Source organism: Enterovibrio norvegicus FF-33 (genome assembly GCF_000286835.2).
GTDB classification, from domain to species: Bacteria; Pseudomonadota; Gammaproteobacteria; order Enterobacterales; family Vibrionaceae; genus Enterovibrio; species Enterovibrio norvegicus_A.
Map to the genome: position 1 here is coordinate 666,727 of NZ_AJYD02000038.1, position 57,671 is coordinate 724,397.

General features: G+C 47.0%; 46 protein-coding genes (2 of these 46 only partly in view). 29 read left to right on the plus strand and 17 right to left on the minus strand.

Translation table 11 applies throughout. The features are described from left to right. A protein-coding gene (locus A1OO_RS11175; protein ID WP_016959910.1) for a helix-turn-helix transcriptional regulator crosses the window boundary here: on the plus strand, positions 1–204 show its 3' end. It extends 504 nt beyond the left edge of the window; the window shows 204 of its 708 coding nt (coding positions 505–708); its start codon lies off the left edge, out of view; the stop codon is at positions 202–204. A gap of 102 nt (positions 205–306) precedes the next feature. Here the strand turns inward: A1OO_RS11175 and pdxH are convergent, their stop codons facing one another. Beyond that, the gene (gene pdxH, locus A1OO_RS11180) at positions 307–945 is read right to left on the minus strand and encodes a pyridoxamine 5'-phosphate oxidase (protein ID WP_016959911.1); all 639 of its coding nucleotides are present in this window, start codon (positions 943–945) and stop codon (positions 307–309) included. A gap of 155 nt (positions 946–1,100) precedes the next feature. Between pdxH and A1OO_RS11185 the strand changes: the two genes are divergently transcribed. From A1OO_RS11185 to A1OO_RS11220, 8 genes are all read left to right on the plus strand, one after another. Next, positions 1,101–2,909: a sensor histidine kinase gene (locus A1OO_RS11185; RefSeq protein WP_017003066.1), complete on the plus strand. Its 1,809-nt coding sequence runs from the start codon at positions 1,101–1,103 to the stop codon at positions 2,907–2,909. Continuing rightward, positions 2,906–4,213, plus strand: coding sequence for a sigma-54-dependent transcriptional regulator (locus A1OO_RS11190; protein WP_017003067.1), 1,308 nt, complete (start codon positions 2,906–2,908; stop codon positions 4,211–4,213). The genes A1OO_RS11185 and A1OO_RS11190 overlap by 4 nt, the downstream gene beginning before the upstream one ends. A gap of 182 nt (positions 4,214–4,395) precedes the next feature. Beyond that, positions 4,396–5,796: an HlyD family type I secretion periplasmic adaptor subunit gene (locus A1OO_RS11195; RefSeq protein WP_017003068.1), complete on the plus strand. Its 1,401-nt coding sequence runs from the start codon at positions 4,396–4,398 to the stop codon at positions 5,794–5,796. Between the two features lie 54 nt (positions 5,797–5,850). Beyond that, positions 5,851–7,170 (plus strand): TolC family outer membrane protein, encoded by a 1,320-nt coding sequence (locus A1OO_RS11200; protein ID WP_017003069.1) that lies wholly within the window; start codon positions 5,851–5,853, stop codon positions 7,168–7,170. Between the two features lie 3 nt (positions 7,171–7,173). Beyond that, positions 7,174–7,767: an OmpA family protein gene (locus tag A1OO_RS11205; protein WP_017003070.1), complete on the plus strand. Its 594-nt coding sequence runs from the start codon at positions 7,174–7,176 to the stop codon at positions 7,765–7,767. Between the two features lie 16 nt (positions 7,768–7,783). After that, positions 7,784–8,452 carry a transglutaminase-like cysteine peptidase gene (locus A1OO_RS11210; RefSeq protein WP_017003071.1) on the plus strand — a complete coding sequence of 223 codons (669 nt, stop codon included), beginning with the start codon at positions 7,784–7,786 and terminating at the stop codon, positions 8,450–8,452. 6 nt (positions 8,453–8,458) lie between these two features. Continuing rightward, a complete protein-coding gene (locus tag A1OO_RS11215; protein ID WP_016959918.1) occupies positions 8,459–10,390 on the plus strand; it encodes a bifunctional diguanylate cyclase/phosphodiesterase in 1,932 nt (643 codons plus the stop codon). Then, the gene (locus A1OO_RS11220) at positions 10,383–12,500 is read left to right on the plus strand and encodes a type I secretion system permease/ATPase (protein WP_016959919.1); all 2,118 of its coding nucleotides are present in this window, start codon (positions 10,383–10,385) and stop codon (positions 12,498–12,500) included. The genes A1OO_RS11215 and A1OO_RS11220 overlap by 8 nt, the downstream gene beginning before the upstream one ends. 113 nt (positions 12,501–12,613) lie before the next feature. On the opposite strand, the gene A1OO_RS11225 is transcribed toward A1OO_RS11220, so the two are convergent. The 6 genes from A1OO_RS11225 to A1OO_RS11250 all read right to left on the minus strand — a co-directional run bounded on the left by A1OO_RS11225 (position 12,614) and on the right by A1OO_RS11250 (position 20,223). After that, positions 12,614–14,272 (minus strand): DUF342 domain-containing protein, encoded by a 1,659-nt coding sequence (locus A1OO_RS11225; protein WP_017003072.1) that lies wholly within the window; start codon positions 14,270–14,272, stop codon positions 12,614–12,616. Positions 14,273–14,571: 299 nt separating this feature from the next. Further along, positions 14,572–14,961, minus strand: coding sequence for a PilZ domain-containing protein (locus A1OO_RS11230; protein WP_016959921.1), 390 nt, complete (start codon positions 14,959–14,961; stop codon positions 14,572–14,574). Positions 14,962–15,106: 145 nt separating this feature from the next. Next, positions 15,107–15,856: a phosphatase gene (locus tag A1OO_RS11235; protein ID WP_016959922.1), complete on the minus strand. Its 750-nt coding sequence runs from the start codon at positions 15,854–15,856 to the stop codon at positions 15,107–15,109. Further along, positions 15,853–17,970, minus strand: coding sequence for a tRNA(Met) cytidine acetyltransferase TmcA (locus A1OO_RS11240; RefSeq protein ID WP_241819096.1), 2,118 nt, complete (start codon positions 17,968–17,970; stop codon positions 15,853–15,855). The genes A1OO_RS11235 and A1OO_RS11240 overlap by 4 nt, the downstream gene beginning before the upstream one ends. A 71-nt stretch (positions 17,971–18,041) precedes the next feature. Beyond that, the gene (locus A1OO_RS11245) at positions 18,042–19,010 is read right to left on the minus strand and encodes a ParB/RepB/Spo0J family partition protein (RefSeq protein WP_016959924.1); all 969 of its coding nucleotides are present in this window, start codon (positions 19,008–19,010) and stop codon (positions 18,042–18,044) included. Positions 19,011–19,014: 4 nt separating this feature from the next. Then, positions 19,015–20,223, minus strand: coding sequence for an AAA family ATPase (locus A1OO_RS11250; protein WP_016959925.1), 1,209 nt, complete (start codon positions 20,221–20,223; stop codon positions 19,015–19,017). Positions 20,224–21,599: 1,376 nt separating this feature from the next. Between A1OO_RS11250 and A1OO_RS11255 the strand changes: the two genes are divergently transcribed. The 7 genes from A1OO_RS11255 (at position 21,600) to A1OO_RS11290 (ending at position 30,253) form a co-directional block, all read left to right on the plus strand. Then, complete coding sequence (locus tag A1OO_RS11255; RefSeq protein WP_016959926.1) at positions 21,600–23,582, plus strand: replication initiator protein RctB domain-containing protein; 1,983 nt, start codon at positions 21,600–21,602, stop codon at positions 23,580–23,582. 413 nt (positions 23,583–23,995) lie between these two features. Further along, complete coding sequence (locus A1OO_RS11265; protein ID WP_016959928.1) at positions 23,996–24,364, plus strand: Nif11-like leader peptide family natural product precursor; 369 nt, start codon at positions 23,996–23,998, stop codon at positions 24,362–24,364. Between the two features lie 29 nt (positions 24,365–24,393). After that, positions 24,394–25,656, plus strand: a complete 1,263-nt coding sequence (locus A1OO_RS11270; protein ID WP_017003074.1) for an ABC transporter substrate-binding protein — start codon at positions 24,394–24,396, stop codon at positions 25,654–25,656. A gap of 61 nt (positions 25,657–25,717) precedes the next feature. Continuing rightward, on the plus strand, positions 25,718–26,638 hold the full coding sequence (locus A1OO_RS11275) for a carbohydrate ABC transporter permease (protein ID WP_016959930.1): 921 nt from the start codon (positions 25,718–25,720) through the stop codon (positions 26,636–26,638). Position 26,639: 1 nt separating this feature from the next. Then, positions 26,640–27,470, plus strand: coding sequence for a carbohydrate ABC transporter permease (locus A1OO_RS11280; protein ID WP_016959931.1), 831 nt, complete (start codon positions 26,640–26,642; stop codon positions 27,468–27,470). Positions 27,471–27,478: 8 nt separating this feature from the next. Further along, entirely contained in the window at positions 27,479–29,110 is a 1,632-nt protein-coding gene (locus A1OO_RS11285) for an alpha-glucosidase (protein ID WP_017003075.1), read from the plus strand. Between the two features lie 9 nt (positions 29,111–29,119). Beyond that, positions 29,120–30,253, plus strand: a complete 1,134-nt coding sequence (locus A1OO_RS11290; RefSeq protein ID WP_016959933.1) for an ABC transporter ATP-binding protein — start codon at positions 29,120–29,122, stop codon at positions 30,251–30,253. Positions 30,254–30,343: 90 nt separating this feature from the next. On the opposite strand, the gene A1OO_RS11295 is transcribed toward A1OO_RS11290, so the two are convergent. Further along, positions 30,344–31,885 carry a glutamate synthase-related protein gene (locus tag A1OO_RS11295; RefSeq protein ID WP_017003076.1) on the minus strand — a complete coding sequence of 514 codons (1,542 nt, stop codon included), beginning with the start codon at positions 31,883–31,885 and terminating at the stop codon, positions 30,344–30,346. 144 nt (positions 31,886–32,029) lie between these two features. Beyond that, entirely contained in the window at positions 32,030–33,643 is a 1,614-nt protein-coding gene (locus tag A1OO_RS11300; protein ID WP_017003077.1) for an alpha-amylase family glycosyl hydrolase, read from the minus strand. A 526-nt stretch (positions 33,644–34,169) separates the two neighbouring features. Between A1OO_RS11300 and torE the strand changes: the two genes are divergently transcribed. The 3 genes from torE to torA all read left to right on the plus strand — a co-directional run bounded on the left by torE (position 34,170) and on the right by torA (position 38,127). After that, entirely contained in the window at positions 34,170–34,349 is a 180-nt protein-coding gene (gene torE, locus A1OO_RS11305; RefSeq protein ID WP_017003078.1) for a trimethylamine N-oxide reductase system protein TorE, read from the plus strand. Positions 34,350–34,457: 108 nt separating this feature from the next. Continuing rightward, complete coding sequence (torC, locus tag A1OO_RS11310; protein WP_017003079.1) at positions 34,458–35,636, plus strand: pentaheme c-type cytochrome TorC; 1,179 nt, start codon at positions 34,458–34,460, stop codon at positions 35,634–35,636. Positions 35,637–35,649: 13 nt separating this feature from the next. Next, positions 35,650–38,127: a trimethylamine-N-oxide reductase TorA gene (gene torA / locus A1OO_RS11315; protein WP_017003080.1), complete on the plus strand. Its 2,478-nt coding sequence runs from the start codon at positions 35,650–35,652 to the stop codon at positions 38,125–38,127. Between the two features lie 68 nt (positions 38,128–38,195). Here the strand turns inward: torA and A1OO_RS11320 are convergent, their stop codons facing one another. Then, positions 38,196–38,609: a globin family protein gene (locus tag A1OO_RS11320; protein WP_016959939.1), complete on the minus strand. Its 414-nt coding sequence runs from the start codon at positions 38,607–38,609 to the stop codon at positions 38,196–38,198. Positions 38,610–39,054: 445 nt separating this feature from the next. Between A1OO_RS11320 and A1OO_RS11325 the strand changes: the two genes are divergently transcribed. From A1OO_RS11325 to A1OO_RS11335, 3 genes are all read left to right on the plus strand, one after another. Next, positions 39,055–39,618, plus strand: a complete 564-nt coding sequence (locus A1OO_RS11325; protein WP_016959940.1) for a GNAT family N-acetyltransferase — start codon at positions 39,055–39,057, stop codon at positions 39,616–39,618. Between the two features lie 174 nt (positions 39,619–39,792). Next, a complete protein-coding gene (locus A1OO_RS11330; RefSeq protein WP_016959941.1) occupies positions 39,793–40,632 on the plus strand; it encodes an isopenicillin N synthase family dioxygenase in 840 nt (279 codons plus the stop codon). Positions 40,633–40,828: 196 nt separating this feature from the next. Further along, positions 40,829–43,261, plus strand: a complete 2,433-nt coding sequence (locus A1OO_RS11335) for a methyl-accepting chemotaxis protein (RefSeq protein WP_016959942.1) — start codon at positions 40,829–40,831, stop codon at positions 43,259–43,261. A gap of 115 nt (positions 43,262–43,376) precedes the next feature. Here A1OO_RS11335 and A1OO_RS11340 read toward each other — a convergent pair whose 3' ends face one another. From A1OO_RS11340 to A1OO_RS11350, 3 genes are all read right to left on the minus strand, one after another. After that, the gene (locus A1OO_RS11340) at positions 43,377–46,313 is read right to left on the minus strand and encodes a methyl-accepting chemotaxis protein (protein ID WP_016959943.1); all 2,937 of its coding nucleotides are present in this window, start codon (positions 46,311–46,313) and stop codon (positions 43,377–43,379) included. Continuing rightward, on the minus strand, positions 46,306–46,917 hold the full coding sequence (locus A1OO_RS11345; protein WP_016959944.1) for a hypothetical protein: 612 nt from the start codon (positions 46,915–46,917) through the stop codon (positions 46,306–46,308). Before A1OO_RS11345 ends, A1OO_RS11340 begins: the two co-directional genes overlap by 8 nt. A 195-nt stretch (positions 46,918–47,112) precedes the next feature. Then, positions 47,113–48,003 (minus strand): LysR substrate-binding domain-containing protein, encoded by an 891-nt coding sequence (locus A1OO_RS11350; RefSeq protein ID WP_017003081.1) that lies wholly within the window; start codon positions 48,001–48,003, stop codon positions 47,113–47,115. Between the two features lie 116 nt (positions 48,004–48,119). Between A1OO_RS11350 and A1OO_RS11355 the strand changes: the two genes are divergently transcribed. Further along, positions 48,120–49,055, plus strand: coding sequence for a DMT family transporter (locus A1OO_RS11355; RefSeq protein ID WP_035008496.1), 936 nt, complete (start codon positions 48,120–48,122; stop codon positions 49,053–49,055). 53 nt (positions 49,056–49,108) lie between these two features. Here A1OO_RS11355 and A1OO_RS11360 read toward each other — a convergent pair whose 3' ends face one another. Continuing rightward, positions 49,109–50,035 (minus strand): LysR family transcriptional regulator, encoded by a 927-nt coding sequence (locus A1OO_RS11360; protein ID WP_017006458.1) that lies wholly within the window; start codon positions 50,033–50,035, stop codon positions 49,109–49,111. 115 nt (positions 50,036–50,150) lie between these two features. On the opposite strand from A1OO_RS11360, the gene A1OO_RS11365 reads away from it, so the two are divergent. The 4 genes from A1OO_RS11365 to A1OO_RS11380 all read left to right on the plus strand — a co-directional run bounded on the left by A1OO_RS11365 (position 50,151) and on the right by A1OO_RS11380 (position 52,301). After that, positions 50,151–50,870 (plus strand): SDR family oxidoreductase, encoded by a 720-nt coding sequence (locus A1OO_RS11365; protein WP_017003083.1) that lies wholly within the window; start codon positions 50,151–50,153, stop codon positions 50,868–50,870. A 234-nt stretch (positions 50,871–51,104) separates the two neighbouring features. Continuing rightward, positions 51,105–51,626, plus strand: a complete 522-nt coding sequence (locus A1OO_RS11370) for a DUF2058 domain-containing protein (RefSeq protein ID WP_017003084.1) — start codon at positions 51,105–51,107, stop codon at positions 51,624–51,626. 103 nt (positions 51,627–51,729) lie between these two features. Continuing rightward, positions 51,730–51,900, plus strand: coding sequence for a hypothetical protein (locus A1OO_RS11375; protein WP_016959950.1), 171 nt, complete (start codon positions 51,730–51,732; stop codon positions 51,898–51,900). Further along, the gene (locus A1OO_RS11380) at positions 51,900–52,301 is read left to right on the plus strand and encodes a type II toxin-antitoxin system death-on-curing family toxin (protein ID WP_016959951.1); all 402 of its coding nucleotides are present in this window, start codon (positions 51,900–51,902) and stop codon (positions 52,299–52,301) included. Before A1OO_RS11375 ends, A1OO_RS11380 begins: the two co-directional genes overlap by 1 nt. Positions 52,302–52,406: 105 nt before the next feature. Here A1OO_RS11380 and cydB read toward each other — a convergent pair whose 3' ends face one another. Both cydB and A1OO_RS11390 read right to left on the minus strand, forming a co-directional pair. Next, positions 52,407–53,399 carry a cytochrome d ubiquinol oxidase subunit II gene (cydB, locus tag A1OO_RS11385; RefSeq protein WP_017003085.1) on the minus strand — a complete coding sequence of 331 codons (993 nt, stop codon included), beginning with the start codon at positions 53,397–53,399 and terminating at the stop codon, positions 52,407–52,409. Beyond that, positions 53,396–54,736 (minus strand): cytochrome ubiquinol oxidase subunit I, encoded by a 1,341-nt coding sequence (locus A1OO_RS11390; RefSeq protein ID WP_017003086.1) that lies wholly within the window; start codon positions 54,734–54,736, stop codon positions 53,396–53,398. Before A1OO_RS11390 ends, cydB begins: the two co-directional genes overlap by 4 nt. Before the next feature lie 511 nt (positions 54,737–55,247). Between A1OO_RS11390 and A1OO_RS11395 the strand changes: the two genes are divergently transcribed. Both A1OO_RS11395 and A1OO_RS11400 read left to right on the plus strand, forming a co-directional pair. Beyond that, complete coding sequence (locus A1OO_RS11395; RefSeq protein ID WP_017003087.1) at positions 55,248–55,727, plus strand: GNAT family N-acetyltransferase; 480 nt, start codon at positions 55,248–55,250, stop codon at positions 55,725–55,727. Between the two features lie 190 nt (positions 55,728–55,917). Beyond that, entirely contained in the window at positions 55,918–56,148 is a 231-nt protein-coding gene (locus A1OO_RS11400; protein ID WP_241819098.1) for a hypothetical protein, read from the plus strand. A 445-nt stretch (positions 56,149–56,593) separates the two neighbouring features. Here A1OO_RS11400 and A1OO_RS11405 read toward each other — a convergent pair whose 3' ends face one another. Then, positions 56,594–57,671, minus strand: partial view of a BatD family protein gene (locus A1OO_RS11405; protein ID WP_017003090.1) — the 3' portion only. It continues 599 nt past the right edge of the window; 1,078 of the gene's 1,677 nt are visible here — the last part of the coding sequence; its start codon lies off the right edge, out of view; it ends in the stop codon at positions 56,594–56,596.

The window sequence follows — 57,671 nt, forward strand, 5'->3', positions numbered from 1 at the left end:
CTTTATGGCAAGAAACCGCAGTCCATTGCCAAGATATTGGGCGTATCAGTAAAAACGGTCGAAAATCACTTTGCAAATCTCAGGATCAAACTGGGCGCTTCGAGTAAAACCGAGTTAGTCGATAAAGCCCTTGAATTAGGCATTGGATCCTGTATTCCTGACACCTTGCTGAGGCAGCAAATGGCATTGGTGATATCAGAATGAACCACTTCTGAATAGGAGAGCATAAAAGGGAAAATAGAGAGACAGTGACAAAAAAGCAGCTTACGCTGCTTTTTCAAAATAGGTTTCTAAACGGCAAGGCAATTACGGAGCAAGACGCTCTATCTCCCAATCACCCTCATTTTCTTCTTGGTAGATAAACCTGTCATGCAGGCGGTGCTCACCGCCTTGCCAAAATTCAACCGAAGAAGGCTTAACGCGAAAACCGCCCCAAAAAGTGGGTACCGGTACTTCACCCTTCTCAAACTGCTGTTTCAGCTCCATGTATTTGCTTTCAAGTGCGGTACGCGCAGTAATGCGTTCACTCTGACGGCTCGCCCATGCAGCAAGCTGGCTCTCTTTTGGGCGAGCAAGAAAGTACTTCATCACCTCAAGCTTGCTCAACTTTTCTGCCGTTCCGGTAATGTGTACCTGACGCTCCAACGGGTGCCATGGAAAATGTAAGCTGATACGCGCGTTATCAGCCAACTGCTTCGCTTTACGGCTACCAAGGTTGGTATAAAACACAAAGCCGCCATCATCCACATGCTTTAGCAGCACAATACGTTGAAAAGGCTGACCGTTTTCATCAACCGTGGCAACCGTCATTGCTGTAGGGTCAGGAAGCTTCGCTTCAATGGCTTGTTTGAGCCAATGTTCAAAGAATTGAACAGGGTTTTCAGGCAGGTCTTTGCGTCTCAATCCGCCTTGGTTATATTCTCTTCGAATATCATACAAATCCATTGTGGTGCTCCGAGTTCTGTTTTCGTCATTTTGAGGTGGCTGGACGCTTTTCTCAAGCGAATTTCATGGCTTTAAGTCTTGGTCGCGTTTGTAAGGTCCATAAACGCCACGCTGGTCCACTCGCCCATTTATAACCGTCATTTATCAGGGATGCTATGCGCCGACGTTTCTTTATTTCAATAGTGACTGTCATTGGTGTGCTTTTGACTTCTCTCGTCGCTGTTCTCACTTACTATTCCATCGAAAAGCGTTTTGATAGCGACATCAAAACAGATGTGTATCAGTTGCAAGAGAAACTCGCGGCGGAATTGGCTAGATACAGTGAAATTCCCGTTGTTCTCTCTGCCGATCCACGGTTGAAACGCATGTTGCGAGTCCCGAAAAGCACACGTCTTCTCACCAACACGAACCAATTACTGGCTGATTGGAATGCACGCCTAAATAGCGATGTCATCTATGTGATGGATCGTAACGGGCTAACCATCGCCTCAAGTAATTATCAAGAAGAAGGAAGCTTCGTCGGTCACAACTACAATTATCGTCCTTACTATCAGCAAGCTATTGAAGGTAATAAAGGGCGATACTACGCTTTGGGCGTGGTATCAGATAAGCGTGGCTATTACTTTTCATACCCAATATGGGATGGCGTCACAATCACTGGCGTACTGACGCTCAAAGTCGATCTCTCAATCATTGATCGTATCTGGGATCAACAGAAGTTTGATTACCTGATCGCAGACCCTCTAGGTGTTGTGTTTTATAGCTCTCGTGACGAATGGCTCTATCAATCCTTGTCGATACTCACTGAAAATCAAAAAAATGCAATTCGCGCATCGCGTCGCTACGGCGACTCGGCGCTCAGTAACCTAACTGACTATCAAGACATAGAAGAAACCAAGCCTTTGTCAGACCTGTCTTTAGGCATTATGGCCCAAGACAGAGAAAGCGTTTTGCTCTCAAGTACCGACCTGGGAAGCGCAGGATGGCGGATCTATGGTTTTATCCCTACTAGCAATATTTGGCCGGTGGTCATTCAAGCAACGCTGCTTTTTGCGACTTTCTATGCGCTGCTGATATTGGTGATCACCGCTTGGCTGCAAACGCTTAAAACACAAAGAAAACTCGCTATTCTCAATGATGAACTAGAGCAAAAAGTGGCTTCTCGCACAGCAACTCTCGAAGAAACCAACTCTGCGCTTCGTCTGAGTATTCAACAATACGAAGAGACGCAACAAGCGTTGCGCCAAACCGAGTCAGAACTCATTCAAGCCGCCAAGCTTGCCATGCTGGGAGAAATGTCCGCCAGCATTAATCACGAAATCAACCAACCTCTGGCAGCCATGCGTACTTACACTGAAAACAGCCTCAAGTTGATGCAAAAAGAACGCTATGACGCCGTCAATAGTAATTTAACCACGTTAAATGATCTGATAGGGCTCGTTGCGGAGATTGTGGCGCGATTTAAAATCTTTGCCCGCAAACAAAACGAAAGCAGCAAATCTCGAGCCTCTATAGACGATGTGGTGATGGCATCAATCCAACTTTCAGAAGCGAGCTTCAATAAAAATGGTATTCACATCAAATGCAATGTGCCAGAAGAAGGTCTTCGAGTGAATGCCGATACCGTCCAGCTTGAACAAGTGGTTCTTAACCTACTAAGTAATGCGTCCCAATCGGTCGCCAGCACAGCTTCTGCGCAGATTGGCATTACCGTCGAAACTCACCTCGATCGCGTGTCACTGCACGTTTGGGACAATGGCCCGGGGATGGATAACAACACGAAGAAGCAGATATTTGCGCCCTTCTATACCACCAAAAAAGAAGGGCTGGGCTTAGGTCTCACCATTTGTCGTCGAATCGTCGAAGGATTTGGCGGCAGTTTACAAGTGCGAGACCATACTTCTGGTGGCGCTGAGTTTATTGTCAACCTGCAACGGCTTTACGATGGGGATACGCCAATATGACGCACGAAATATGGATTATCGATGACGAACGATCTATCCGAGAAGCATTGAGTCAAACCTTGGAAATTGAAGGGTTCCAATCGCGTACCTTTTCCTCTGCCACCGAGGCATTGAGCCAACTCAACAGTTCCTTCGAAGGCGTCATAGTGTCTGACATCAACATGCCTATCATGGATGGCATGAGCTTTCTAACTAAAGCGCAGTCCGTCGATCCAGAACTGTCGGTTGTCATGTTAACGGGGCATGGTGATATCTCTACTGCCGTTTCCGCCATGCGAAAGGGCGCTTATGACTTCCTCGAAAAGCCTTTTTCAACGGATCACCTGCTAGATGTGCTGCGCCGTGGTATCGAAAAACGCCGCCTGGTGATGGAAAACCGCGAGTTAAAACGTGAACTCGAAACCCAAAGTGCACCCGGCCCGCGTATTCTTGGTAACTGCGAGTTGATAAAACAACTTAGGCGTTCAATATTCCATTTAAAAGACCAATCAGGGGATGTGTTGTTACAAGGCGAAAGAGGCACCGGAAAAGAGCTTGCTGCACGATTTCTTCACGATCATGGCAATCGACAAGATGAACCCTTCCTCTCATTCAAATGCCGACAAATACCCGAAGCCTTGATGGAAATCGAATTGTTTGGCACAGAGCAGAGCGCATTCACTGCTTTATCCACCTACAAAAACAGTAAAATTGCCGCGGCAGGAAAAGGCACCTTGTTTCTCGATGGGATCGAGGCACTCACCCCAAGTATGCAAGACAAAATAAGCGCCTTACTATCTTCGTCATCTCGACCTCGAATTATCGCATCAACAAGGGTTGATCTGCTTAATAGCACAAAGCAAAACATGTTTTCTCCCCCTCTATTTGATTCTATATCCATGACCACTTTGCACTTCCCACCATTGAGAGAGCGAGGAGATGATATCATTACGCTCTGCCAGAATTTTTTCCGAACCACAGCTTCGCGTTTCGGTATTGCCCCACCGAATTTAGATCTAGAACACAAAACCATGATCATGAACCATCGTTGGAATGGCAATGTACGCGAACTCAGAACCTTTGCAGAGCGTTGGGTATTGATGGGTGAGCAATCACTAGAAAACGATAGCCGCAGCGAACATGAAAAAGAACACGACTCACTGGGCGAGCGAATGCAAAAAGTTGAAAGAGCAATACTTTTTGATTCTCTCAATCGACACAACGGCATGCTCAAAGAAGTGCAAACAGAACTTGGACTTGCGCGAAAAACCCTATACGAAAAGCTCAAAAAACATCATCTAGACAAAGAAAACTTCAAGGGTTGAGTTCACCCCTTCAATTCCTCTACATCCCGCATTTTTACTGTGATCAACATTGATTCCAATATTCTCATTCATAAGAGTATTGAGACGAGTCACAGTCGGTAGACTGATTCAAATTAGTGAGAATCTAATAGATAAACTACTCTTACATAGTAAGTTTCGTTGATTTTATAGTTGGTAAAACAATGACAAAACGCGATCAGTCTGGGTCTAGACTGCCAGCCAGTGAACACCTTGATTACATTGACGACAAAACAGCCGCACTTTTGCTCTCTACACCAAGAAGCGCAAGAGTTCTGCTGTGGGTGATCGTGCTATTTCTTTCCATCAGTGTCTTTTGGGCGTCATTCGCTGAATTAGACAAGGTCACTGTCGGCCAGGGTAAGGTGATCCCTTCATCTCAACTGCAAGTGGTTCAAAACCTCGAAGGGGGTTTAGTCAAAGAGTTACTGATCCGAGAAGGTGATGTCGTCACCAAAGGGCAACAGCTGCTGTTGATTGATGACACTATGTTCCGCTCAGATTTTCGTGAGCGTGTCCAAGAGTTAACCAGTTTGCGAGGCGATTCAGTGACACTGCGAGCACTGGTTGATTCGGTAGTTGTCGATCCCAATACTGATATTGGCAACTGGCTACAAGCCGTTACCCTTCCCCGGACGCCGCTCGAATTTGATCCAGTTTTTATCGAAGAACACCGCTCAGTGGTGTCTCGTCAACGCGCTGAATACAGAGATAAACTCAATAATTTGCAGAATCAGCTCTCAGTGACGTCTCAACAAATACGACAAAAAGAACAAGAACTGATTGAAGTAAAAGCGCGGGTTCAAAACCTCAAACAAAGCTATAGCTACGCCCGAGAGGAATACAACATAACCAAACCGCTTGCCGATGAAGGGGTCGTTCCTCAAATCGATTTATTAAAACTACAACGACAAGTGAATGACACCAAAAGAGAGCTTTCATCTGCAGAGCTTTCCGTGCCCTCTTTATCATCTTCATTGCAGGAAATGGTATTCAAGCACATTGACGTCGCGTTGAAATTCCGTGGTGAGCAGCAAGATCGCTTGAACGACGTAGAAGACAAGTTACTCGCGATGACCGAAACCCGTGTCACGCTGGCTGACAGAGTGGAACGCACCGTGGTGCTAAGTCCCGTTGATGGCACTATTAAAAAGCTCCACGTCAATACCGTTGGCGGCGTTATTCAACCTGGCATGGATTTAGTGGAAATCGTCCCCAGTGAAGACAACCTTTTGATTGAAGCCAAAATTGCCCCGCAAGATATTGCTTTTCTGCGTCCGGGGTTAGAAGCCATCGTAAAATTCAGTGCTTATGACTTCACGGTATATGGTGGCCTCACTGGCATCCTTGAAACCATCAGTGCAGATACAATTCAGGATGAAGAAGGCAACAGCTTTTATCTGGTAAAAATTCGCACCGAATCAAACAACATCGGAGATGGGAAAGAACTGCCTATCATACCTGGCATGACGGCATCAACAGACATCATTACAGGAAAGCGCAGCGTTCTTGACTACCTACTAAAACCAATATTACAAGCTCAGAAATCAGCACTTCGAGAATAAGCTGATCAGAAAACTGTTGGACTGATATTTCGGTCATTTATAGGGGAATGTGTTTTGAATTGGAAAAAGTTACTTATCGCTTCAGCCATCAGTGCGCTGTGTACACCTGCATGGTCAATGTCTGTCGAACAAGCCGTAGCGACGACCATTGCCACCGATCCGGAATTGAAAAGTGCCTTTAATGACTTTATGAGTAATCGTGAAGACATTGACTCCGCTCAAGGAGAATACTTACCCGATATCAATGTCAATGCGGGTTATGGTTTCGAACACATCGACAACAGCTCCACCCAAGCATCGGGAGAGAAAGACTTCAACCGTAAAGATGCAAATATCAGCCTGACGCAGCTCATTTGGGATAGTAAAACGCTCAATAATATAGAGCGCACAGAGTTTGAAGCTGAAGCGCAGCGCTATCAACTTCTCTCCGATGCCCAAGATAAGTCATTGAGAGTCACCGAAGCCTATGTCGCCGTATTGCTTGCTAAACAACTATTGTCGCTGTCTAAAGCTAACGTCGTAGTGCATGAGAAGATGCTGTCGGATATCGAACGACGTGCAGAATCAGGCATTGGCTCTACCGCCGATCTCTCTCAGGTACAGGCCCGTGTTGCTCGTTCAATTACCAACATGCTGGCGGCGAAAAGTAATCTTGATGACGCACATACTGAATTTTTCCGCCTCGTTGGTGTTTCGTTAGAATCACCCGTCGATCCGGAAGTCGATACCCTATTTATGCCTTCTAGCCAAGCTGAAGCCCTAGAGATTGCGTATGCAACAAATCCGGTGATCAGACTAGCAACCTACGATATCGATGCAGCAAGAGCACAGTACAGACAAAACAAAGGTAACCTTTATCCGACACTCTCCTTTGAAGCTAGCCAAAATTGGAGTAACGACGCCAACGGTGTAGAAGAGGATGTCAATGAATTCAGCGCAATGTTGCGTTTACGTTTTAACATTTACAACGGCGGTAGCGACCTTTCAAATGTTCGTCGCAGCGCTTACCAACTTAACAAGTCCAAAGACGTATTCGACAATGCGTCTCGCCTTTTAGGCGAAAGTACCCGTCTTGCGTGGAGCGCCTATGAGCTTACCGAGCAACAGAAGAAGTATCTAGCACAACATGTTGATGCGGCATCTGAAACCGTGATCGCTTATGAAAAGCAGTTTCGGATTGGCCGAAGAACATTGCTCGATCTGTTGAACACCGAGAACGAACTGTTCGAGGCTCGTCGCTCATACCTAGACGCTCACTACGCATATATCACTGCCAAGTACCGCGTACTCAACAGCACGGGCAGTTTACTCGACGCCCTACGCATTGATGTACCCGAGGAATGGCTTGAACCTGTCATAGATAAAGAAGGTTGATTCATGAAACACGTTTTGCTTTTCAGCAGCATTCTTTTGGCCATCAGCGGTTGCTCTTTATCCGCTGACGCGCCTCCCCTCGCTGAGCAACGTTCAGATTTACTTGATGCCGATAACGATGGCGTCATCAATGCTCGCGACTTATGCGATGACACACCAAACATTGCTGTTATCGACAATGACGGCTGTCCAACATACCTTTTACATGAAAGTGACAATTCGCTAAGAATTCAGTTTGCTAACGACGCTGCAATTGTCGAAACTGCTTACCTAGAAGCGCTGGACAAAATGACGGAATTCCTTAAGCTTTATCCTGAAACCTCTCTTGAACTTCAAGGACATACCAGCTCGATTGGGTCGGATGACTACAATTCAGCTTTATCTGTCCGGCGTGCCGAAGCTGTACAAGCACAACTTATTGAAAGAGGCGTAGACGCCAAACGCATCACCATTCTTGGTCTTGGTGAAGGCGACTTAATGCTCGCTGACAATACGGAAACAACGCAACTCGTTAATCGCCGTGTCGTTGGCCGGGTTAAAGGATTGAAAGGAGATATTAAAGAAGCATGGACCATCTTTACCCGAAGGGAACAATAGTTTTTGAGGTCGCCTAATGCGTAAGCGGGCGACGCTATTTTTATTGTTCCTTCTGCCGTCGATCATGACATTTGCGCTGAGTGACTCCGATTCTCAATGGATCGAGAAAGTGGCAAATTTTTATGGCGATAGAGCTGGAAAACGTGTGACAGCGTGGCGAAATGTTGTTGCTAACTCAGCAAACCTCTCAGAAAAAGAGAAGCTCGCTGCTGTTAACAACTTTTTCAACCAACTCTATTTTGTCAACGATATCGACCTCTGGGGAAAGAAGGACTATTGGGCTACGCCACTCGAGTTTTTGGGTAGCGCGGCGGGTGATTGTGAAGACTTTAGCATCGCTAAATACTTTACATTGAGAGAGCTTGGGATAGATGACAAGAAGCTCAGGCTTGTTTACGTAAAAGCCATTAAGCTCAACCAATTTCACATGGTTGTTGCTTATTACCCCACAGCCTCATCAGAGCCGGTTTTGCTCGATAATATTGATCCTGAAATTAAAATGGCGTCGAAACGACGAGATCTGCTCCCAGTTTACAGTTTCAACGGTAGCAGGCTATGGCTTATGAAAGAACGCGGTAAAGGTGAGCTTGCAGGTAAATCATCACGCTTGGGATTGTGGAACGATCTAAGAGCTCGAATGGGTACTGTAAAGCTGAATAAACCGATAAAAAACTATGATGGATAAACGTCTATGACTTTGTACCGGCAATTGTTTACATGGATGTTGGCAATCTTCTTCCTGCTTATTTTAGCGGTGACGGGCATTGAACTAAACACCACTCGTAACTTCCTGCTGACTCAGCAATCAGCTGAGGTAAACAACACAATCAATTCGATGGGGCTCGCGCTCGCACCGTACCTAGAAGACGACGACAAAGTTGCCACTGAGTCCGTCATTAATGCCTTGTTTGATGGGGGTTTCTATCAAGAAGTTCGCCTCAAAATGCTCTCTGACGGCAGCGAAATTATTCGTAACTATCCAGTGACTGTTGAAGGGGTACCTAATTGGTATATCGCTCTCGACCTCTTCCCCGTGATAACCGAAGAGCGGACATTTACTAGCGGTTGGCTGCAGCTTGCCGAGGTAAAAGTCGTGTCCCACCCTGGCTATGCCTATCGTGAGATGTGGCATTCAACTATCCAGCTTGGTGTATGGATTGGCGCATTGTTTGTCGCAGCGATGCTGATCATTGCTGTCCAGCTCAGTCGTTCATTGCGGCCTCTCGCAACGATCACTGACCGTGCCAAAGAAATTGCTCGCAATAAGTTCGGAGACCCAATACCACTGCCTCCAACCACTGAACTTAGAACCGTAGTGAAAGCCATCAACCAAATGAGTAGTCAGTTGGAAGCCTATTTTGACCAACAGGCAAAAGAAGCGGACAGGCTGCGTGAGCATGCTTATCGAGATACAGTCTCAGGACTAGGCAACCGAAGCTTCTTCGTGGGCCAGTTGAAATCGTGGTTGACGGAATCGGCAGTGGGCGGCTTAGTCATGGCCAAAGTCGATTTAATCAGTGACACCTATCAAAACCAAGGATTTGAGCAAGGTGATATGATCGTGACTCAGTTTTCTAAAAAGCTGAATACGACGATTAGCGATGCAGATGTCACTGCGTCACGCATATCAAAAGACGAATTTGTTATTCTCGCACCCAATTGCAGCAGTGAAGAATTGATGATCATTGGTGAAAGTCTTTTGGCCATCGTCAATGACATGCAACACGACCCAATGGGTATCAGCCCTCCGAAGGTGGCGATAGGTCTTGCGGTAAATAACTCCGTCAACCGCGATCCAAGTGTCCTGCTTGCACAAGCAGATAACGCCCTTACACAAGCGCGAAATTCCCCGAATCATCCAATTTCGATGATAGATCAAACTGCAAACGATTCATCCATGGGTAAACAGCAATGGAAATCCCTGATTTTGGATGCCATCGCACACGAGTGGTTTGTATTCAAATTTCAATCCGCTTCGACAAGCGACCAAAATGTTATCCATCAGGAAGTCTTTTCTGCGATAGAAAAAGGGCAAGATTACTATGGTGCAGCGCACTTCTTGGGGGCCGTCGAGCAATTAGAATTGGGTGAATCATTTGACCGCTATGTTGTGAATCACATGATTGAGCGCCTAATTGATGACCCAGCGCTTGGCCCGATCGCCATCAACTTAACCCAAAACAGTGTCACCAATGCCTCATTTATTCGTTGGATGAGCACGGCGATGCAAAAGCACCGTAATTTGGCGGGTCGCCTGTTTTTTGAAATTCCTGAAAGCGTATTCGTCCGCTTTCCTGATCACGTCAGCTTGCTAACGGAGCAAGCGCATCGCTTCAATTTTGGATTTGGTGTCGATAACTACGGCCGGAATTTCCAGTCACTCGATTACCTTAACAAGTTCAAGCCTTCTTACGTGAAGATAGACTTTGCCTATACCAGCAATCTTGACGATGAAGCACAAAGCCATGTACTAGCATCAATTTGCAGGACTGCGCATAACTTGAACATAACCACCATTGCAACTCGTGTGGAAACAGAAGCGCAGCTCAACAAGCTTTCAGAGCTGTTTGTTAGCGGTTTCCAAGGCTTCATCTTCGAGAAGAAAGTAGAGAATCATGGTTAAAGACCCGCTCTTGCAATCTTTGGTTTACGTCAGCCGTTACTTCGGTCAGTCCAACTCGCCTGATGCCTTAGTTTCAGGCTTGCCGATTTCAGATGGTTATTTGTCGCCATTTTTGTTTCCGCGTGCGGCAGAGCGCGCTGGAATCGATGCCAAAGAAACAAGAATGGAACTTGCCGATTTATCATCACTTCTTTGCCCTTGCGTTTTATTGCTCAAAGGCAACGAAGCTTGCGTGTTACTCGGCATTGACCAAAAAAAAGGGGAAGCCGAAATTGTCGCCCCTCATACTGAAACCACATCTAATGTCGTCCAAATTTCAGATCTTGAGGAAGAATACCTTGGCCGAGTATTCTTACTCAAAAAGCGATTTAGATATGATGAACGCTCTCCTGAAATATTAAAAGAACGCACTGGGCACTGGTTTTGGAGTACGCTTTGGGAATCAAAATCGATATACAGAGACGTTCTTATCGCGTCGGTTTTCATTAACACCTTTGCCATTGCGACACCGCTTTTCTCTCGTATCGTCTATGACAAAATTGTCCCTAATCTCGCATTTGAATCCCTCTGGGTTTTAGCCAGCGGTGTGTTCGTCATATTTATCTTCGATTTAGTACTCAAGATGCTACGTAGTTACTTCATCGATATCTCTGGTAAGAAATCGGATCTGCTCATTTCTGCGCGCATTTTCCAAAAAGTGATGGGGATTCGCATGGAGGCGCGTCCGCCTTCCGTTGGTGCATTTGCCCGACACATGCAAGAGTTTGAATCGATACGGGATTTCTTCACCTCAGCGTCCGTGTCGGCATTAATCGACCTACCCTTTGCATTCTTCTTTTTGTTTATTATATGGATAGTGGCAGGACCATTGGTTGCTGTACCCATATTCGCAGTACTGGTGTTGATGGTGCATGCCATGATCATTCAAAAACCACTGCGTCATACCATTGAAGAAGGGTCTCGCCTTTCGTCTCAAAAAAACGCAAATTTGATTGAGAGCCTTGCTGGCCTCGAAACCATCAAATTGTTCGGTGCTGAAAGCCAGTTTCAATACCGCTGGGAGGAAGCGGTTGCACACATGGCTAACTGGGGCATCAAAACCCGAAGACTGACAGACTCCATACAGAATGCGGCAGGCTTTATTCAACAGTTTGTCAGCGTTGCCATGATTGTTTTTGGTGTATATCTGATTGCCAATGGTGACCTCACCATGGGTGGTTTGATTGCGGCGACTATGCTGAGCTCACGCGCTGTAGGTCCATTGGTTCAGCTGTCCTTGCTATCAACCCGTTACAACCAAGCAAGATCCGCAATGGCGATCATCAGTCAGTTGATGGAAATGCCCTCAGAGCAAGAAGAAGGAAAACGTTATATTCACCGTCCGATTATCAGAGGCAAGATTGAATTTGATCGTGTAAATTTCAATTATCCCAATTCAGAGGTTGCTGCACTGCGGGATATCTCAATAAGCATATTACCTGGTGAGAAAGTCGCAATCATCGGTCGTATCGGCTCAGGTAAGACAACGCTAAGCCGCTTGTTAATGGGTCTGTATCTTCCCACAGAGGGTTCTGTAAGGATAGATGACACAGACATCAGCCAAATCCACAATATCGACATACGACGCAATATAGGCTGTGTTCCTCAAGACCCAGTTCTGTTCTTTGGTTCCATTCGCGACAACATCACCCTTGGACGCCCGTTAGCTGATGACAGAGACATTTTGGATGCAGCCAATCGTGCCGGTGTGACCACCTTTACTCAACGGGATCCCGCTGGCTTAGAACGTCAGGTTGGTGAAGGCGGCAATCAATTGTCTGGCGGCCAGCGTCAAGCTATCGCGTTAGCAAGAGCAATGCTCGGTCGGCCACCTGTATTAATGATGGATGAACCCACTAGTGCGATGGATAACCGTTCAGAACAATACATCAAACAGCAATTGGGCTCGTTACGTAGAGACGAAACGTTAATTATCAATACACACAAAACAGGTATGCTCGATATCGTTGACCGTATTATCGTTATTGAACAAGGTAGCATTGTGGCAGATGGCTCCAAGACCGCCGTTCTTCAAGCACTCAAAGAAGGCAAAGTTCAGAAAACGGGATAACGCTATTCCTTTAAAAGACACGCGATCAAAAAAAGCACCTTTCGGTGCTTTTTTTATCTCTATTACAAATTCATTTACTGTTTACAGTGTAAATGACGGTATAAGAAGATTTTCTATAGCGGTTCGAGTTTGATTTCTTTTCCGTTAGTCACCATCTTGCAAGCACCATATTCATTGGTTAGATCAATAGAGGTATCGCCAATTTGGCAATGTGCGCCAGGGAAACTGTTTTTAAACACCTCAATAGAGTAACGGCGATAGAGTGTGTTTAACTCTGACGCACTGCTATCCATGAGTGCTTTGATTTCAGCGATGCGTTCAAAGTGATGAGTTTTAGTCCAAGAGAGACGCTCAATCAATTCATCCGGTCTTTTGTGTGCTGGCTGCTGAAGTAACTTCATTTCAGCGTCTTTCACTTTCATCAACTGCTCATGTTCATGATCGAGCTCTTTTGACAGGTTAAGTGTTCCCTGCATGAGTTCTCCCAATCCTGTAAAAGCATGAATGTAGGTATGGACACCGGAAGCTGCGCCTAACGTAACGACTTGTACACCGCCCAACGCCACGTGCTTGCCGCCTGTCAATGTTCCCGTGCGCTTCATCTGATCACAAATGATAAGGTTGCCCTCGGTGATCGTGGTGCAATGCATCGCATGCTGACTAATGGTGATATCTTCTTTGGCTTCAATTTTTGTGTACTGAGCAAATTTCGCTACAACTGACCCTTTTGCCTTAATAACGGTTGTGATTTCTTGGTCTGACTGTACTTGCCTTCCCAGAATGCCATTGTGAATGACAATGTCACCACCCGCTTCAAGTATCGCCGATTCTACAACACCCCCCACAGTGATAGAGCCAGTGGCTTGAACTTTCATTCCTGAGTTAACGTCGCCATTGATAACAACGCTACCTTCAAAATCGACGTGACCTGTTGCAACCGTTACCGACTTCATGCAAAGCGCGTTGTCCACTTCTACACCATCAGGATGCAATATTGGCATTCCGGTGGTATCAGAAACAATCACATTTTCATCATTTGGGCTGTAATTACTACCAGGGTAGAGCTTAAGGGGGATGTTTTTACCTGGCGTTGTAGCCAAAATTTCTCCCGTGACACGGAACCCTTCAATACCTTTGGTTGAAGGAATACGCTTCGCAAGAGGTTGACCTTCTTGTACCGTGACCATCTTACCGAGATCACGCATATCAACAGTGCCATCCTCGCGCTGCTGCGGACGCAGTACGCGAGCTTTACTGTCCTGCACGAGGTAAGCAAGCTTCGAATCCTCGCCTGGCGTTGGCCATTTACCTGCTGCAATGGGGACTTCTAAGAATTCGCCTGGTTTGAGGCGTGATGACGCTGTCAGCAACTTCTGCAGCGTTTGTTTTTTGACACCGCGAACGATCTGCTCTTTCTTCAGAGAAGTCAGCAAATCATTCCCTTTAATTGGGTTACCACCGCAGGCACCACTAACACGCAAAAAAGCTGTCATTTTCTGATCGTCAAAGCGCGCACTCACCGTCGCATCGCGACGCTCAGCCACAACGACATCATCAGGCTCCCCTTTCCATTCCTCATTAGACGCATTCATCTTATCGAGAACAGAATCTATTGTTTCGTCAAAACGAAAAAAGCTGGCCACACTATTCTCTTTGAGCCAGTCAACAATATGTTTCTTCTCTATGCGGGGCGCATCTTCCTCTGCCTTTGGCACTACGGTCATATATACCCTGCGACCATCATTCGATAGCCGCAAAAGCTGCTGCAGCATGTAATCCCCTAAATTAGAACATTAAAAATACGAACTAACATCACATTCCCATTGTACCAAGATGAAACACCTAGAAAGAATCACCTCTAAGGGCAAGTTAGAATCAGATCGCATTAAAAAGATAACAGACAACTCGTTTAAGATACGCATGTCATATAAATGAATTATAGAGAGTTTTAGTCATTGTGGTGCAACAGAATACGCATTAATCGCCGCAATTCAGACATAAAAAAAGCACACTCTTCAAGTGTGCCATTTAAATCAGTAAGTTACTTATTATTAACGACTTCGTTTTATTGCTAAGGTGACAAGGTATGATGGGTCTCATCCGATAACCACTCATCTAAACTAAACCCGTAACGGTATTTTCCATCTTCATGACTTTTACGATAAACGAGACTGCCTTTCAGTTGCGGCTCATCGGCGACTTTGAGAAAACATACCGCATCTAAATCAATGTCATGATCTGCGACCAAGCCTAAACCACTTCGGCTAACGTCTCGAATGATGACACGATGTCCAAACTCACTTTCTTCATGCTCGATATCTATATGATGTGGGGCGACATGCAAGCGCGCATGAATACCGCCATTTCCCAACTCAACACGTTCTTGGAATCGCTTGCATTCACTTTCACCGCCAGACTTTTCTATTAATACATCACACAGTTTTTCATATTCTTTTGTCATACTGGCCTCTACCCTGCTACCCAACAAGTCGTATAGTAGCAATCTTGTAGTATATTCGCGTTTCGTTACACCGTTTGTATTGAAAGCTAGACGTATCTGTTCTTAAAATCATCCCCCCTAATTTCAGCTTTACAGTGTAAATCGCTTAGCGATTCATATTTTCCAATACACGCTTTCTTCGGATCGATTGACGCTTGGCAATGTACTCTTCAAACAAGGTAACGTCGCTAGTGATAATCTGATCTTTGGACAGACCTACTGTTTTTATCATCTCTGCCACGCTAGACAGCTGGCCAACGTTGTTAGCAAAATGGGCATCAGAACCAGTTGTTACCCAAGCGCCATATTCTTTTGCTAACGCAGCGATAATTAGACAATTTGGTTCGCTGCCCTTTCGAGAACCATTCAATGACGAATTATTTAATTCAATCGCGACACCCGAATTGGCGGCTTCTCGGACCACAGCCTCAGCATCAATGGGATAAGACGGATTTCCCGAATGCGCAATCGCATCAACACGCTCTGTTTTTATCGCATTAATGATAGCTTGAGTATGGGATTTCAAATCTGTAGCGCGGAACACCGCCTCATGCAAACTGGCATTTACCCACTCTAGTTCGCCATAGACATAGATTGGCATGTCGAGCTCACCATCAACATTAAGAATGTTAGCTTCAACGCCACGTAACAGTCGCACACCACTTAACGTATCTGGTAACACGCGTTGATTGACAAAGTGCCAATGATGCGGGGCGCCGGGCATTTTGCTCGCATGGTCGGTGACACACATATAGAGCAAACCTGCCTCAGCCGCAGCCTGCGCATTTTCTATCACCGTACTATAAGCGTGTCCACTTGCCAGCGTATGTGTGTGGGTGTCGGCGATAAATTTCATTCGATTTCCTTTTCGTTAGTTGGTAGTTGTGTTGCAACCCAATGACGAATGGACGCTTCAGTGTCTTTCCGTCCTTGGTAGCCGAAAACTTCAGCCACTTCTTTCCAGGAGCGACGTTGTAAGACACGCATAATGAGTGCGCAACATTGCATTTGATCAGTTTCGGGGTCATCTCGAGTAGCCAACCAATGAACAAACCACACCCACAGACTCCCAGTGACGAGATCATAACCTAGTGCACCATTGGCAAAAAGGGCAACCTGCTTGAGCATCTGCTCACTGGGCGGCTTAATATCTATCGAAGAAAACAAAAGTTGTGCGACAAGCGTAGGTTCAATAGTGGAAAACTGCTCGTTAAGTTGGTGCGGGAAATTCGTGCTGAACAAAGAGTGCAGGTCCCCAATCCATTCAAGCGAACAAGCCAATGGTTTAATCAATTGCAGCGAGTATGTGCCACTGGCAGCATCCCTCTGCACACCCAAGCGAGCAGGCAGATACCCCATTGACGACCAAAACTGCCAAAGTTCACTATTCGCCCCAAAACTGGTGCCAACAATAGTAATGTCACTTCTTTTTGCAATCTGCTCTACTGAAGCAATTAGCGCGTGTCCGATCCCTTGCTGACGGCAGGAAGGAAGCACAGCGACGCGGGTAATACGAAGCAGTGAATCGGTAAGAGCATCGAGTGTTCCCGTATGTGTCGCCAGACTTTGCGCCAAAAGATGGCCACGAAGACGGCGCTTACCGCTCACAACCTCTTTTGCCAACGCTTCATCAAAGCCGCCTTCTCGTTGCGCTAATGCCACACCAACTGCAACATCTCCTCGGAATGCGACCAACACAGATTGGTTCTCACCATCCAGTAATTGAACCAGGTCATTCGGTGATGTTTGGTAATGCGCACTCACTAACAATGAAAACACTTGCTTCAACAGCCCTTCATCAGCAGAGAGTTCACTGTTAGAGATTTCGCGAATGACTACGTCAGTAATCACAAGAGGCAAATACGGCTCGGCATCGAAAAGAAAAGTAGCAAATAACCACGCTTCAAGCGGATCATTTTCCGCCCAACGCACTGGTGCTTTGAGCCTGATTTCTTTCCATCCTTTCGCTTTGGCATCCAGCATCGATCTAAAACGGGTACTGAACGCCCGCCCTGTTCCCTCGTAGCCGTGTTCTGTCGACGAAAATACAATTCGGCTATAACATTTGAGTATTTGTCCAAGCATCGGTAAGGGAATAGCAGCCGCTTCGTCAATCATCAATAGATCGCATTCTGGCGTTTCTTGAAGTAGAGCGTCTGGCGCAACAAACAGCAGCTCACTGCCATTTTCAGCTACATAGCCATATTTGTTTTTGCGTAGCAGCGGAGTATTTTGCAATGAAGATTGACGCGCTGCGTGTTGAAACAAAGTATCGACGTTAGCCACAGACGGAGAGGTCACCACGATGCGTTTTTTACTGCAATGCATGATAGAGGCAGCCGCCATCCCCATTGTAGAGGACTTACCTCGTCCCCTATCAGCAACCAAAAGCGCGGGACGACGCCGATGTCCTGACAACACACGTTCGATTGCATCAATTGCCTTAACCTGATCAGGCGTTGTGACGGTGTCCAATCGCGGTAAGATCTCTCGAGTGTCTGAGAGAGTTAACGTAGGCATAGAGATAAAGCCAGATTGGCAGATCGTCGCTGCATTTGCATGAGAAGCAAATGACAGAAAGCGATCGCGGAAAAGTGATTCATTTTTTTGTGGTTCATCACCATCACCCACAAGAAACAGGAGTAGTTCCCCACCTTTGATGCAACCACTAATCGCGCATATCTTTTCGACATCAATGTGCTGGCGAACATCAAGCGCGAGCGTGTGGGTTTCTTGCCCTAATAGTTGCTTAGCTTGTCGCCAAAAAAGGCGATCAGGAAAATCCCAATCATCGCTAACCAAAGTGATATTTGGCAACGCGTTAAGCAACAAAGACAAAAAATCTTGGTCGCCACTTACAAAGACAGGAATGCGCACGTAATCGCGTTGAGCCATTGCATGTAGGGAAAGTAGAGTAGAGATAGGATCAGAAGCCACAGTGTCGCCATTCATCATCGATAACGGTTTCATGATACCGGAACACTGCTGGATTCAAAAAAAAACGTGCCAAAAGGCACGTTTTTGTCAAAACGTATAAGACGTTACGCGAGTCGAGATTGAATAAAGTCGAGTATCGCCGAAGCGTCTTCTTCACTCATCTTTTTGAGATTAATGGCCAGAGAATCACCTTTACGGCGGTAACTCGCTCGGCCTTTGACGAGCTCTGTAGATGGCGCTTCTGGCTTAGCGGCTTTAGGCTTCAATGCATCAGACCATTGTTCCAGAATCAGCGTCACTTCGCGCGTAATACGACTAACACCTGCTGCATCGACAGTCTGCCAAACAGGCGACTCAGCAAGTTTCGCTAGGAACGCTGCTTGTTCTTCATCTGTTAGCGAGAAAAACAGACGGTGAAGTTTCACAATGGTTGGTCGACCTAGCTCACCAACACTCGGGTAGGCCTGCAAAAGCGGAAGAGGCAATGCCGCCGCTTTCAATGCACCACTCACCAAAGCCTCACTACATTGACAGACCTTAGCGAGTTCTTTTTGATCCAGCACTTCGCCTCGGTCAAGCATGGTTTGCATTTCTTTACCACGCTCGAAAAGAGACAACGGTTTATGTGCATTCGCAACATCAGACAAGAACTTCGCATGCTTGCTGTTGATGCCTTTGGCGACATAAACAAGAAAATCTTGGTTCGCCAAAATACAAGACATACGACGGCGGCTACCGTCGAGGACTTCAATCTTGTTACCTTCAAGCCAGCGACCAACAGCAGGGTATTGCTGCCCACGATCTTTCAGCGTCACCAAAATGTCTGACAGGGCAAGTTCGTTCAAAAACGATTGTTCGCGTGCATTTTCTGCAAACACTGATGTACGTGATACCACGTCAGCCGATGCAACACGCACCAATTCAAATTCTACGGTCGCTTCACCCGCCACAGACAATTCAATAACAGTCGCTTTTTCTGACGCTGCTTTTTGAGCTTCTTGCGCAGTGGTTGCGCGTCGCTTGTCAGCCTTGCCAAACAAACGAGCATTTAGTTCAGAGGTTTTAATGGCCATTTAATCACTCCTGATTGCGTTGCGACCAGTGACTGTGAAGCACACGCTCAAGCTCCAGTCCTGCACGATGAACCGCTTCTTGCGCGGTAGACAGCGTTTTTTTACCACCTTCAAAATCTTGTGAAGTTAGATCAAACACCGTGCTGTAGGTGTCTGCACAGGTTTCAAATGCACGGCTACGCGGAATCGTTGCCATCATCACTTGATCACCCAACAGATAATTCATTTCTGTTAATACCGATACCTGTTTCTTATTGTCGTCTTCAAACATGGTTGGTACCAGTCGAACAAACTCCAATCCAGGCCAGTCTTCTGGGAACATCTCGTAAACGGTCGGCAAATGCTGGAAGAAATTCACTGTCGATGCCCAGTCAAGGCGCTTCGCGGCGCAAGGAATAAGCAATGCATTTGAAGCATACATTGCATTCCATACTAGAGGATCAATGTGTGGTCCGGTATCTACCATGATCACATCAAATTCATCTGCAATCTTATCAATCACTTTTTCTTGCAGGAGTCTGACAATGTCCAAAGAACCATTGGTTGCTAGATTTTGCCAAGCTTCTGCATTGAACATGGCATCTTCAGGAAAAGCAGCGATCGTTTTCAAGTTCGGGTACTGTGTCGATAACAGTACGTTCTTCATCATGAACTCTTTATCGGCTTCTTGTGGTGTGTTCTCCAACATGACATCGACAGCAGAATAGATACCCTCCTGCTCTGTCACGCTGATCTGCGGATTAAGGAAAAGACGTAGCGACCCCTGTGGGTCAAGGTCAATCAAGCAAATACGGTATCGCTTTTCCAGATTCAACGCCAGACACGCTGCCAAATGCACCGCACTCATTGATTTACCGGTGCCGCCTTTTTGGTTCTGAATATTGATCACCCAAGGCTTGTGGTTTGCACCTTTACCTTGATAGAAAGCCGGCATCTTTGCCGATTCCATGATCTGGTGTGCTTCATCTAAAGTAATAGAATAATGATTGGCGTTGTTCTTGGTAAACTGATGCCCCGCCTCTTCCATTCGAGTGATCGCTTCATCAAGTTTACGACGCGTCAATCCTGATCGAGTTTCCATTAAGGCTTTTGACATTGGAGGGAACAATTGGTCGTGACGCTCTTCCATCACGATTTCAATTCTGTCCGCCTGCACTTGCTTAGTTTGTTCTGCAATCGACTGCAGGTTTTCTATCGTCTTTTCCCTATTCATTTTTCTTTTCGCCATAAAAGAGAATTGAAATAAAGTGTACAGCAAATTACAGCACTTACAATAAAAAGCTGAACGGGCTGCTAAATAATTAAGATCATGGTCACTCTATGGAAAATCAATGAAAAACTGCGCAAAAAAATGTGACTAATCAACGGTAGAATATTCGCACTTTAAAAGTGTTACGGCGTCACCTTTTTACATTGTAAACCATTAGCTAAAACGGCTAGTACAAAACATCTTCCGGAACGGTGTAAAAGGGTGGCTAGATTACGGCAAGCGCATTTTGAATATCAAAGTCTGTAATTTCATCCATAAATATTCTAAAAACGCTGCGCCTCATGCCAAAAATCATCCGAAACCCGTTATCTTGATCATCTTTTCGGAACGATGATCAAGATAGAGAACAATACATGCCATTTTAGGGATGAATGACATCGGTATCCTTGATCATCATTCCAGTGCCATAATCACGGTGAAGGAACGATGATCAAGGTGTGTTTAAGGGCAACAAAACAACATATTTACGTGTCGATGGATCTTTGCTTCACGAAAAAATGATCAAGTAAAAGTGAAGTGATAGATCATGTTAATGAACGCTCGGAACGATGGTGGGTAGCGTCTAAATTACGGCTGATGCCTTTTCAACACTGAATCGAACGTAAAATCAGGCACTAAACACACTCGTCTTGAGTATTATAGCCTTGATAGCATGATTCAATTGAAATACAGGCTACTCAGCTTGATCATTGTTTCGGGCGTCGGACACATATGCATGGCTGACTAAAATACGCTTGTTGCCATTTCAATTCCGATATTGAACATACTAAAGAGAGGATATATCGATCAGGAAAGCAGAGTAGGGGTCGGAAAGCATGATAAAACGACTCAAAAGCGCACATTCATGATCATCTTTCCGGATGTATTTTGATGAAGATTCATGACGAATACTTCAAACGACGTCTTTATACACACATTTGATAAAAACGTCTGTGGATAAGCTGTGACAATACCATGATCATTCTTTTGCTCTATTGATGATCACGTTTTCGATATCACGATGATCATCGTTTCATGTCATTAATGATCATGCTTTCAAGTAAGTAATGATCATTGTTCCGGCTTACCCATGATCATCGTTACGATCTGTTGATATTTTTTACCTTTATATATCAACGAATTACAGAGAAATTCTCACCCTGATCATAAGATCATATAATCAATAAGATCAGTATTAATCAATAAGATCAGTTAAAAAGCCTCTTCAAAAAAAGATCTTTCTTTCTTGTTTTTTTTCTATTAATCTTTTCGGAAAGATGGCTTAATTACGGTCATCTGTATTCTGATAACGAATTGGCTTAACAAGGAGCTGTGGCGAAATGGCCTCAAGTCCCCCGGAAAAAATACTGATCACAGCGCCACGATCCCACAAAGATGGGCACCTTTTTCAAGTTCATGGCCAATTGATTGATTGGTTACCGCAGTATGAACATTTCAAAGGCGTGACGAAAAGCATTCTTGAGCTGCTGAACTTAATTTCATTGCGAGGGTTCGCATCAAAAGATGGGTACGTATCAACCACAGAATTGATTGAAGCCACAGATGGTCACCTTACACGTGCTGCTATTCAACAGCGTTTACGTGCTGCGGTACAAATTGGATTATTTACCCAGCAAGGCGTTCGTTTCGAGGAAGGTCTCGCAGGAAAAACCATGCTGCATCGCTTTGTTAATCCAAGCCAATTGATTTCGGTACTGGGAGCGTCGGGACTTCAGTCAGAAAGAACCAAAGTCATGGAGAAGCAAAAACGCTCCAAAGCCTTGGCTCAAAACCATGTAAACAAACAACTGTTGAGCGAGCATGGTTTAGGCACGCCGCCGTTGATGCCTGATGAGAAAGATCAAATCCTAATATCACCCACCAGCTGGGCAGGTATTATTGATCAAGCGTTGGCACCACCTCGGACCAAGAAAAGCTATCAAAAATCGATGGTTGCGATCAGTGGTAGTAAGGCGATCATTGAAACTCGATCCTCGAAGTCGATCATGACCGTTGACGATCTGATGACGTTGTTTGCGTTATTTACGCTGACTGTTCAATATCATGATCATCATTTGCCAAGTTATGAACTGCAAACACAGAAGGTGGGTAATAAAACCCCTGTATACATCACTGATATTCTCTCGCTACGCGGTAAGAAAGACAGTGGCCCTGCACGGGATTCAATTCGCGAAAGCATTGATCGCATTGAATTTACAGACTTCCAATTGCACGAACTCACTGGTCGATGGTTGAGTGAAAACATGCCAGAAGGCTTCAAAAGTGATCGTTTCCGATTTATTGCTCGAACGATCACGGCCTCAGAAGAAGCGCCGCGTGAAGGTGAAGATGGCGAAATTCGTATCAAACCGAACCTGTACATTTTGGTGTGGGAGCCTTCATTTTTTGAAGAGCTAATGACTCGCGACTACTTCTTCTTGTTCCCACCAGAGATCTTACGTCAACATACTTTGGTATTTCAGCTCTATAGCCTCTTCAGAAGCCGTATGTCGCGTCGACTGGAAGATTCTATGTCCCTGAGTGACCTTAACCAGAAAATCGCTAGAAACATCGAATGGCGACGTTTTTCGAGTGATCTGATCCGAGAGCTTCGGAAAATGGCAAAAAAGGAAACGCAAACGGAAGATGTGTTTGCGCTTAACTTGTATGGCTATCATCTGACCGTGTCTCGTATGGATGATGATAAGAAGCATTCGGATTTTAGGATCGACATCAAGTGCAATGTGGATGAAGTGATCCGTTATTCACGTGCGAAAACGTACAACGAAGGTAAACGATCACTTGCGCCTACCATGCCCAACCCCCTTCGTAATGAGATCTTGCCGAAGCAAGACCTTGATCAGCTTTCCGGGATCATTGATGGTGAATTTGAACCGATCCAACGTAAGGAAAAGCGAGGAGGCCGTTTAGGTCGTCGTGTTAAACAGCGTAAACATTTGGTTGAGATCAATGCTGATGAGTTAACCATTACCTTGTCAAAATACACCTCAGCGGAAGCGCTCCAGCGGAGTATCACTGCTTTGTCTGCCATGACAGGTCACCCTGCCACCACGATTGCTGAAGAGTGCCAGGCCTTTATGGAGAAGCTCGATTGGCTGCGTGTTGATGGCGAAATCATGCCTTATGCAACTTTAAGTCGTACGATAGAGTTCTACAACGAGCAACAGGATGTTAAACACCTGTCCATTGAACGCCTTATCTCGGGTCTTGCTGTTCGACGTAAAGTCTGTCGCCAAGTTTATGACGGTCATTTAGACAGCGCCGTACTGAGTGTTTTAGATGAGGTAGCAGCAGGTGGTTAACAAAACTCACGATTTTTTGACACAACGCTGACATTGGAAACCTCTGTAGCTACTAGGATTAAAGACGAATAGATACCTTTGTCCTATTGGCATTCGGGTTCGCCCGATGCATTGATTTGCTAACCCTTTAACGAGCCTGACGGCTCGTTTTTTTTGCCTAATATTTCGGCATCTTCTATAGGATATATCGTCGTGGCCTTCTTATCACGTTCCAGATATTGCAAAAATGTAAACGCAATGATAGCGTTTAGTGAGTGCCGCAGATATCGGCCTGCCGCCCACGAAGGCAAAGCGAGCGCAATATCCACCACCTAATAACCTCTTAGAATTTGGTTGTCACTCGGAAGGGATGCATGCTGTGAGTGGGCCACTGTGCGCGTATTTTCACCGGTCAATGATCCATAGGGAACACTGTGACATCCAAGATCCTGAACGCCTCAGATCTCAAGGCCTTTAAACGGCAAGCCAAACAACAAAAGCGCCTATTGCAATGTAGTCACATGCAGGCGCTGGAGGCGATTGCGCGGTTAGAAGGTTTCGACAGTTGGCATCAGGTGCTGAAAGTTGCTGAGATGTGCGCAAAAGCACGCTTGCAAGATGAAGCATCAAACACACAACGTGTTCTTTTGGATAATGCACTTTACACCTCTGTCCCCATAGGCTGGCTGATCGGTCGAAAATCCTACCCTGATTTATCTGTACACCGCGATGATCCCATTTGCTCAGCATCTTCTGAGCTTGAGGTTCCATCATCATTGTGGAATACAGAGAACAAGGCGTAATACCGGGATGACGCGACAGGGAGTTCTTCATGAAACGTTCAATCTTCGCAGCCGTCGTTGCTTCAACTTTATTAAGCGTTAGCGCTTATGCTGAGACCCTTTCTATTTCGTGTGGTGCAGTAGGCCAAGAGCTGGAGCTTTGTCAGCAGGGTGTGGCTGCATGGGAACAAGAGACCGGCCATACGGTAAAAATCATCACGACCCCCAACTCGACTACAGAGCGCCTTGCTCTGTATCAACAGCTATTGGCTGCGGGTGCAGACGACATTGATGTGTTTCAGATTGATGTTATTTGGCCAGGTATACTTGGCAATCATTTTATAGATTTGAAACCGTACTCAAACGGTGAAGAATCAAGCCACTTCCCCTCCATTGTTTCCAATAACACCGTAAAAGATCGCTTGGTTGCCATGCCATGGTTTACCGATGCTGGCGTGCTTTATTATCGCTCTGACCTGCTTGAAAAGTATGGAGAGAAAGCCCCCGAAACGTGGGAAGCGCTCACCGCGACTGCTGAAAAGATCATGAAAGCTGAGCGTGAAGCAGGCAATGACAAAATGTGGGGCTTTGTTTGGCAGGGGCGTGCTTACGAAGGCTTAACTTGTGATGCGTTAGAGTGGGTTGCCTCTTATAACGGGGGCACCATTGTTGATGGAGATGGCAAGATCACCATCAACAATGACAATGCGAAACAAGCGCTGACGACCGCAGCAGGCTGGGTCGATACCATTTCCCCTCCTGGTGTTCTGAACTATGGCGAAGAAGAAGCGCGCGGTGTTTTCCAAACCGGTAACGCGGTGTTTATGCGTAACTGGCCTTACGCGTGGTCACTGGGTAACAGCGAAGATTCACCCATCAAAGGCAAAATCGGTGTCGTTGCACTGCCCAAAGGTGGCGAAGATGGTAGCCATTCCGGCACGCTTGGTGGCTGGCAATTAGCCGTCTCTAAATACTCGAAGAACCCTGAGCTTGCCGCAAGCCTCGTGATGTATCTCACTTCACTGGAAGAGCAGAAACGTCGCGCCATTGTAGGCTCGTACAATCCCACCATTGAATCCCTTTATTCAGATGAAGAAGTGCTGACGGCGGTGCCGTTCTTCGGCAGCCTTTATGACACTTTCGCCAATGGTACGCCGCGCCCATCAACCGCGACAGGCGCAAAATACAACCAAGTATCTAACGCGTTTTGGAATGCCACACACAGTGTGCTGTCTGGCAGTCAAAATGCCGATGTGGCATTGGCGAAATTACAAAAAGATCTCAAGCGCATTAGCCGCGGTGGTCGTTGGTAAGCTGTCACTATCACTGTCAGACGCGCTCAGCGCCTGACAGTTGCATTCAAAAGGAAATCTTATGGAACAGACCAGCGCTTTAACGCGAAAACGCGTACGCGCCGCCTGGTGGTTTCTCGCGCCCATGATCATCACTCTCATCATGGTGGCAGGTTGGCCATTGCTAAGAACCCTCTGGTTCAGCATGACCAACGCCACCCTGGATGGCAGTGGGGTCACTGAATTCATTGGGTTCGATAACTACGTTGTCTACGAAGACGGTGAATATTACGGCATATTATTTGATCCCACCTGGTGGCAATCCGTTTGGAATACCCTGTATTTCGCGGTGGTGTCCGTGAGCCTAGAAACCGTGTTTGGCATCATTGTGGCTTTGGTTCTCAATACCAAATTTAAAGGGCAGGGCTTGGTGCGTGCTGCCGTTTTAGTCCCTTGGGCTATCCCTACTATTGTGTCGGCAAAAATGTGGGGCTGGATGCTTCACGATCAATTCGGGATTGTGAATGATTTTTTGATGACGATAGGGGTGATCGCTGCGCCACTGGCATGGACAGCAGACAGCGATATGTCACTCAATGTGGTTATTGCGGTTGATGTGTGGAAAACCACGCCCTTTATGGCGCTTTTGGTGCTTGCAGCTTTGCAAATGCTGCCATCCGATTGCTATGAAGCGGCGAGAATCGACGGTATCCATCCTGTCAGGGTATTTTTTAAAGTCACCTTGCCCTTGATCATGCCTGCGGTAATGGTCGCCGTGGTATTCCGAGCGCTCGATGCGTTGCGGGTCTTCGATCTTATCTACGTGCTTACCCCCTCTAACGAAGCCACCATGTCGATGTCGATCTATGCGCGACAAAATCTGGTGGATTTCCAAGATGTTGGCTACGGCTCAGCGGCATCGACCTTGTTGTTCTTGATCGTTGCTTTGTGCACCATTTTCTACCTCTATATCGGGCGTAGAAACATGAATGGGGGAACCTAATATGTCTAAAAAATGGTATTGGCGAGTCGGGTTTTTTCTCTTGGTTTCAGTGATCGTGGTGTTCTCGGTCTTCCCGTTCTATTACGCCATCGTCACCTCATTCAAATCTGGCTCAGCCCTGTTTGAAGTGGAATATTTCCCAAGAGTATTTGACTGGAGTAACTACGCCTCCGTGTTCTCTGGTGGAACGTTTGGCCGAAACTTGCTCAACTCTGTGGGCGTGTCAACCGTGGTGGTGGCAATCTCGTTATTGCTCGGTGTGACCGCTTCCTACGCACTTGGGCGTATCCGCTTTCGTGGTCGCAACATCGTGCTGCTCACCATTCTTGGGGTCTCTATGTTCCCGCAGGTGGCTGTGCTTTCAGGTCTGTTTGAGCTTATCCGTGCACTTGGGCTTTACAACTCCATGCCCGGCCTGGCATTGGCATACATGATCTTCACACTGCCGTTCACGGTGTGGGTATTGACGACCTTTATGCAGCAATTGCCATTAGAGCTTGAAGAAGCGGCCATTGTTGATGGCGCGACGCCGTGGCAAATCATTACCAAGGTGTTGATGCCTTTGCTTTGGCCCGCACTGGTCACCACGGGATTGCTTGCGTTCATTGCAGCATGGAATGAATTCTTGTTCGCCTTGACCTTCACCCTCACCAACGAAGAGCGCACGGTCCCTGTGGCCATTGCTTTGATCTCGGGAGCGGGTCAATACGAATTGCCCTGGGGCACCATCATGGCCGCCTCGGTCATCGTTACCGTGCCGCTTATCGTTATGGTTCTGGTCTTCCAGCGCCGCATTGTTTCGGGCCTCACCGCAGGCGCAGTTAAGGGATAACACACAAAATGAATCAACAACAATTGCCTTGGTGGCGCGGTGCGGTGATTTACCAAATTTACCCTCGTAGCTTTTATGATGCTAACCAAGACGGTATCGGTGATTTACCCGGTATCACCCAACAGCTTCCTTATGTCGCCGCGTTAGGGGTCGATGCTATTTGGTTGTCGCCTTTCTTTAAATCACCCATGAAAGACTTCGGTTATGACGTATCGGATTACTGCGATGTCGACCCATTGTTTGGCTCATTGGATAATTTCAAACAGTTGGTCATGACCGCGCACGATCTGGGGCTTAAAGTGATGATCGATCAGGTGCTTAGTCATACCTCTGACGAGCACGCGTGGTTTGAGGAAAGTCGCGTCAACCGTGACAACCCTAAAGCCGATTGGTATGTCTGGGCGGATCCCAAACCCGATGGCACGCCACCGAATAACTGGCTATCCATTTTTGGTGGCTGCGCATGGCAATGGGAAAGCCGTCGTCAACAATATTACCTTCATAACTTCCTTGTTAGTCAACCGGATCTCAACTTCCACAACCCTGACGTCGTGACGCATCTTCTGGATACGGTGAAGTTTTGGCTCGATTTGGGCGTAGATGGTTTCCGCCTTGATACCGTCAATTTCTACACCCATGATCGTCAACTGCGTGACAATCCCCCGTTGTCTTCCGGAGACAGTAAATCATTGGGCGTGCCAGGCACGAATCCGTATTCCATGCAAAAGCACAAATACGATATCTCACAGCCTGAGAACATTGGCTTTCTCGAGCAATTGCGGGTGTTACTGGATCAATACGAAGATATTACCACTGTAGGGGAGATCGGCGACGATGACCCCTTGGCTTTGATGGCGCAATACACCAGTGGTAACGACAAACTGCACATGGCCTATACCTTCGACTTGCTCAATGTTCATCGTTCCCCAGCTTATTTAGCGTCGGTGATCGAGAACATTGAATCTGCGATTGGCGACGGTTGGGCGTGCTGGGCACTGTCCAACCATGATGTGGTGCGATGTGTGTCACGCTGGGGATCGGAAGAATCGGATCCGTGCGCGTATGGCAAGGTGTTGTTGGCGCTGCTCACATCCCTGCGAGGCAGCGTGTGTTTGTACCAAGGTGAAGAGCTGGGCTTGCCAGAAGCCGACATTCCTTTCCATAAAATCCAAGATCCCTATGGCATCCCATTCTGGCCTGAATACAAAGGGCGAGATGGTTGTCGAACACCGATGCCTTGGATTGCGAACGAGCAGAATGCGGGATTTAGCCAAGCTGAGCCTTGGTTGCCCGTTGATCGCCGCCACAGTGCATTAGCCGTGAACACACAGGAATCCGACACAAACAGCATGCTTGCTCATTATCGTGGATATCTGCGTTGGCGTAAGCAATTCCCTGCATTGGTGAGTGGTGATCTCACCGATTTGGCATCAACCCTTCAAGGCTTGCGTTTCGTGCGATCCGATGCCAATCAACGTGTGCTGTTGGTGTTTAATCTCACCGATTCTTCGATGACCATGACGCTGCCAGCCGGAAGTTGGCAAGCATTGGAAGGCCATGGTTTCACCTTTGAAATCGAGAATGGGTCGGTCACCCTACCGCCCTATCAGGCGGCCTTTGCAACAGAATCAAACGGGTAAGGATGCATTATGGCTGAGGTCATTTTAAAGAAAGTTAATAAGAAGTTTGGCAAAGTCCATGTCACTAAAGATGTTGATCTGAATATTCAATCCGGTGACTTTGTGGTTTTCGTTGGGCCGTCAGGATGCGGTAAATCCACGTTACTGCGTTTGATCGCGGGCCTTGAAGATATTACCAGTGGTGAACTGCTGATCGAAGGGGAGGTTTGTAATGATCTGCCACCGCCTGAGCGTGGGATCGGCATGGTGTTCCAATCCTACGCTCTGTATCCGCACATGACTGTTTACGACAACATGGCATTTGGCCTGCAATTGGCAAAAACAGCGCCTAAGACTGTGGACGAGAAAGTGCGTGAAGTTGCGGCCGCGTTGCAATTAGATCCCCTACTGGAACGGAAACCGAAGGAGCTCTCTGGTGGCCAACGCCAGCGTGTTGCTATCGGCCGCGCCATCGTTCGTGAACCTAAAGTCTTTTTGTTCGATGAGCCATTGTCGAACTTGGATGCGTCGTTGCGTGTTCAAATGCGCATGGAAATTGCCAGATTGCACGATCGCCTAGGCGCGACAATGATCTACGTGACCCATGATCAGGTTGAAGCGATGACATTGGCGACCAAGATCGTGGTATTGGATGCTGGGCGAGTGGAGCAAGTGGGATCTCCGCTAGAGCTTTATAATCATCCCGCCAATACCTTTGTCGCGGGCTTTATTGGTTCGCCGAAGATGAACTTTCTGACCGCAGACATTGTGGAAGTGGGTGAGTTCACCACGCAGGTTCAAATTCACCGAGGGCAGGAAATCTCTGTGGCGGCGAATTCGATTGGCGCCAGTGTTGGTGACCCTTGTGTGGTGGGGATCCGCCCAGAACACATTCGCTTTGGCGAGAAAGACGCAATTCAAGAAGGCGGGGTAGAACTGAGCGTGGTTGAGCAATTGGGTAATGAATGCTTGATGTATTTCAATACGCCGCAAAGCGCTGACCCTGTTGTTATCCGAATAGAAGGACAAACAACGATTCGGGCGGGCGACAAGCGCTGTATTGAGTTCCCTGAAGACTATTGTCACTTGTTCGATCGAGACGGAAAGGCGTTCAAACGCTCTGTGGTGGGTGAAACTACGCCATTGCTGGTGGTCACGCCATGACGTAGCGTTTTACCGCGATACCTTAAAACGACAAAGAGGCAGGAATACCCTGCCTCTTTTTTGTGGAGCGCATTCAGTATTTAGACAAGATTAATGTCCAGCTGGGCCTGCGCCTGAGTAGTGAATACCAGCAAGCTCTGCCATCTCTTTGTGGAAAGTGGCGATATCGTTGATATTAAATTTACTCAGATCATCATGTCCACATGCTCTCGCCATCACTTGCATCAGGTGTGTTGAAGCCGTGAAAAAGTTATAGAGCTGCTCTGCGGACTTTTCAACATTGAGGCGTTTTCGCAGCGCTGGATCTTGGGTCGCAATACCCGCGGGACACATATTGGAATTACACATTCTCGCACCAATACAGCCAATGGCTTGCATCGCACTGTTAGAAATAGCAATGCCGTCAGCCCCCAACGCCAGCGCTTTAACAAAATCACTCGGCAAACGAAGGCCACCTGTAATGATCAAGGTGACATCGCTAGCGCCTTGTGAATCCAAGAAGCGTCGAGCACGCGCCAAAGCGGGAATGGTGGGAACACTGATGTGATCGCGAAACAGGGTAGGCGCAGCGCCAGTGCCGCCGCCACGACCATCGAGGATGATGTAATCTGCACCTGCATCAAGTGCAAAGCCAATATCCGCTTCCACATGGTTGGCACTGAGCTTAAACCCAATAGGAATACCGCCTGTCACCGCGCGCACTTCATCGGCAAAGCGGGCAAAATCAGCCGCGGTGTGCAAATCGACAAAGGTTGACGGGGAAATAGCGTCGGTGCCTTCGGGAATGCCGCGAACTTCAGAGATTTTACCGTGATTTTTGATCCCTGGTAGATGCCCGCCAGTCCCTGTTTTTGCCCCTTGGCCGCCTTTAAAATGGAACGCTTGAACGCCTTTGAGTAGATCTTCCTTGTAACCGAATTTGGCGCTCGCCAACTCGTAGAAATAGCGACTGTTCGCCGCATGCTCTTCCGGCAACATGCCGCCTTCACCTGAACAAATGCCCGTCCCCGCTTTTTCAGCGCCCATTGCCAGCGCCACTTTGGCCTCTTCCGACAAAGCGCCGAAGCTCATGTCAGACACAAACAGTGGGGTAGAGAGCGTTAGCGGCTTTTTCGCCCGAGGACCAATCACCAACTCTGTCGAGACGGGAACATCATCAAGCAGCGGCTTGGTTGCCATTTGCGCCACCATGACTTGGATTTGATCCCATTCAGGTAACTTGTAACGAGGCACGCCCATCGATGTCATTGGACCATGATGCCCAAATTTGCTCAGGCCATCTTTCGCCAATTGGTGGATAAGCTCAACAAACGGTTCTTCTGGTGTTGCTTTAGCGGCAGGCGCTGCATCTGTGTGTTGTACTTCAGGCATTTCTTTGCCTACATCGTCTGCTGTATAGCGCGTATGTGTACCATCGCAAAACGGGGAATTCCCTGTGTGTTTGCAGGCACAAAACCATGAATCACCGTCTTTGTCTGCCTTGTAGGCGAGCGGGGTAAACGACGTACCCGCATGGGCACCATCACAAAAAGGTTGATTCTTCGAACGTCCACACTGGCAGTAGTAATACTCCTTGTCTTTCTCGAGGGTGACTTTGATCGGCTGATTACCTGACACGACGGGATCTGACATTACTTGCTCCTTATTCGACATAGCTGTTTTTGTTATTTTCTTTGTTGCTTCCCTAATAGAACGCGACCATTGTCCGTTCATTGTTTCAACAGTATGGGCGGTTAACGTCTTGAATTCTTTTTCATATATGAGCATTTACTAAAATTAGCGATTTAGTTCGCCAACCCATGCTTGCCAAGGTTTGAGGTTCAATACACCGTTAGCTTCTGCAGAGACATTGTTCATATGAGGCAGATCAATCGTCGCCGCTGTATTCGGTAAATTTAGCCGAATGGTGGCGTCTTGGGCTGAACCGTTTAATGCAATGATGAGGGTTTGGGATTCGTGGTGGCGTTCCAACACCATCAGAGAATCATTGAATGCCAACACACGACAGCTTCCTTCAACGAGTGCTGGTTGGTTTTTTCGCCATTTCAACAAGGCATGGGTGAAATGGAGCGCCGAATCAGTGTTTGCCATTTGAGCGTCTATTGTTAGAGGGGCATGTTCTTGCGCTGCCGGAAGCCACGGGGTGTGATCGCTAAAACCTAGATGGGCATGTGTTTGAGACCATGGTAGCGGCGTTCGGCAGCCATCGCGGCCGACATAATTGGCAATGACTTGCTGACCAAAGAAATCTTTCCGTGCCGCAGGCGGCACATTGGCTTCCGGTAAACCCAACTCTTCACCTTGGTAAATGCTGATCACACCTTGCAAGCTGCACAACATGGTCAGCAAGAGCTTGGCGGACTCAGGTTGGTTTTTTGCGTCTTGCCAGCGCGACACCGTGCGGGCGATATCGTGATTGCCCGTGCTCCAGCACCCCATCCCTGGATGCACAGCATTGAAAAAAGCATTGAGTTGCTCACCAACCTGCTGAAAGTTATGACACATGCTAAGTGATTCGAATACATTGGCGGCATCCAGCGCATCGCCTTCGCTGGTGTAACGGTCAATCACAGCATAAGGAGACGGGTCGCTCAATGACCCTAGAAGCCACTTCCTTTCATCGTAGCTATCAGCAATCACGCGAAGCTGTTTAAGCAGATGAATATTCTCAGGCCGACTGATGTTATAGCGTTGACTCTGGTAGCGATATGGGTCGGCCCTTGCTTCGTCTTGCCACCCCAAATGTCGTGAAGGATTGCTGCGCAATTTGTCGTCGTGCAGGAACAGATTCACCGAATCGAAGCGCAACCCGTCAATGTCCAAGTCGAGCCAAAACCGGACATTACCCATTAATTGTCGAACCACCTCGGTATTTCGGTAATTCAGGTCGGGTTGATTGCTCAGGGTGTTGTGTAAATAGTACTCGCCGCGGGTAGGGTGCCAGCGCCATGCGGACTCCCCGAAAATGGTGAGCCAATTGTTGGGTGGGGTGCCATCTTTTCGTGCTGGTGTCCACACATACCAATCTGCCTTGGGGGTATTGTTGCCAGAACTGCTTTCTAAAAACCAGGGGTGCTTACTAGACGTGTGGTTAGCCACAAAATCAAGGAAGACCAGAAGATTGCGTGCTCTTGCCTCTTTCACCAGTCGTGTGAATGTTTCGATATCCCCATATTCCCCATTCAGACAGCGAAGATTGGTGATGTCGTAACCAAAATCACTCAGTGGCGATTCAAAAATAGGGGATAGCAAGATGCCGTCAACGCCTAACCATACAAAATAGTCTAGTTTTTCTCGCACCCCATCGAGATCGCCGACGCCATCGCCATTGCTGTCAAAGAAGCTGCGAACATACACATGGTAGAGAATCGGAGATGCAATTGGTTTCATTGTTTTTCTTAGACTAAATAAAGAGTTACATGAAAAAATAATAGACCAATATATCGCCAGCACAGTGAATCATTAATGAGCACAAAGTTTACAGTGTAAATGCGTGATGGAATTGGCAGAGCCTAGATGTTGTTGACTACTAGCCCTACGAAAAACGCAAATATCACTAAATAAACACGTTTTTTCAATATCTTAAGGTTAACGCCGAGAGATTCGATTGTGGATGGTTTGTAAGGGTATCTGATTGACAAAGCAGGGGCCAAATAGCCTAGCTTAAGGCTCAAAGCGACAGTCCATTAAAAAAATGGCGTATAGCGGACAGAATTTATGTGTTCTCAGTTTTTCCCTCCTCTGAATATTCCGTTCAGATTTATCTGCTTGCGTACTGTAATCAACGACTTCGCATTGATATTTGCATCAATAAAGAGACACATAATCGAAATGGTTCTCCTAGACTAGTTGGATAAATACTAATAAACCTTGATGGCGAAGGGTGATCACGTCATCAGATGAGCGAGGCATCGTTATGGAACACAGTGAAAACAATATTGTTCAGGAACCGGAGAAAAGAAGCTTTGAGTGGCGGGCGTTCTGTTTTATCGCCATTTTTTTGTTTCCGATCCTAAGTGTCGTATTAATTGGCGGTTATGGCTTTCTTATCTGGATGAGTCAGATATTTCTTTTTGGTCCTCCGGGACACGGTTAAATCCCACCCAAACGTTGCATTCAATTGACGCGTGAAAGTGCGCAAGAAAATCACCCAGATCGTCGCACCAACGTTACTCGGTGACCTGATGAGCAAGAGCAGATATCGATGAAAGAATTTATAAGAAAACTTTGGGCAACCATGCGGCGCCCAGCAACAAAAATCAGTTTAGGCGCCCTGACACTAGGTGGGTTTATTGCAGGTGTGATTTTCTGGGGCGGGTTTAACACCGCACTGGAAATGACGAACACGGAAAAATTCTGTATTTCCTGCCACACCATGCGTGAAAACGTGTATCCCGAATTGCAGCACACCGTGCATTGGTCTAACACATCGGGGGTGCGTGCGACTTGTCCAGACTGTCATGTTCCTCACAATTGGACGGATAAAATCGCCCGTAAAATGCAGGCAAGTAAAGAAGTGTTCGCCCAAGTATTTGGCGTGATAGGCACGCGTGAAAAATTCCTCGATAAGCGACTAGAACTTGCTCAGCATGAGTGGGCACGATTTTCAGCCAACGGCTCGGCTGAATGTAAAACATGTCATAAGTACGAGAGTATGCAGATAGAAAATATGCGTCCCGCAGCGCGTCTGCAAATGACACAAGCAGCCGAACGGGATCAAAGTTGTATTGATTGTCATAAAGGGATTGCCCACGAACTTCCTGCTGAAATGGATTCAACAGGTGGCATGCTCGGCAAGCTTATTTCTATGTCCCACAGCACCAGTTTCGATAAAGACAAACCCGTTTATAGCGTCAATTTCTTAGAAATGTATGTCGATGAAGGCCTGACCCAAGATGGTGGTGTGCTTGAGCCTGCGAGTAAAGTGACTGTGCTTGACGATAGAAAAGACGCCATCAAAATTTCCATAACAGGTTGGCGCAAAATGAAAGGCTTTGGCCGCGTAATTTATGAAGACTTTGGTTTGAATATCGCTTCGGCGGCATTGTCTAAAGCCGTTGCGCAGAGCCAAACAGATATTAGAACGTTCGAAACCAAAGAAGACGATTTGACCGGCCTAACATGGCAGCGTGTAGAAGTGGATCTGTGGGCGAAAAAATCGAACTTCCTCGACAATGTTGATCCTATTTGGACGGAAGCCAAACAAGCGTATGAAACGAACTGTAGTTTGTGTCACACCCAACCGGATGTTGCGCACTTTGACGCTAACACTTGGCCGGGTATGTTTGACGGCATGATGGGCTTTGTGAATTTCGATCAGGCAACCCAGGCGCTGGTACTCAAGTACTTGCAAAAACATTCCAGCACCTTTGCTGATCACTAAGAGGGATAACGGCATGGCGATGAATCGACGTTCTTTTTTAAAACGCATGTTATCTGTCAGTGCAACGGTCGCGATTGGACCTAGCCTTCTTGTCGCGACAGATGCGGAAGCAAACTCTGAATTGTTAGAAGGAGCATGGCGCACATCTGGCTCGCATTGGGGTGCATTCCGTGCCCGCGTTGTTGGCGGTGAAGTGGCAGAAGTGGTGGCGTTTAGCCATGACAAACACCCAACCGAAATGCTCGATGGGATCAAAGGGCTGATCTATAACCCATCGCGGGTTAGATACCCGATGGTGCGATTGGATTGGTTGAAGAAAACAGAGGGCTGGAATACCACGCGCGGCGATAATCGTTTTATCCGTGTCACGTGGGATCAAGCACTGGATCTATTTTATGGTGAACTAGAGCGGGTACAGAAAACCTATGGACCATCAGGGCTATTAGCGGGCCAAACCGGCTGGCGTCAGACTGGGCAATTCCATAGTTGCACCACACACATGCAACGTGCCATTGCCATGCATGGCTTTTTCGTGAAGAAAATCGGTGACTATTCAACAGGTGCAGGGCAAACCATTTTGCCTTACGTGCTGGGTTCTACCGAAGTGTATGCACAGCAAACCTCTTGGCCGTTGGTGTTGGAAAACGCCAAACAGATCATTATCTGGGCGAACGATCCCGTCAAAAACGCACAGGTGGGATGGCAATGTCCTACCCATGATGTATACGGCTATTTTGCGGAGCTGAAAGAAAAAGTCGCGAAAAGTGAAATTAAGGTGATCTCCGTGGATCCTGTGGTGAGCAAAACACAGAACTATCTCGGCTGTGATCATCTCTATATCAATCCGCAAACCGATGTGCCGTTCATGTTGGGGATCGCACATACCCTTTACACCGAAGATCTTTACGACAAAGACTTCATTAAACTGTATTGCCTAGGCTTTGAACCCTTTGTTGATTACGTGACGGGTAAAACCAAAGACAAAGTCGAGAAAACGCCTGAATGGGCATCAGCAATTTGTGGTGTGCCTGCTGATAAGATCCGTGAATTTGCACGCATGCTTGCCAGCGAACGCACACAGATTATGTTTGGCTGGTGTGTGCAGCGCCAGCAACATGGTGAGCAGCCATATTGGATGGGCGCGGTTATCGCCAGTATGTTGGGCGGTATTGGCCTTCCTGGTGGTGGCGTATCATACGCTCACCACTATAGCGGTATTGGTGAGCCTGCCACAGGCGCAGCTGGGCCGGGTGGCTTCCCTCGGAACCTTGATCCGGGTATGACGCCGCTTCATAACAATAGTGACTTCAAAGGCTATTCAAGCACCATTCCTGTGGCGCGTTGGATAGAAGCCATTGAAGAGCCGGGTAAAGAGATCAACTACAACGGCAGTAAAGTGAAATTGCCGCCGATCAAGATGGTGGTCGTTAGTGGTAATAACCCTTGGCACCACCACCAAGATCACAACCGAATGAAGAAGGCTTACTACAACATTGAAACAGCGGTAACCATTGATTTTGCGTGGACAGCCACCTGCCGTTTTTCTGACATTGTGTTGCCTGCTTGTACCCAGTTTGAACGCAACGATATTGATCTCTATGGCGCGTATTCCGCCACAGGATTGCTTGCTATGCACAAGCTGGTGGATCCACTTTATCAATCTCGTTCAGACTTCGATATTTTCAAAGGGCTGACTCAGCGCTTTGGCATTGGTAAAGAGAAAGAATTTGCACAAGACATGACCGAAATGCAGTGGGTGGAAAAACTCTACAATGAATGCGCGGTGGCCAATAAAGGCAACTTCGAGATGCCAGATTTTAAAACGTTCTGGAAAGATGGCTACGTGAGTTTTGGTGAAGGTCATACCTTTGTTCGTCATGCGTTATTCCGTGAAGATCCCGAACTGAACCCTCTGGGTACGCCATCCGGATTCATTGAGATAACCAGTCGGAAGATCGGTAGTTATGGTTATGAATACTGCCAAGAGCATCCCATGTGGTTTGAAAAAGCAGAGCGTTCACATGGCGGCCCCGGTTCAGAGTCCTTCCCATTTTGGCTGCAATCTTGCCATCCAGATAAACGTCTTCACTCTCAAATGTGTGAGTCGCCAGCCATTCGTGAAACCTACACGGTGCAGGGACGTGAACCCGCCTATATCAACCCTTCTGATGCCAAAGCAAAAGGCATTAAAGACGGTGATTTGATTAGGGTCTATAACGACCGTGGTCAGCTTATCGCTGGGGCTGTGGTGTCGGATGATTACCCATCAGGTGTGATTCGTATACAAGAGGGCGCTTGGTATGGTCCAACAGGTTCGGAAATTGGTGCTATCGATACCTATGGTGACCCAAACACCATGACATTAGATATTGGTACGTCAGAATTGGCACAAGCGTGCAGTGCGTATACTTGTCTTGTGGAGTACGAGAAATTCAAAGGTGAGGCTCCAGCGGTGAACGCGTTTAGTGGTCCTATTGTTGTGGCGCCATAAGTGTATAATCCATAAAAAATAGCCGCTTAGCGGCTATTTTTTTGCAAAAAACAACCAAGTGTGGCGATTTAGGCCGCCATCTCTGCTTTCATCGTGTCTGCGACAAAGTGAATCAGTTCGACCCAAGCATCTCGTGTTTCTCGCGTGAAATCATCACCTAATCCTACTTTGAGGGTGTGCAGCAATGCATTGCCTACGGGCGTAAAGTGCGCTTTTTTTACCCCATACCCTTCGTGGCGTTTTGCTAACTGCTGTAATACAGGAAGCAGTTGCTCTGGTGCGTTCAAGCTGCTCACTGCTGCATGCAAAATCGCCATCAATTTACGACCTTGTTGCTTCATGTCACCCTTAAAAAGAGGTTTTAGTGTCGGGTCATATGAAAACAGTGTGTCGTAGAATATTTCAGCAGCTTGAAGCGAGATAGGCTCTACCTTGCGAAAACTGTTCGTGATCAACGTGACTTGCCGAGCTGTTAACGCCATAGCGGATATCCCCAAATATGGTGCATTGTGTATAAAATTATTATGCGAATTGTGGCTTGCTCTATCAAAAGGGTAGGAAATCATTTCGCTTTGTCCAATAACTTGTTAGCCATGTCGTCAACGACTCATCCATATTGCAAACGTCATGTAATCAAAATTGAGAATCAGATCTCAGTAGGATGATTGAATTTCCTATTAGCTATATATATCCAACTAACCTCAAGATGTTTGTTGAGCGATAGTTTGTAGGCTTGCGCACGCTACTGATTTAAAAACACAGTGGCTCTGAATCCTGCTTCTTGAGGTTGCTCGGGTATCATTCACTGGGAGTAGTTTTAACGGTAATAGCGCATTGGGGGAAATAACGGGTTTGTCCTGATCGGCGCTAGCTTCGCGTTACATTGATAAAAAAGACCGCGATAGCGGCGACATGACAAGGAGCAGCATGTTTACATTTGACGATATTCGTTTGCGTCCCGCCAAAACCGAAGAGCGGGATCATCTCTGGCACTTTATCTATGTGGACAATGAGTGGAAAGCGCACGACGCGCCTTACTTTCCCTTAGAGCATCAATCAAAATTTCAATTTCGCCGCCATCTGTTTAAGCGCCTCAAAGAAGCGAAAACCGCCATGGTGATTGATTATCAAGGAGAGGCGGTCGGATATCTTTCTTGCTATTGGGAAGAGCAATCCACGCGTTGGTTAGAAGTAGGCATTACCATTTTTGCATCTACACATTGGGGTAAACAAATTGGCCGTAAAGCACTGACCTTGTGGATCTCTCATCTTTTTGAATACTACGACGTAGAGCGCATCGGCCTCACCACTTGGTCTGGCAACCCCCGCATGATGAAATGTGCCAGTGCATTAGGTATGCAAGAAGAAGGGCGCATTCGCAAAGTGCGTTTCTACCAAGGGGAGTATTTTGATTCACTGCGTTATGGCGTACTGCGTGACGAATGGCAGTCTCTGCAACAATCAGCCTGTGGGCTTCGAAGTGTGGGGTGATTTTACACTGTAAAAGGGAGTAACCTTTTGCTCCCTTGTACTGGCTCAATCCCCTCACCGATAACCGTTACACAGGCAATCCAGAGAAATATTCTATGTTCGTTATGTTGCCCTAGAGAGGCCAACTGCTAGAATCACGGCTTACAATAACAATTCAAAAGAAAGTGAATCACCATGAAATTGGAAGCCGTCGATTTCAACGCGCCTGATGCCGCTGCGCGTTTCGTTGAATCCCTCCGTGAGACAGGATTTGGCGTACTCAAAAACCACCCTATTAGCCAAGATCTAGTGGCTTCAATCTATGAGCATTGGCAGCAATTTTTTGACAGTGAAGACAAAGCGAACTTTCGTTTTCACCCTCAAAGCCAAGATGGTTTTTTCCCATCAGATGTGTCTGAAGTGGCAAAAGGTCAAAAGAAAAAAGACATCAAAGAGTTCTTTCATTATTACCCTTGGGGTCAGTGTCCTGAAACACTTAAGGACGAGCTGCAAGATTACTATGAACAGGCCAATGGGCTTGCACAACAGCTACTTGCGTGGGTTGAAACCCACTCTCCTGAAGACGTATCCGCACGATATTCGCAGTCGCTGTCGAGCATGATAGACGGCAGCGATAAAACCTTGCTCCGTGTGTTGCACTATCCGCCAATGCTCGGGAATGAAGAACCTGACGCGATTCGTGCTGCCGCGCATGAAGATATTAACTTGCTCACTATCTTGCCTGCCGCCAATGAGCCTGGCCTGCAAGTGCTTGGGAAGGAAGGGGAATGGTTAGATGTCCCATGTGATTTTGGCAACATCATTATTAATATTGGCGATATGTTGCAGGAAGCATCAGGCGGTTACTTTCCATCAACCACACACCGTGTGGTGAACCCAGAAGGTGCGGACATGAGCAAGTCTCGCATTTCATTGCCTTTGTTCCTGCATCCAAAGCCTGAAGTGGTGCTTTCTGAGCGTTATACTGCTCACCGTTATTTGATGGAGCGCCTGCGCGAACTTGGCCTGATTTAATCTCCGCCACCACGTGCCCGCGAGACAAAAAGCCAGCGAAATGCTGGCTTTTTTGATCCGCCACAAAATGCTTGTTGAACAAGCATTTTGATGTTGCTTGGATAGTCGGCAAATAAGATTGATTTAAAACGAGTAAAGGGAGGAAGAATGTAGGACGTCGACTAGTATTCTATAAGAGGATACGGGAGTCTCATTAATGCAAAAGTCATTTTTATCAAACTTGAAGCGAGCCATGGGTAGTGTGATTGGCTCTCACACTGACGTTGGAAGCGATGCCAATGCCAAGATCGCTGCGCTTGATAAGTCGATTGCGATCATTGAATTCGACCCTTCGGGCCATATTCTATTTGCGAACGAGAATTTTCTCAAAGTCATGGGTTACGGCCTTGAGCAAATCGTCGGGAAGCATCATTCGATGTTCGTTGACCCCGCTTATGCAAAATCCATGGAATATCGTGATTTTTGGGCCAAATTGGCGAATGGTAAATCGTTTTCCTCCGAGTACAAACGCGTGGGGAATAATGGGGTGAATGTCTGGATTCAGGCATCGTATACGCCGGTTTATTCTGCTGAGGGTAGCGTGAGGAAAGTGGTGAAATTTGTCACTGATATCACGCAAGATAAAAACAAAAATCTTGATTACTCAGGCCAAATCAATGCCATAAATCGTAGTCAAGGTGTCATCGAATTTGATATGAAAGGAAACATCCTCAACGCCAATGATAATTTCCTTGGTGTGGTGGGATATACGCGAGAGGAAATCGTTGGTAAGCATCATTCGATGTTTGTGGAGTCTGACTATGCTCGTTCAACAGAATACCGACAGTTTTGGGAACTTCTGGCGACTGGTGAGTTTCAGAGTGCGCAATATAAGCGTCTAGGAAAAGGCGGTAAAGAGGTGTGGATTAGCGCATCTTACAACCCTATTCTGGATGAGGATGGTAAACCCTTTAAAGTTGTTAAGTTCGCCACTGACATTACTGTGCACAAGTTGCGAAACGCTGATTTTGCGGGTCAAGTTGCAGCAATTGGTAAGTCACAGGCGGTGATTGAATTTAATCTCGACGGCACTATTCGCCAGGCAAACGACAATTTCCTTAATGCTGTGGGTTATCGATTAGAAGAAATCGAAGGTAAACATCATTCTATGTTTGTTGGCCGTGAGCAACGAGACTCCCAAGAATATAAGAATTTTTGGAAAAAGCTTGGTAGCGGCGAATTTCAGGCTGGCGAGTACAAGCGAATTGGTAAAGGAGGCAAAGAAATATGGATACAAGCCTCTTACAATCCCATCCTGGATGCATCGGGTCGACCCTTCAAAGTTGTTAAGTATGCCTCTGATGTGACGGCACAAAAATTAAAAAACTCAGACTTTGAAGGTCAAATTGAAGCCATTGGAAAATCCCAAGCGGTCATTGAATTTGACATGGACGGCACGATTCGCCATGCCAATGATAATTTCTTAAACGCGATGGGATATACGCTGAAAGAAGTTCAAGGGCGTCATCACTCTCTTTTCGTTGATCAACAGGAAAGTGGTTCGCGTGAATACAAAGCCTTTTGGGAAAAACTCAATCGCGGTGAATTTGAAAGTGCCGAGTTTCGACGTATTGCTAAAGGCGGCCGCGAAGTGTGGATTCAGGCCTCGTACAACCCCATTCGCGATATGAATGGAAAACCAATTAAAGTCGTCAAATACGCGACCGATATCACGTCGAAAAAACGCGCAGTGTCCTTGATCAGTGATTGTCTATTGTCGCTCTCCAAGGGGGATCTTAATCACACGGTGGGGGAGACGTTGGATGCAGAATTTGAACCTGTTCGTAATGCGCTTAATTCAACCATTGACCACCTCAACAAGTTGGTTACAGATATTGTCCGAGGATCTAACTCTGTGGGCAGTGGCGCGCGCGAGATAAAGTTAGGTACAACTGACTTAAGCGACCGCACTGAATCTCAAGCAGCCAGCTTGGAGGAAACGGCAGCGAGTATGCAAGAAATCACTGCTACGGTTCAGCAGAATGCAGATACGTCTCAAAGTGCTGTGATGTTGGCCAATGAAGCCACGCAAAAAGCAGAACGCGGCGGTAAAGTGGTGCTTGAGGCAGTCGGTGCGATGGCTGAGATCGAAAAATCCAGTAAGCAGATTTCTGACATCATTGGCGTTATCAATGAAATCGCCTTCCAGACAAACCTTTTGGCGCTGAATGCGGCGGTGGAAGCTGCGCGTGCCGGCGAGCAAGGACGCGGTTTTGCGGTGGTTGCTGGAGAGGTGCGTAACCTCGCTCAACGAAGCGCCAAAGCCTCGATTGAAATCAAAGAGCTGATCAATGCCAGTGTCAATAAAACCAAAGACGGCACACATTTGGTGAGAGAGTCGGGTAATAATTTGGTCGAAATTGTTGATGCCATTAAGAGTGTATCTAAGTTGATTGGCGACATGAGCACGGCCACTCAGGAGCAATCACAAGGCATTGGCGAGATTAACCGCGCGGTGACTGAAATGGATAATATGACGCAGCAAAACGCGGGTTTGGCTGAGGAAACCACGGCAGCCAGTGAGAACTTACTCGCTGAGGCGGAAAGTTTGCTTGAACTGGTTACCTTCTTTAAAACTCGTGCAAGTTAGTAAGCTGCATATGAAAAATAAAGAAGCGGGCGAAAGCCCGCTTTTTGTTTGCTTGATGACAAGGCTGAGGTATTGAAACACCCTCCGTGAAGACTTGATAGGCTAGCTACGCCTATTATTCGTCGTCTTCACCGTTATTGTCTTCTTCGACTTCTTCCCTTTGATTATCGCCGTCAATACAAACCGTGTCGCCTTCATCTTCATCGAAGATCAGGTGGTCAGCGCTGCCGCCAGAGAGGGCGGTGTTGTTTTTGCGTGTTGGCATTTCGTTTTCTGGCAGATTAAAGAACGCCACCATTTCAGTCATGTCCTGAGAAAGATTCCACATGCCTTCACTGGCGGTGGTAGCTTCCTCTACTAAGGAGGCATTTTGCTGCGTCATATTGTCCATTTTGGTGATGGACAAATTGACTTGCTCAATGCCGACGCTTTGTTCTTGCGCCGCATCTGAAATCTCTTCCATTTTACTGCCAACATCCTCGACCATTGAAACGATTTCCGTCAGTGTTTTTCCAGATTCACTCACTAAATCTGAGCCAGTGGCGACTTTCTTTTTACTCGCTTCAATCAGCTCTTTTATCTCCTTCGCGGCACTGGCGGAACGCTGTGCCAGGTTACGAACCTCCCCTGCAACCACCGCAAAACCGCGTCCTTGTTCACCGGCTCTTGCCGCCTCAACCGCTGCATTGAGTGCCAATAAATTAGTCTGGAAGGCGATTTCATCAATCACGCCGATGATCTCAGCAATTTCGTTGCTTGCATCTCTAATTTCATCCATGGCGGCAATCGTTCTTGAAACCGCATTGCCACCTTCTCGCGCCTTAGCCCGTGCTTTCATGCTCACCATTTTGGTGGAAAAGGCATTCTCGGCACTTTGTTTCACCGTGCCTGTCATTTGCTCCATGCTCGCCGCGGTTGACTGCAAAGAAGAGGCCTGCAATTCAGTCCGCATGCTTAAATCCTGATTGCCAGCAACTATCTCGCGCGAGGAGATAGAAACTGTAGAGGCGGTGTCACGAATGCTTTGGATAACCTCCGTGAGTTTATCGATGGTCTGGTTGGTGTCTTTTTTGAGCTGAGCAAGTCGGCCGCTGTAGGATCTCTGCATGCGCTGAGTGAGGTCACCTTTTGCCATGGCAGCGAGAATGTGCTGCATGTCAGCCAACGAAAGTTCGACGTTCTCTGTCAGTGCGTTGAGACCTTCCGCCAAGTTGTAGAAAAAGCCCTCTTTTCCAGCCATTTCGATGCGGCCACTAAAATCTCCTCGGGTGGCGCCCGAAATCACCTCTGCGATTTCGCGCTCAATGGCGACTTCGGCGGTGCGATCTTTCCACTCAATCACAGTACCAATACGATCACCGGCTAAACCAATCATGGGCATCGCATTGATTGACATGACTCTATCGCCAACAAAAAATTCACTCCTGAATGGCGTGGTTAGTTTCGCAAGAATGTTCTGCTGCTTGGAGGGGACGCGATGGAATACATCAATATGTTCACCGATAATTTTTGACGGATTAAAGTTCTTTATCTCTTTACCAAAATCATCCTGGGCATCGATGAGCATATTTTTAGCGGCATCATTGAGATAGATGATTTGATTGCTGCTGTTGGCCAGCATGATGTTATTTGATACGCAATCTAGTGCCTGACGGACCTGCGCATTCTCTTCAGCAATGTCTTTTGATGCTTCTTCGGCTTCTCGTTTAGCATGTTCTGCAAGTTCGGCGTTGTTTAAGGAGCGGTTTGTTGCTTCTTTGATTGAAAGCAGATCGCCGCGATAATCGCCTTGGATTCGAATGCTAAGATCACCTTCAGAAATCTTCGCCATCACGGTATTGATTTCACTCAAGGCACTTTGTGTGGCGGTCATGAGTGAATTAAATGCCTCAGAGGACTGGCTAATTTCATCGTTTCCTTTGACGTCCAGCCGAAGAGAGTAATCCCCGCATCTTGATACGGTCTTGAGGCTTTTTGTCATACGGATCAACGGAGAAGTGACTGATCGCGTAATTAAAAACGCTACCAATATGCCTAAAATAATACCAAAAAATCCCGTTAGCTTGAGAACCGTTCCAATCTCTTTATTGAGCGAGTTGAGTTTTTCTACCTCATTTTTTAACGCCTCGTTTTGTAGTTCTACAATTTCGCCGATGAGCACGAGAGATAGGGTGGCAAGCGGGGAGGCCTTGGTTCCCAATAGGTATTGCGACATGTTCCATTGGTCGGAATCTCGTACCGCAAACAGTTGCATTACGACGGGTGAAAACTGGTCTCGATAACCAGCATAGTCATTGTAATATCGCACTTGTTCACGTGTTAGCAGGTGCTTATGTTCTTCGAGTGTATCGAAGAGGATCGTATTTGTGGTCCACTGTTGTGAAAACGTCGATTTAAAGGCTGGGTCACCACTGAGTAAATAGGATTGAATAGAGGCGAGACCGAGAGAAAATGAAGCACTGGACTCGGCGAACAGCCCGAGCAATTCTTTTCTTTTTGGCGTTGCAGGTAATCCTCGTTCAATCGAAGTTAGGCGATTAATCGAGTCAATCAGCTCTACAACAATCGGTTCGCCTTGCTGGGCGTAGATTTTCATGGCCGGTTGTTCGTCAACCGTGTGGGCAATGCGTTCCGCGTCATCTTGTGCTGCGCGATATTGTCTTAGACTTTCTGTCAACGTGGCGAGCTTCTCTTTGTAGCCATTCATTTGTTGATGTTCGCTTTCGATTTCCGAATCAAGCACTTTTAATTGTTTATCTATGCTTTCCCATACTGCTTGGCGTTCCTCCTTGAATTCAGGGTTTCCCAAAACCAAGTACCCACGCAAGATGGCCAGTGATTTATTCACCTCTGCAACGAGTTGATGGCTCGCCAAGGAGGCCGAAAATGTCGATCCGACGAGCTCTTGTTCAACATGTTGAACGTCCGTTAGCCGAGTGCTGGATAAGGTGACAGCAGCAACCAAAATGGCGAGGACCAAACCAAAGCCTAATGCGAGGCGCTTTCCAATCGTGTAGCGAAAGTGTTTATAATTCATTGATTGTTCACTCATCCAGTTTGCTCTGTTCACCGACCAACACTGTCAGTTTTCTGTGGATCAAGTCGACAAGGGCGTAGACATCGGAGGGGGTTCTGGTGCGCTCATAATGACGATGAGAGTAAAAGTCACCAAAACTGTTATGTGGTTCAAGTGTTGCGAGGATCGTTGACAACGAATCTAAACAGGCACCCGCTAACAAAAAGACTTCTGCGGGAATGGCTTCGCTTCCTTGTCGTTTCACACGCTTGATAACGGGTGTGCCCACTTGTTTAGCAAACAGATCGATATCGTCGCCCAATTTTGCCAATGCAAGAAAGACTTGCTCTGGCCGGTAGTTTTTTACCGGGATAACATTTCGTGGCAAAGAGCTTGAGATCTTGGGTTTGTATCGATAGGCATAGTGCATCACCATTGAATCAATGTTTTTGACCAAGGAATAGACTTGTGTCGGAGTTAGCTCGCCATATAGGTCGGAGTAACCATATTCAGTTTGGTTTGTCGTCGTATTACTTTCTGCGGCTAGACCATAAGAAGAGATAAAACAGAAAAGCAACATTCCGTTAATTACCGTGCCTCGCAGCGTAAATTGCGGACTTGAGTGATGTTGATTCAACATGGATTGCTTCATTCCTTGCCTTATCTTTTATTAACAATAAGAAACATGATTCAAAAATTAGCCTTGGCTCACATTTGAGTTTAGACGTAATTCACGTAAACGCGTGTTTCAACACACCATCAGAACAAGGGGGCAAGGAAATAGACAGGTTAAGTAAAAAGCGGTGAATATTGAGGCTGTTGGATGTGGTTGAGTTTAGGTATTCACGTCATCTTGGGAGGAAATTTGCTGCAACCAGCGACCGAGTTGCAGAATTTCAGGTTGACGCGCGCGGTGCTTTTTATACACAAAGTACAGGCTGTCACCGGTGGGCATTTCATGCATGGGGATCCGCACCAGCTGCTCGCGGTCTATTTCGTTCATGAAATAGTAATTTAAAAAGGTAATACCATGTTCATAGCGCGCCGCCTCGGTCGCAAGCAGCATGTGGCTGAACGAATGAATTTTTACGCTTTTTGGCAATGAAAATCCGCCCAACTTACACCACTGCGCCCAGTCGTTTTCCATTAATGAAGTGACAGATAATAATGGGTAATCCCATAGTGCTTCTGGCAACGGCTTGTCTTTGATTTGTTGCCAAATTTTGTGGCTACAGACGGGGTATAAATATTCTTTGTAAAGCAAATCGTACTGGTAGTTTCGCCCTGGCTCGAAATCGATAATAAAGCAGTCTGCCAGCTTATCAGAGAGGTGAGGGTGGTCGGCAAACATTTCCAGTGCGAGGTCGATTTCAGGGTGTTTTTGTCGAAAATCAGATAATTGCGGCATCAGCCATTTCACCGCCAGTGAGCTGAATACGGCTAGTCGAAGTTGGCCAGACACGCCTTCTCTGACTTGATGGCTGGCGCGAGCGATGGCTTGCAATGGGTCAGCAACGTCATCGTAATAGCGCTGACCGACAGCAGTGAGTTGCAGTAAACGACCTTGGCGATCAAACAAAGATTCACCCAAAAAATCTTCCAATAAGCGGATCTGATGACTCACCGCGCTTTGTGTCACGCTCAAGCGTTCAGCCGCTTTAGAGAAGCTATTTAGACGGGCAACCACCTCAAAATATTGTACGGCACGTAGTGGTGGAAACTTCATTATCTAAATAACTCATGAAAGAAGAATTTTCATCATTATACGTCATGCTAAAGCGGCGCTAGTATGTGTTTTTGTGATCAATGTTTGATCCTCCATCACGAACCGGAGCCTTTATCGTGCGTACTATTTCTGTTGGGTTGGCCATGACATTGTTGGTTCTTGGCAATCTCAGCGCGACGTTTTCCGACGCGCTTGTGAAAACCATGGAGGGTGGACCAGATGGGGCCATCTTCCAGTTTGCCCTATTTCGTCAGGTGTCTGCCGTTCTCATTTTGCTTCCTTTCTGTTTGACGGCGCCCGTAAAAAACCTGAAAAAAGGCTTAAAATGGCATGCATTGCGTGCCCATATATGGCTACTTGGCGTGTTCTTTTCAGTGATTGCGCTGACGACCATGCCGCTGGCAACCGCGAACGCCATTTTCTATGCGGCACCACTGATCATGTTGTCATTGGCTGCAATTTTTTTGCGAGAGAAATTGTCCGCGCCGTCAATTATTGCTGCGGTGGTTGGGTTTATCGGCGTGCTCATTTTGGTGCGTCCGACAGAACTTGATTGGGGGGCGTCCTCTGCGCTGATTGTGGCGGTGACGCTGGCGGTCAACAACTTGTTGATCCCTAAAATCCCACGTGAGCAAACGGTGTCTCAGACCTTGATGCTGCATAACCTGATTGGTATTCCCATCGCGTTTGCGCTGGCTTTGTATGAAGGCATGCCATTTAGCTTGGATCTATTCTGGCGCGCGGCCGGTTCGACCGCATTCATCTTGGTCTATGCCGCCACCTGTGTGATTGCGTATCGCGCGGCGGAAAGCAACAAAATCGCCAGTGCGGAATACAGCGGCTTAGTCTGTGCGGTGGGTGTAGGTTTGGTGCTGTTTGGCGAAGTGCCCGACATGATCATGATCGTGGGTACGACCTTGATCGTGGTGCCATTGATTTGGTTGGCAGGGCGCGAGAAACACAAAGCACGCAAAGCCAAAAAAGCGGCAAGTTTAGCGGCAACATTGGCGGCAAATCAAAAAGTGACAGAAGAAGCTATCGAACCCGCGTAAACACCAAACTGCACAAAAAACCACGCCAAGCGCTAATCGAGTGGCGTGGTTTTTTATGTGCTCGCACGCAGTTGCGGTGGCACAGTTACCATCAAATGTGAGATCAGGGCTTTAAGCCTTGCAGGCTGGTGGCGGTCTTTGTGATAGAGAAGATAAAGGGGCACTTTATCAACTTGCCAATCCGTAAACACCGTTTCTAATTTCCCTTCCGCGACAGCCTCATTGCAGTACAAATCGGGCAAGCGACATATCCCGTTACCTTGTAAGGCCGCGTTTAATAGCACATGTCCATTTTTACATTGTAAATTACCGGTGACATCTACCTCGACGTGCTGCACTGGCGAATTGGTACTCACGTATTTCCACTTCGTCACAGAGCCAGTTAGGCAATCGTGTTGTTGCAGGTCGCGTGGGTGTGTCGGTTTTCCGCTTAGTGCCAAATAACGAGGCGATGCATATGTACCAATTCTTATGTTCCCCATTTCACGGCCAATTAACAGAGAGTCCGGCAGTGTGCCCATGCGCAGGACGAGATCAAACCGTGATTGGATCAGATCAACACGCTCTGAGCTGAAATCGAGTTCAACATGGATATCGCGGTGGGCCGCGCAGAACTGATGAATAGCGTCGCCAATCAGCGATTCTCCAATGATCCCACCAACACAATTCACCGCGATAGCGCCTTTCATCTGATCGGCATCATCACTTGCGTGAGCGATCGCATCATCAATTTGCATCAGTGCTGCTTGGCAACGTGTAAAGAATGCTTCGCCTGCTGTGGTTAATCGTTGAGATCGAGTCGTACGAATAATGAGTTGCACGCCTAGACGGGATTCAAGCTGACTAAGCTGACGTGACATATGCGCGCGTGAAGCCCCGAGTTTGTCAGCCGCTTTTGAAAAACTGCCTGATTCGGCAATGGCCACGAAGGCACGAATGTCGTGCAGATTGTCGTTCAATGGATCTCTATTGGTGCTCATAAGGTAACACTGAGTTTTATTGTGATATATATATCAACAATCATGACTTATTTAGAATGCAGCCTCAATAAGAAACACCCAATAACAAAAACAAACAATCCGATCGAGGTAGAGCATGAAAAAGTTAGTTGTTATCACAGGTGCAAGTTCAGGCATTGGTGAAGCCATCGCAAAACAATTCTCAGCGCAAGGTCATCCACTGTTGCTGCTTGCACGTCGTGTAGAGCGCCTTGAAGCATTGAACTTACCAAACACCCTGTGTAAGCAAGTGGATGTGACAGACAAAGCCTCTTTCGATGATGCCGTTGCTGCTGCACAAGCCATTTACGGCGAAGCCGATCTGCTGGTTAACAACGCGGGTGTGATGTTGCTGGGCGACATGGCAACCCAAGATGCTGCTGAATGGCAAACCATGTTCAACGTGAACGTGGTCGGTTTGATGAATGGCATGCAAGCCGTCCTTGCACCAATGATTGCGCGTAATAGTGGCACCATCATTAACATCAGTTCCGTCGCTGGCCGTAAAACATTCCCGAACCACGCAGCGTACTGCGGCACCAAGTTCGCAGTTCATGCCATCTCTGAAAATGTACGTGAAGAAGTGGCAGCCGCAAACGTTCGTGTTATCACCATCGCTCCTGGCGCGGTAGAAACCGAACTCTTGTCTCACACGACGAGCGATGAAATAAAAGCTGGCTACGAAAGCTGGAAAGAAGACATGGGCGGCATTCTAGCGGCGGATGACATCGCTAACGCAGTGACCTACGCATACAACCAGCCACAGAATGTATGTGTACGTGAAATAGTGCTAACGGCGACACGTCAACAGCCGTAATAGCGGTCAATATTTCTGTGCTTAAACAAGCATTGGCCTCGGTAAATACCGAGGCTTTTTCGTTATGTGGGCGGGGAGAAGTCGAAAATGGGAGATTGGCAAACGCGTAATGGTGAGTTTAGATGAGCCACCTTTGATTATTCGCTCTTTTAAGTGGCGTGAGCGATGGTATCATCGGGGCATACTCGTTTTTAAAACCATCACTAATAATACTGTGCCCGTGGCGGAGTCAAAATGGCAAAACTAACACTACAAGAACAGATGCTGAAAGCTGGTCTTATCGACAAAAAGGCAATGAAGAAAGCCGGGAAGACGTCTAAAAAATCCCGTACCTTGGCGAAAGAAGCTAAAGCCGCTGTTGAAGAAAATCGCTCAGCGCAAATCGCACAAGACCAAGAGCTTAATCGTCAGAAGCAGATTGAAGCTGAGAAGAAAGCGATTGCCGCACAGGTGAAACAGCTTGTCGAAATGAACAAAATTGACCGTAGAGATGGCGACATTGGTTACAACTTCACCGATGGTACGTTGGTGAAAAAACTTTACGTCAATAGAGACATCCAAGCTCAGTTGGTAAATGGCCGTTTGGCGATTGCACGCTACCTTGATGGCTACTCCATTGTACCCGGCGTGGTGGCAGACAAAATTAGCCAACGAGACGAAGAGACGATCATCGTTAACAACACTGTTAACGAGCAAGAGATTGACGAAGATGACCCATATGCAGACTTCAAAATCCCTGACGATTTGATGTGGTAATGGGGGCGCTACGTCTTTTAAGAGTCAGCCGTATTTCTCATATTCGACTTGCTTTTTCTTTTGGTAGTATACTTTGAGTGTTAGGTTTTTTGAGGTAATAAATATGAACAAAAAAATCGAATCATATGGTGTAGGTGCTATTGAGAGGCCAAAGATTAAAGCCACTAAAAAACTCGATCTTTCAGGTGTTCATGGGCAGCAAATTGTAAAATCTGAAACTAAGTTGGCTTTGAGAACGCATCGTAAAACGTTTGAAAAATTAGCTGATATGTAATGGATATTATCTGTTTTCCTTTCGAGCGCGTTGTAGAAATAAATATGTTCATATTAGCGACAGAGCCGGGTATGCAGGGTTCTGTTGATATACCTAAGTTACAAGGTGCTCTGGGGAGAATAGACAATGCTATTGTTTATGATGGTTTGGATGACATCTTTGATATAGCAGCAAAATACACTGCTAGCATAGCTGTCGCTCACGCCTTACCTGACGCAAACAAAAGAACGGGTTTAATCGTTGCCCTTGAGTATTTGTCATTGAATGACTTTGAACTGACCAGTGACAATGACAAATTAGCTGATGCGGTGAGAGATTTGGTCCTTGAAGAGATTTCAGAAAGCGACTTTGCGGACATTCTTTACGCGCAATATGCTCAAGAAAATAATATTGTTAAGTAAATAAATGCCAACATCCAAACACAAAGGCGCACCCCAATCGGTGCGCCTTTCTCTTATCTATTTCCAACTAAATCAACGGTTAATTGGCTCTATTGATGCCAGAACCTACTGATAGCTAAGCTCTGTTGCCTTCCCTCTGAATATTCGATAAACCACAAAGGTATAAAGTAAGATCATGGGCATGACGAACGCTGCGCCGACACCGACAATCTTCAGTGTGGCGGGAGAGCTAGCGGCATCCTGTGCCGTCATGATACCCGGCACCACATACGGGAAGAAGCTATAGGCCAACCCTAAGAAACTGAGCGCAAAGATCATGCTTACGCCGAAGAAAGGCCATCTTGCACCCAAATCATCTTTCATCGGGACTTGACGCAGATAGTGGTCAACCAGATAAATGATGGACATCACGACCAATGGTACAGGGGCGAGCAACAGCATTTCAGGGAAGCTGAACCATCGATCGGCGACTTGCTCGTTAACAATAGGGTTCACAATGCTCACTGAAGCAATGCCAATCGCCGCCAGCCAACCCGCACGACGAGACCATCTCGCAGCGCGAATTTGCAATTCCCCTTCGGTTTTTAGCACCAGCCATGCCCCGCCAATATAGACATATGCCGCGGTGACACATAGCGCACTTAATAGAGCGAAACTGTATGCAGACGGTGACGACTCAAAGCCCATTATGTAGCGACCCATCATGTAGCCTTGCGACAATGACGCTATCAGCGAGCCAGCTTTAAAACAGCGATCCCACGTGTCTTTGCGCTCGGCTTTCGCTTTGGCGCGAAAATCAAATGCGACGCCTCGCATGATAAGGGCAACCAGCATGACGGCGGTAGGCAGATAAAGCTCTGTCAGGATCAAGCTGTGCGCAGGCGGAAATGCAATCAGCAAGATGCCAATCGCCAGTACCAACCAGGTTTCATTGGCATCCCAGAACGGGCCAATAGAGGCAATCATTCTGTCGCGCTGCGCTTGGTGATTAGCGGGCAATAAGATACCCACACCAAGATCGTAGCCATCAAGAATGGCGTACATGAAGGCAGAAAAACCCAATAGCAGCAAGTAGATTTCCGGCAAGTAATCCATCATACGATTGCCTCCTGAGTGGATGGAGTCGGCGTGTTATGCTCGGCATGGATGGCCTTTCTCGCCAAGTAGAACAAGGTGCGAATATAGGCCACCAGCAACACCACATAGACCACCAAATACATCGTCAGTGAAATCATGACATGGCCACTTGGCACAGTGGTGACAGCCTCTGAAGTGCGTAGCACACCGTTCACCAACCAAGGCTGACGACCAATTTCCGTCACATACCAGCCAGCCAAAGTGGCTATCCAGCCGGAGAAGGTCATCGCCACTAGCCCGTATAGATATGGCTTTGGCAATTCGCGCTTACGAATGATCCTAACTGCGCCATAGCTGGCGACCAAAAGCATCAGCACACCCATACCAACCATGATGCGAAAACCATAGAACAGCGGTGACACAGGCGGGTGATCTTCAAAATCATTTAAGCCAACCAATTCACCATGTAAGTCATGGGTGAGGATCAGGCTCGCCAACTTTGGGATACCAATTTCCAGCGCATTGCTACGAGTATCTTCATCAGGGATCGCAAACAGCAGAAGCGGCGCGCCATTTTGGGTTTCCCACACTCCTTCCATTGCGGCGATTTTCTCGGGTTGATGCTCAAGGGTGTTCAAACCATGTAAGTCACCGACAAAAATCTGCACCGGAATGAGTCCTGCTGCGGCAAGTATCGAGACTTTCAGCCCTGTTTTTGCCACGCGATAATCGGGCTTTTTAAGGTATTGATAGGCGCTAATACCTGCAATCAAGAAACTGGCAGTTAGGCCAGATGCCAACAAGGTGTGTGCCAGTCGATACGGCAGTGACGGGTTCAATATCACCTCTTTCCAACTGGTAACGTGAACAATGCCGTCAATCAGTTCATAACCCGCGGGCGTGTGCATCCAGCTGTTGAGCACCAAGATCCAAAATGCCGAGAGGCTTGTGCCCACCGCCACCAATATTGTTGCGAGCGTATGTACCCAATCCGCCACTCTGCCACGACCAAACAACATGACACCAAGGAAGGTGGCTTCCATGAAGAACGCGGTCATGACTTCATAACCCAGCAACGGGCCCGCGACATTGCCCACGCGTTCCATAAAGCCCGGCCAGTTGGTGCCAAATTGGAAACTCATGGTAATGCCAGACACCACGCCCAGCGCGAAGGTTAACGCGAACACCTTTACCCAAAAGTAATAGAGATCCAGCCAGACTGAATCTTGCGTTCGGTTAAAACGGAGTTTGAAGAACACCAGCATCCAGCCCAACGCAATGGTGATCGTCGGGAAAAGGATATGGAAGCTGATGTTCGCCGCGAACTGTATCCGCGACAACATAAGGGTTTCTAACATTTTGGCACCTCAATCATGAACAACTCGAAAATGGGGGTATCGTGCGAACACGTACAAATAAAAACGCGAGTTGTGATCGGGTGAAGTCGACGCTCTGACTGTCTGCAAAGGTGTCATGTATTGATCTATATCAATATATGGGTTTATACGATAGGAGGTTTACGTGAGGATCTACCTCGAATTGTATTCAAATATTAAGGGGTAACAAGGGCGCAACAATCCGTATGAAATGGTTACATCAGTGCCAGTAGTTTGGTGGGATGAGAGCCATCGTTTTGCCGCAGCGTTCTTATGACCAGCAGCACTGATTCTTTCCACCTGAGCTGTGAAGAAACATTCAGAGATATTTACTCACTCTCAAAACGGGACACTTCAAAAACTGCTTTTTAGGCAAAATGTTACGATGATAAAAAATGGAATTGAGTACTAACTGGCTGTTTGGTGAATGCCTTTTAGTGCAACCCAGTGTGGACTAACCACATATCAATGTCGTTTCAATGAAGAGTTAACAATGGATATAGTATTTATTCCTGTAAACCTAGAGCGTGATTTGAGTACCTGTGTCACCTTCCGAAGGGATGCGTGGTTTATCAGCCACGGTTCTGATAAAGGGTTCTCGGAGGACGATGCGATTCGGTGGTTCTATTCATTGTCAGAAGAAAGCCCAGACGGTTTTTTCCACATATGGCATGAGAAGAAAATTATCGGCCAGCTTGAGTTTAAATCCGGAATAGAAACATCGGATAACCAGAGAGCTGGCTACGTGAATTTGTTTTATCTTGCGCCTGCTTATAGGGGTAAGGGCTTGGGCCAAGTCATCCATAGCTATGTTGTAGATAAACTGATTGAAGACCAATGTGTTGGCGCCATGCTGCGCTATATTCCGGGTAATTTTCAGGCTGAGAGATTCTATCTAAAAAATGGTTGGTATAAATCAGCTGACGCTGATCAAAACCGTGGTCAGCCTATGCGTAAAGACTTCAATGAGTAGTGTTCACGTAACAAAATCATCAAGGCGTGTTGTGTCTCTGATGCAACTTACTGATGTGAAATAAAAGGTTACGATGAAAGCCCGCTGCCCCAATTGCCAAGAGATCACCAAGACCCTTCCCCAAAGTGGCGTTTGTCCACAATGTGACCAGTTTTCAATGGATTGGTATGTCTATGACTGGGAGGGGTTTGTGAAGAACAAGAAAGTCCTGATGTGGTGTGATGTGGGCGTATTCATTATCAGCATCACATCACTGTTTTTTTGCCTTTTCTATTCCGTGAATGAATTGATCTTGTGGTTGGCCAGTCTATTGGCGATTCCAGCTATGTTCAGCTTTCACAGTGGCTACGCAGCAGTGAGAAATCGCCAAAACTACAACGGTCATCGCGCTAAATGTTTAAGTTCGTGGATTCCGTTCTAACAAGCCAGTGCCCTTGCACACACAGAGGCCATCAAATGACATCGATGGCCTGCTTAACCTTATTTACTGAAAACGTTTGTGATAGCTTTCTTGGATACCTTCTCAGCTTTCTTTTCTTTTGCGGTGAGAAGGGGCTTTTTCTTTTGGTTCTTTTTGCTGTTTTGTCCTTTGCTCATGATGCTTTCCTTAGAGGTAACTTCTTAAGCCAAAAGCAAGCTTGTGCCTGCCTGAGGACCTTGTTAGGTAATGCTCGGGTATATTGTTTCAATCGTCGAGCAATCACATAACTAGCTTTAGTATGTTCTTATGGCACTGCAATAGATACAGCTAGCTGGCATCGTTGATGTCTGCACCTACCTTAAATTCACAAAAAAACCGGAAGGCGACCTCCGGTTTTTTTGTTTATCTATGCTGTCGTTTCTAGGCTGTTAACGCTTCACTGAGCCTAAGGGGTTAGCTCGCTGAGTGATTGGCCTTTGGTTTTGTGGCGCTTCACTTTCTCTGCTTGTTTGAGCAGCGCAAGCAATTCGTTATTGCGCCAACCTTGGGCGTGCGAACTGTATCGGCTTTCCATCATGGCGTTAATCTCTGCACCAATTTTCTCGCGTAAATCGTGCGGTAGATGACCGGTTTGCCAGTTGCGATAGTGAGTCGCAACCGCGACGGCATCATTGGCACTAACCGCGGTTTTCAGCATCAGCAGGACATTGTCAGCGTGAGGCGATTTTGACGTCTGCGTTTCTGCCGTTGAGGCTCGGTTAGCCTTTGGTCTGCGTAAATATAAGCCCAATGTGCCGATCCATAAAGTGGCAAAGAAACCTGTCGCCCACGGCCAATAACCCGCTTGCGTGATCACCTTAGTATCACTGGTTTGTAAAGGCGAAGACGGTGTTTGATTCGTGCTTGTATCGGATAGCTCGGGCTGAACATCAGGCGTGTTTTCTCCCGGCGTTACAGTTAAGGAAAGACCTTCGATCTCGCTAGTCTGTTGTTGTTTATCTTTTGTATTAAACCAATTAATCGACAGAGCCGGCAGTGTGATTTTCCCTTCCTGACGAGGAATAATGACTTGTTTCACGGTCATCACGGTGTAATCACCGTCCTCGCTGTACTCCGGTTTGTCAGAATACACATTCACGCTGGTGGGATAATCCAGATTGAGATTTGGCATGGCGCTTTGGGCAATGTTTTTGATTTTCAGGGTGATCACGCGGTTAATCGGCTCACCCACCTCGGTGCTGAGTCGTTGACTTAGCGTGTCCGGTTGCCAGCTTTGAGTTAGTTCAAGGCTTGGCGTTGGTAGCCACAAGCCTTGGAAATCCACGGGTTTGTTTTCAATGTTCAGGGTTAAGCCGTTGGCTTGACGGCTGAGAGGTACCCCCAGTGATGCGCCCCAGCTATTCCCTTTGACTTCAGTGCCACTGAATACCGCGCCTTCAATCGTGAGTTCGCCGGCTTGAGTCGGGGTGATTTGATATTGACGACTGATCACTACATATCGACGACCATTCACCACGGCCTCG

Bases quoted from the DNA above. Each gene is read 5' to 3' on its own strand.
- torE (WP_017003078.1), top strand. From the start codon at position 34,170: ATGGAACACAGTGAAAACAATATTGTTCAGGAACCGGAGAAAAGAAGC.
- A1OO_RS11275 (WP_016959930.1), top strand. From the start codon at position 25,718: ATGGAACAGACCAGCGCTTTAACGCGAAAACGCGTACGCGCCGCCTGG.
- torC (WP_017003079.1), top strand. From the start codon at position 34,458: ATGAAAGAATTTATAAGAAAACTTTGGGCAACCATGCGGCGCCCAGCA.
- A1OO_RS11320 (WP_016959939.1), bottom strand. From the start codon at position 38,609: ATGGCGTTAACAGCTCGGCAAGTCACGTTGATCACGAACAGTTTTCGC.
- A1OO_RS11210 (WP_017003071.1), top strand. From the start codon at position 7,784: ATGCGTAAGCGGGCGACGCTATTTTTATTGTTCCTTCTGCCGTCGATC.
- A1OO_RS11325 (WP_016959940.1), top strand. From the start codon at position 39,055: ATGTTTACATTTGACGATATTCGTTTGCGTCCCGCCAAAACCGAAGAG.
- A1OO_RS11225 (WP_017003072.1), bottom strand. From the start codon at position 14,272: ATGCTGCAGCAGCTTTTGCGGCTATCGAATGATGGTCGCAGGGTATAT.
- A1OO_RS11250 (WP_016959925.1), bottom strand. From the start codon at position 20,223: ATGAATAGGGAAAAGACGATAGAAAACCTGCAGTCGATTGCAGAACAA.
- A1OO_RS11290 (WP_016959933.1), top strand. From the start codon at position 29,120: ATGGCTGAGGTCATTTTAAAGAAAGTTAATAAGAAGTTTGGCAAAGTC.
- A1OO_RS11330 (WP_016959941.1), top strand. From the start codon at position 39,793: ATGAAATTGGAAGCCGTCGATTTCAACGCGCCTGATGCCGCTGCGCGT.
- A1OO_RS11190 (WP_017003067.1), top strand. From the start codon at position 2,906: ATGACGCACGAAATATGGATTATCGATGACGAACGATCTATCCGAGAA.
- A1OO_RS11205 (WP_017003070.1), top strand. From the start codon at position 7,174: ATGAAACACGTTTTGCTTTTCAGCAGCATTCTTTTGGCCATCAGCGGT.
- A1OO_RS11380 (WP_016959951.1), top strand. From the start codon at position 51,900: ATGGATATTATCTGTTTTCCTTTCGAGCGCGTTGTAGAAATAAATATG.
- A1OO_RS11390 (WP_017003086.1), bottom strand. From the start codon at position 54,736: ATGTTAGAAACCCTTATGTTGTCGCGGATACAGTTCGCGGCGAACATC.
- pdxH (WP_016959911.1), bottom strand. From the start codon at position 945: ATGGATTTGTATGATATTCGAAGAGAATATAACCAAGGCGGATTGAGA.
- A1OO_RS11395 (WP_017003087.1), top strand. From the start codon at position 55,248: ATGGATATAGTATTTATTCCTGTAAACCTAGAGCGTGATTTGAGTACC.
- A1OO_RS11245 (WP_016959924.1), bottom strand. From the start codon at position 19,010: ATGGCCATTAAAACCTCTGAACTAAATGCTCGTTTGTTTGGCAAGGCT.
- A1OO_RS11235 (WP_016959922.1), bottom strand. From the start codon at position 15,856: ATGAAATTTATCGCCGACACCCACACACATACGCTGGCAAGTGGACAC.
- A1OO_RS11340 (WP_016959943.1), bottom strand. From the start codon at position 46,313: ATGAGTGAACAATCAATGAATTATAAACACTTTCGCTACACGATTGGA.
- A1OO_RS11270 (WP_017003074.1), top strand. From the start codon at position 24,394: ATGAAACGTTCAATCTTCGCAGCCGTCGTTGCTTCAACTTTATTAAGC.
- A1OO_RS11300 (WP_017003077.1), bottom strand. From the start codon at position 33,643: ATGAAACCAATTGCATCTCCGATTCTCTACCATGTGTATGTTCGCAGC.
- A1OO_RS11365 (WP_017003083.1), top strand. From the start codon at position 50,151: ATGAAAAAGTTAGTTGTTATCACAGGTGCAAGTTCAGGCATTGGTGAA.
- A1OO_RS11220 (WP_016959919.1), top strand. From the start codon at position 10,383: ATGGTTAAAGACCCGCTCTTGCAATCTTTGGTTTACGTCAGCCGTTAC.
- A1OO_RS11195 (WP_017003068.1), top strand. From the start codon at position 4,396: ATGACAAAACGCGATCAGTCTGGGTCTAGACTGCCAGCCAGTGAACAC.
- A1OO_RS11185 (WP_017003066.1), top strand. From the start codon at position 1,101: ATGCGCCGACGTTTCTTTATTTCAATAGTGACTGTCATTGGTGTGCTT.
- A1OO_RS11230 (WP_016959921.1), bottom strand. From the start codon at position 14,961: ATGACAAAAGAATATGAAAAACTGTGTGATGTATTAATAGAAAAGTCT.
- A1OO_RS11370 (WP_017003084.1), top strand. From the start codon at position 51,105: ATGGCAAAACTAACACTACAAGAACAGATGCTGAAAGCTGGTCTTATC.
- A1OO_RS11295 (WP_017003076.1), bottom strand. From the start codon at position 31,885: ATGTCAGATCCCGTCGTGTCAGGTAATCAGCCGATCAAAGTCACCCTC.
- A1OO_RS11345 (WP_016959944.1), bottom strand. From the start codon at position 46,917: ATGTTGAATCAACATCACTCAAGTCCGCAATTTACGCTGCGAGGCACG.
- A1OO_RS11335 (WP_016959942.1), top strand. From the start codon at position 40,829: ATGCAAAAGTCATTTTTATCAAACTTGAAGCGAGCCATGGGTAGTGTG.
- torA (WP_017003080.1), top strand. From the start codon at position 35,650: ATGGCGATGAATCGACGTTCTTTTTTAAAACGCATGTTATCTGTCAGT.
- A1OO_RS11240 (WP_241819096.1), bottom strand. From the start codon at position 17,970: ATGAAACCGTTATCGATGATGAATGGCGACACTGTGGCTTCTGATCCT.
- A1OO_RS11215 (WP_016959918.1), top strand. From the start codon at position 8,459: ATGACTTTGTACCGGCAATTGTTTACATGGATGTTGGCAATCTTCTTC.
- A1OO_RS11350 (WP_017003081.1), bottom strand. From the start codon at position 48,003: ATGAAGTTTCCACCACTACGTGCCGTACAATATTTTGAGGTGGTTGCC.
- cydB (WP_017003085.1), bottom strand. From the start codon at position 53,399: ATGATGGATTACTTGCCGGAAATCTACTTGCTGCTATTGGGTTTTTCT.
- A1OO_RS11360 (WP_017006458.1), bottom strand. From the start codon at position 50,035: ATGAGCACCAATAGAGATCCATTGAACGACAATCTGCACGACATTCGT.
- A1OO_RS11280 (WP_016959931.1), top strand. From the start codon at position 26,640: ATGTCTAAAAAATGGTATTGGCGAGTCGGGTTTTTTCTCTTGGTTTCA.
- A1OO_RS11375 (WP_016959950.1), top strand. From the start codon at position 51,730: ATGAACAAAAAAATCGAATCATATGGTGTAGGTGCTATTGAGAGGCCA.
- A1OO_RS11285 (WP_017003075.1), top strand. From the start codon at position 27,479: ATGAATCAACAACAATTGCCTTGGTGGCGCGGTGCGGTGATTTACCAA.
- A1OO_RS11255 (WP_016959926.1), top strand. From the start codon at position 21,600: ATGGCCTCAAGTCCCCCGGAAAAAATACTGATCACAGCGCCACGATCC.